Consider the following 57,333-nt stretch of genomic DNA (forward strand, 5'->3'; position numbering starts at 1 on the left):
AGAGTGATTAGGCTTGCAAGGCCTGATTAAGTGATGACCTGGGCTAAGATGACTTGCCTCAAGTATTTTTACAAACATTGATTGTTTTAATTTAAGTCTTAATTAATCCGTATGATTCAATACTTAATAAGCACCAGTGAAGGATAACACATGGTTAGTGAAACCCTTAGGCCTTCTCCAGCAATAGAGGGTAGTGTGGATTCCCTATTCTACTGTTGGAGGAGGGCCCCATCCACTAGGCCCGGTCTTGAGGAGGAGTTTCAGGCTTGTAGAGCCAGTGAGTATTGGAGGGTTAACTACGATGAGGTTAAGTACACTGACTTCTCGCAATCTGACTACTTCAAGCCTAAGGGCCTTAATACAGTCTCCATGAGGTCCAGGAGCGTATTCACTTACGGTCACTTCACGCTAATGGCTAAGCTACCTAAGGCTGAGGATGGGCCAATGCTTTGGTTCGGCTTCGAGACTGATGACTTATTCGCAGGGGGTGCTGTGCACTACTGCTGGTTCTCAGGTAAGGGTGCATTAACTGCTAATATTGGTGGTATAACTAAGCTCGTCTCAATGGATTTAACCAAGTTCCTACCCCAAGACGTCTCGGAGAAGTACCACTGGTTCAGTATTGTCTACAGGAGGGGGTTGGCCTTATGGTACATTGACGGTAGGCTTAGGGCTCTGGCCTCAATAAGTAATGGTGAAGTTAAGGATGGCGGCGTGGTTTACGATAAGCCACCCTACATTGCATCATGGACCACTGACGCGCCTTCCCCTCAATTAGCCGTGCTCCTTGATATTGATGCTGCACCCCAGGTTGAGTTTCATTGGCGGGGCCTAAACCCATGGGGTTTAAGGGTGTCTAATGGTGATGCTGAGGAGCCTGTGAGGATTAGACTCTATAGGGAGGGTTCAGAGGAGGCTTGGGCTGGCTTAACAGTTAACCCTGGGGTTGAGTTATACTCCCAGCCGTTGCCCGGCATTGGTGAGAAGACGCTCATCATGAATGCACCAGGTGGTGAATTAACGGTAGAGTACTTCACTGAGGGTAATTGGGTTGAGGCTAGGAGTCAGGCATTGGGCAGTGGAACCAATGTATTAAGTATTAGTGAGGATGCTGCATTAATTAGGTTTAGGTATAGAGCTAGGGAGCCTGGTTCAATAAGGGCAGCATCATTAACCCTGGTTTAATCCACCGCCGCCACTGACTTAGCCTTAGCCCTATGGTTAAAGTAGGCGTAGACCGTTATCACTATGAAGTCCGCTATAATCATTGAGTGCATTATGGTGCAGTATAGGCATAGCGCATGCAGTATTGCGAATTCAACGTAAAGTAGGTAGGGTATTATTGCTAAGCCAAGGAACCTCCAGTACATTAGAATCCTCAGCAACCTATCAGCCACCCTCTCCCTACTCCTATCGTAGGCTATGGCCATCACTATGTTTATTATGAACCAGAAGACGGCAAGTACATCAAGGGGTACGTCAGCCACCTCAGCGTAGGGACTTGAGAGAACCCTTATACAGTTAACCGTAACACCCGGGAAGGGTGAGGACTCCCCATTCAGTGTACATAATGGGGGTGCGTTATGGAGGTAGTAGTAGGTATACAGCACCACCCCTGAGGAGAATATGCCAACCACTGAGAAGGCTATGAATAATCCAAGCCACTTAGGCGTTAACCTACCCATAACCTAAATTTACCTAAGCCCTATTAAATAAATTTTTCTTAACAGTACACCTAAAACCTCACCCTTCAGGACAGGAAGCCATCAGCCTACTAGAGATGCATTAGGCCCTACAGTAATCTCTAAGGCCTCGTATCAGGCTATTAGCGTGTTAACAGTCATTAAGCATGACTAACCTACTTAATTAATGACCAAGTACCCCAATTTCACTTTACTTAATACTTATGGTTTTAGTTCATATACATATATCTATTCATAATTTGATTTTCCCTTACTTTTATTTTCCTTATTTTCGATTTTTTATTTTTCATTTATTGTTATACTGGTTTAGTATTAACCTACCTCCTCATTCGGCTGGGCTAGTGGTTAATGGTTTATTGACTCTAACTAATATTAGTTATCATTGTTGGTTGAATTCTTTTTCTTCGAAGGTGTAATGTGGGTTTTATGGTGCCAGTCCCGGTTTCGAAGAAGCACCCACCAAAAACCCACGAAACAAAACTTAAAAACCTACAACAGAATCTAAAAAAGAATTGAAAGTGATTGATGATTTACCTGGGAAGTAAAGCACGAGTGGCGTAGAATCTAAAATTGAAAGGGATAAGTATTAAAATATGCGTATTTAATAGCCCCGTGGAGGTTAGTGTAGGTAAAGTCTATAGGGTATCCATAGACGCACTCAGAGACTTTCCCTGGAGCCGCTACGTAAGGTTCGCCTTCCTATTTGGTTCAGCTGTATTGGGTAGCACTGCAGGTGATGTGGATATAGCCATCTCTAGGGTAAGCCTAGAGACACTGGGTGAACTCCTGGCGGAGCTCGTTAAGAGTATTCACATACCTGAGGACTACATAGATCTAGTAATCATAACCGAGAGGACGCCTTGCCCCCTCGTCTTGGAGGCCTTCAAGGGGATGCCACTCTACGTGGCCGATTGGGATGAGGTCTATAGGTATTTCAATGTATGTCAAGACCAACAGATTGACTCAAGGAAGCTAAGGCTCATCGAAACGGCGGTGGATGCGGTATGGCGAAGGTAAACGTCCTCCTAGGCTACATAGCTAAGTTAACGGCCTACCTAGATAGTATAGTGGAGAGGGGGTACGATTTAAATAATTGGGATGATCTAATGAGAATATTGCATGCACTACAGCTACAGGCCCAGGCATTAGTGGATGTAGTACAGAGGGTTGCCTCTCTGATGGGTGAACCAGCCCAAACGTATATTGAAGCTGGAGAAGCGCTTTTAAGGCTGGGAATCCTCAATGCTGAGGATTTTAGACTCTACCGATCTATAGTTGGTTTCAGGAACGTGGTAGTCCACGGCTACATTTCAATTAATATTGATCAAGTTGATGAGATACTGAAAAACAGGCTATATAAAAGGGTGCTAGATCTCACCGAAAGGATAGCTAAAAGAGTGTCGGATCCATAATTAGTGCCAACAGAGTTGGCTGTAATAATGATACAAGGATTCGTACAAACCTGCAGTGAATTAAAGCCTTGTCCTTTGGGTTAATGATGGGGGAAGTTTTTAATAAAAGATCATGGATAGGGTAAATGGGGTCATTGTGATCCCCATAAATTGATTTGATACTAACACCCCCTGTAATTCAGCTCATCATTATTGTATAATACTGATGACACCACGTCCATGTACTTAAGGTCTCGCTGGCGGGAGTACTGGGGCTTATTGATATGTCCTTGGTTATTAGGGAAAACGTAAATAGATAAGAAAATGCAGTAGTCACTGCAATCATTATGAATACGATAACCCCTCTCGAGGGAAACTTACCAAAGGCAGCACTTAGAAATACGCCAGATAAGTCAGGCCTTAAGTACGTTAAGGTAACAGGTGGAATAGGGGGATTATTAATGTATGCGAGCCATTATTCCTAGACATCGCCTTTGCCTCATTGGTCATAAGCCTTATGTAAGCCTCTAAGTGGAATCTAAAAAGAATTGAAAGTAGTTACTGATGTGTAATATCATTCTCACTGAACCTGAGCAGGATCTAAAAATTGAAAGTCTCAATCCTTAAGTAGCTTAAGGTTGCCTGTAACCTTGTTTACCAGCTCCTCAGGTCCTGGTCCAATGGCTAGGGCTGTTATGGTGCCGGGTGGTAGTTCCGTTAAGCCAGCGTCCTCGATGAGGGCTGCGGGTAAGCCTAGGGACTCTGCCTTAGCCTTAAGTCTCATTAATTCATCAGCATTATCCACCACTAGGACGATCTTCTTCTGACCCCCTGAAACCCAGGCGTTAACCCAATCCCTCCTACTCACTAAGGCCTCCAATACGGCAGTTACCGCTGCGTGGGCTACTTGAACAGCCAACTTCCCCCTACTCATCCTTAAATCCCCCCTAACCACTATGGATTGCTTAAACTCACCCATTAATTGAGATAATTCAGTTTAATTATTTAAATTAAATTACGGTTAACTCATTAATCGCTTAAGGGCTCCCACCTCTTACTCTTAAAGGATCTGTAGGCTGCGTCAATTATCCTATTAACCTCAACACCATCATTAAAGTTCTCCCTAGGCATCTCACCCCTCTCGAAGGAGTCTATGAAGTGCCTAAGCTCGTATAAGTAGCCGTATAGCTCAAACTCCCTCCAAATTGGGTAGAGCCAACCCTTAGCCACCTCAGCCTTCTCAACCACGTAACCAACCCTCTCCTCCGGGGCTGTTGTGAAGACCCTTATCCCAGTCTCCCTAGTTACATCAACGAAAATCGCGCCCTCACTACCGTAGATCTCGTACCTTAAGTCTAAGCCACCGTGGGCTGCCCAACTATTCTCAGCCTGCCCCAATTCCCCACCACTATACCTAACCAGGACTATACTGTTATCCTCAGCCTTAGTCTTATCCCTATGAACAAGTAAGTCACCCCAGCCTAAGACCTCACTGGCCTTACCGTTAATCAACTTCCTAGTGACCTCAATAGAGTGGCACCCCATGTCAAGTAGGCTACCTCCACCGGATAGGTCCTTGTCCCAGAACCATGGGCTATGAGGCCCAAAGTGGGCCTCCCTACTCCTAACCCAAAAGACCTTACCAATAGCCCCATTCCTAACCATATTCATAACCCTCTCAATCTGAGGTATGAAGACCTGGTTCTCAGCGTAGGCGTGGAGTACACCATACCTATTAACAGCGTTAAGCATCTCCTTAGCCTCAGCCAGTGTCCTACCCAGGGGCTTCTCAATTATTATGTTCTTCCTATTCTCAGCGCATATTTGAACAGCCTTAAGGTGGAGGAAATTAGGTAAGATAATGTCAACAACGTCCACCTCCTTATCACTGCACAGCTTCTCAATGAAGTCATCACCAGTATAGTATCTACCTATCCCCCACTTACCAGCGAACTCCACAGCCCTACTCCTAGACGCAACGGCAACAACCTTAGCATTAGGTATTTCAGCGTAGGATTGCATGTGGAACTCAGCCGCGAAACCTGAGCCAAGTATCCCTACTTTAACAACCATGTTAATTACCTGGATTAACTGCTTTTAAGCATTATGCACTATAGGTAGTGTGACTACTATAATAATGAACCATGTATTTAAATGAAATAACCCATGAAGCATCCCACTTACCTACTACTTACCCTACCATAGAGTTGTAACCTACCTACCTTCCCAAGCTCACTCATCGCGATGTACGGTTAGTGCGCTGGGTGACACCTTATTAATGGTTCTAGTGATGGTGGGTTACGGTATTTGCTGAACACCTCTATAGTGGATTATAATGCGCTGTGATTAATTTGGTAACAGTAAACTATATGGTAATGCTTAAAAATATTTTTTAAGTCACATAGCTTATGCGGACAATAAGTAGGTGGATTATACTTTTGGCTATAGTTATGGTTATGGCCGGTTTACTAGTTACGTATGCTCAACAGGTGGTTTCACTAGTCCCAGCCTTCAACACGACGTCAAACGTCATCGTGGTTGGTAATACGTCAAGCCAATATGTATCAGCGCCACTTGGCTACGCCTTATTCTTCACTAACCTTTGGGACATGGGCTCAGGCACGGCGGGTAAGACTATTCTAATGTATAATGCTGCTGAGGGAACAGCCTACTTCATTCAGAATTACACGTTCATTAAGCCAACTTACTCATACGATGTTACCCTTGGTTACCCAGCAATATTCTATGGTCATTCACAGTGGGGTGGCTTATATCCTAAAATGAGTCCACTGTTGATGCTTCCTGCTCAAGTCATATCACTCCCAGGCATTTGGGCATATGTTAACTATAGTGTAGTTAACTTCACGCCCAGTAGTCTTCAATTTGACCTATCCTTACAGGTTTGGCTTGGTGCAACACCCAATGAGACTAGTGGTCCTCAGCCTGGTGACTTAGAGATAATAATATACTACTACACTCATAATATGGCTCCCGGTGGTTCACAGGTAGGTACCATAACCGTGCCGACGTTTGTTAACGGTAGTATTGTTAATGAGAATTGGCAAGTCTGGGTTTACTACGGTGGGTCAAGTATGTGGACAATAGTGTGGTTTGTACCAAGCATTAATCAGCCGAGTGGGTACGTTGGCTTAAATATTACGGGCATGCTTTACGACTTATTCAATATACTTACCACTAATTGGCCGCTTCAGTGGAACTTCACTGGGCTGTTGAACTTCTATGTATATAACATCCAGTTGGGTAATGACTTTGGTACATCTACGCAGTTAAGCAACGTTTTTGAGAATATAACCATATATAGGTATTACCTAGAGTTAACCAAGCCAATAATACCAGTAGTCACTACAACAAGCACGACTACCACAACTACTACTGCCTACGTAACAACAACAGTTACCAGTACAACAACCACTACCATAACCTCAACCACAACTTCAGTCAGCACTACCACAGTGACTTCACCAGTAACGAGTACGACAACGTTAACAACAACATCCCTCTTAACCACCATCAGCACTGCAACATTAACAAGTACATTGACTAGTACCTTAACTGTAACCAAGGAGGTTATTGGGACAAGCGTAATAATAGGCATAGTGGTTATATTGATAATAATTGCAATTATTGCACTATTGCTGGTTAGGAGGAAGTAAGTTAATTAAGCATTAAATACAATTAAAAATAATTACCTAATATGTAAATTCACGTCTTATGCTGATTAAAGTTACTAGGTAAAAACTGATTTAAACAAGGCATGAACTTGTATCGCATTCTCCTTAGGTGTAATGATACTACTCAAACACTCTTCAGTGAAGTAAAGTTAAAAACAGCATGATAGTGAACCCAAGCATGCGGACTTCAGAACTACTACTAGTGGGTGTAGTATTACTAGTGTTAATTGAATTAACTCCATCTGTTCATGGTGAGTCTCAGTCAATGGTTTGGTCAACACAGGTACCGTACTTGGGTTCTAACGGTAAGCCCCATGATTTCGAGTACTTCATGAGCATTAAGGAGTTGGGCTTCAATACCATTTTCCTAACAGTCCCCTGGGGTGCTGTTGAGTATGGGCCTAATGAATACGACTTCCATGTGCTTGACCAGTACATGAATTACACTGAGGCCTTGGGTTTAAGGGTTATCCTAGTCTTCTTCTACTCAGTACCAGCAGCAGCCGGTGACCCTGATGCAACTCCACCTTGGCTCCTTAATAATGGTGAGCTTGAGGTTAATCCACTTGGCCAACCACAGAATCCACCAGCCCTAGCCTGGTGGAATATGACTGATAGGCAATACTACTTCAATTTTATTAAAACAGTGGTTTCAAGGTACGTTAACTACAGTAACCTCCTAGGTGTACTAGTTGACTACGGTTGGCTTGATGATGACTGGGGCCCTGGCGTTAATGGTTTGCCTGTTGGTTACGCTAAGAGTGATGTAGCCATGTTTAGGCAGTGGCTAAGGCAAACTTACCACGGCAACATTACGCTACTTAATGAGCAGTGGGGTACTGATTACAGGAGTTTTAATCAAATAAACCCCTCAACAATACCATTCACTGGTAATTGGCGGTACTTCCAGGAGTTCAGGGTTTGGAGTATTAATGAGACGTATAGCCAATTATTCAGCATGATTAGAAGCATTATTGGGCCTAATAAAATGCTCCTATTCTACTGGGGTGGGTCAATTGATGATATTTACAGTTTACAAATGCCTGAAATATATTTTCAATTGGCTAGGAGGTATAACGTAACCATAGTGCTTGATGATGCCGATCATACGCACTTTTCAGTGTTCTTCAGTAACATGGCTAGGGCATACCATGTGCACTTAATGATGGAGTGGACACCAGTACCAAGCACCCGCTCCTACTACAGTAAGTACTTGTCTCATCTAATCCTCGGTTACCCATGGCTAATGGGCGGCGACTACTACGTATTCATAAGGAGCTTAAATTGGTTTTGGCCTACTGTTCAATTAAACGCGATGGCGACTAAAATATATGAGTTAATTAACGGTACTTACCCAAGCACTAAGGTTGCCTTACTGTACATGACAATGTTCGGGGATACTTACGGCAATTGGCGTTACCTAGTTAATGAAACAGGCTTAATACCGGGAAGCCTACTTAACGTGAATAACCACTACGCCTACTACCCATTCAACATGATTACGGTTAATGAATTAGCCCTAGGCTTAGTTAACTTATCCAACTACAAGTACCTAATTCTAATGGTGCCTGAAAACCTTATCCCAAGTAGCGTACAGGGCATTATTAACCAATGGAGAAGCAGGGGTGGTGTATTAGTATCATTTAATTCAAGTTGGTTAAGGGATGATTTAGGTAGTGTACTTAGTCACTTGGAGGAACCAGTGTTGGTGGCTAATGCATCAGTGGAAGCTTTTCCAATAGTTAACAATAACTCCGTCTTCTTGGCCATTAACAATTACGGTAATCCGGTTAACACCCTACATGTTGATGTGAATTTAACCGCGTTAGGCTTACGTAACGGTACCTACGTCATCATTAACCTTGATGGAGGTGACCTACTTAATGTAACCAATGGGGGTTCAGTATCATTCAACGTGAACCTATATTACACTATGGGTGTGGTTATGGTGGGTATTATGCCTGTTAAACCAATCCACATGATTATTAACATAAGTAGCATTAACGCAAGCTACCATTACGAGACAGGGGTCTTCAATATTAAGGTTAATGGTTTAATTTCACCTAAGGGCAATTACGTGGTTACCGCACTAGTCCATACTAACCTAACCCAAGCTGGTTCCCCATTCACCAGTAACGGCTTAGTGTATGAGTCAGTTAGCGCAGGTGAGGCTACTAGTAATGATGGTTACTTCACCATCAACTTAACGCTACCTATGTACCAAGTAATGCTTAATAGCTACACCCTAATACTCAACATTTACGTCATAAACAATGGATACGTAGTGAACGGTGAGTCGTACGTACTTAACATGAACCTGAACTTCACATCAACCCCCTATGGTTGGTTACCCTCAGTGTCCGGAGTTAACGTGACAGGGTATAGCCCATTAATAATAGCTAAGCCAGCCACAGTAACAGCCACCATTCCAGTCAACTTAACCTCCACGGTAACCACAACAGTAACAACCACTACGACGGTAGTTAGTACTGAGACCAGCATCCTAACCTCAACAATCTTGAAGGGCATTATACCTAGACCAGTTACTGTAACGATCACGGTGGGCGTTATTGTGTTAATTTTAATCGTAGCAGTAGCCTTGGTGGCAAGGACTAGGTTAATGAGGGGTAATTAGTAAGGTTGATTTACCACACCCTAGTAAATACACTAACCTATTATTTAACTCAACATGAATGATAAACGGGTAAGGCACTAGTAAGTAATCCCCCTCTAAAACCTTAAGGTTACTGAATTTAATACGTCATTACATTCCTTTCAAGTTCCTGAAGCTCCCTAAGCGTATACTCAACCCTCTTACCATTAGGCAGCCTCCTTATTATTATGAAGGGCAGTAACCCCCTCTTAAGCTCCTCAAATGCTATAGCCACTGGGTCGGAGGTCCCTATCTCCTTGGGGTTAACTAATGGTGGTGCACCATCCATTAATTGCCTAGTCCTCACTGCAATTATCTTTGCGAACTCATACTTAGTTATTCGGGGTGGGTAAGGTAATTTACCGTTCCTAATTAAAGAGTATAATTCGTCAATTGTTGACATGCCTGTCTTCAATAATTAAGCCCTTTATAAACTTAACTACTCACAATAAGGTGCCTAGGCTTTAAGCCAAGTCTTGTTCTATAACCTGCCTTTACCTTCATGGGAGTCGTGGTTCATTAATGAGGCATTATGAGGATAACTATTAAAGGGGGGTTACGCGTCTTTACTGCAATGGAGGATATACGAAAATGCGTATTGCTTGACTCAATCAGGATGCTTGATGGTTCATGCAGTATAGATAAGTTGGCCTTATTAATGTACATAGTGGATAAGCAGAGTGGATACTCAATATTCACCTGGAGTATTGAGGACTACTTCCCAGTTAGCCAAGACTTCCTGGATACTGTTGAGGAGTTGAGGAGGAGCGGCTACTTGGCTGTTGATAACGGGAGGGTTAGCGTAACGAAGGCAGTCTTCGACTCATCGGCCTGCAGTAATCACTGGCTCTATGGGAGGTTAATAAGCTACGTCAGTGATGTGATAGGTAGGTATAAGGGTAAGGATGTTAATGAACTTTTAAGTGAAGTAATGGAAATACCCTAGAATAATGGGTTCACTCACCAACACTCTAAACCTAGAATTGTAATTAAGGCTAGGGATGTTTAGAACTAGTCCTCATGCTAAGAAACGCTTAAAACTACCGACTTAACATCGTTACTTAATGGGTAAGGTTAGGCCAGCTTACATTAAGAGGGTTGGTAGGATGCTTATGGAGCAGTACCCAGATAGGTTCAGCGATGACTTTGAGCATAATAAGCAGGTGGTGGGTCAGTTGGTTGAAGGTGCCTCGAAGAAGGTTAGGAATAGGATAGCAGGCTACATAACATCACAGGTTAAGCGCATTAAGGCAGCGGGTGAGGAGGAAGAGGGCGGGGAAAGTGTAAAAACCAGCACTGAGGGTGGTTCCTAATGGTTCTGCAGAAGGGCGACTACATACTGTTAGATTACACAATGTTGACGAAGGAGGATGGTAAGGTTATTGAGACGACAATTGAGGAGAAGGCTAAGGAGGCCAACATATATGACCCTAACCAGGCCTATGGCCCTAGGTTAATAATACTTGGTGAAACCAAGATCTTTGAACCCCTTGAGGAGGCTTTACTGAAGAGCGATGAGGGTTCCGAGGTGACTGTTGAGGTGCCTCCTGAGAAGGCCTTCGGCTTAAGGGATCAGAGTAAGGTTAAGGTTGTTTCAATTAGGGAATTCTATAGGGCTGGTAAGGTACCTAAGGTTGGCGACATTGTCGAGTACAATAATCAGAGGGCTAGGGTTATTTCAGTCTCAAGCGGTAGGGTTATCCTGGACTTTAACCATCCATTAGCGGGGAAGGTGATTGTGGTTAACGCTAAGGTGGTTAAGAAGCTCACAAGTGACGAGGATAAGGTTAAGGAGATAATTAGGCAGTACTTACCTAGGTTAGACATGGGTAGGGTTGAGGCTAAGCATGAGAATGGCCAGGTAACAATAAAACTGCCCTCAGAGGTCCTCTTCATTGACGGTATAGGCACTGTTAAGTTCAGGATAGCTGAGGAATTAGCTCAGAGGTTCACGGATGTTAAGAAGATAATATACGTGGAGGAGCTTGAGGTTTCAAGGGAGGAGCAGCAGGCTCAACAAGCACAGCAGACTACACAGGAGACTCAGCAACAGGCAACCGCACAGACTCAGCAGGTTCAAGGTGGTTCAAGTTGAGTAGGATGCATGGTGACCCAAAGGTCCTATTAACTGGGACAACAACAGTAGGGGTGGTTACTAAGGAGGGTGTTGTGTTGGCTACTGATAGGAGGGTTACTGCAGGCTACTACATAGCCCATAGGAAGGGTAGGAAGATATGGAAGATTGATAACCACGTGGCGGCAACAATGAGTGGGGCAGTTGCCGATGTACAAATGATACTTAATGAATTAACACACTTAGCAATGGACTATAGGATAACACACCAGGTCCCAGTACCAGTTAAAACGCTCGCCAATTACGCATCAGTAATCATGTTTTACAGTAGGCCAATGATATACATAGCGCACATGATAATTGGAGGAGTGGATAATGAAGAGGGCCCAGTCCTATATGCAGTTGACTGGTACGGTAGCTTCACTAGGGAGGAGCGCTTCATGTCAACTGGTAGTGGTTCCCCAACAGCCTTCGGTGTTCTTGAGGATGGTTATAGGGATGGCATGAGCCTTGATGAGGCGGTTAAGTTAGCCACCAGGGCGGTTAAGGCAGCAATGCTTCATGATCCAGGAAGCGGAGAAGGCGTTGACGTAATAACTATAACTAAGGAGGCTGGGTATAGGGAAGTCCAGGTTTAAATTAAGCTTAATCATAAGTGTACTCCTCATATTCAAACATAGTCAAGTACATTCACTTGGAGAGAAGCTCAATGGCCTTATTCACGGTATCCTCAATTATTCTCATGTAGGCTATCATATCATTAGCAGTTAATTTGGATTCATGAAAACCCCAAACATGTAATGCATAGGCAGTGGCCCAACCCACGGCTACCCAATCACCCAGCATTAAGGCTAATGTATTACTAACCCTCTGCAGTAAATAAGTGAACCACCTACCAGCCTTAATGGCCTCTGAGTACTCAGGTGTATTGTACTTCTCAGCGAGTGCCTTAATAACCTCTTCAACAGCCTTATACGCCTTCTCACTGGCCTGAACCGCATCATTTCTCTGCAGGTAGTCTTTACTTTCACTTAGGTACTTCTTAGCCAGCTCAATCCTTATCTTAATACCACTTGATGGATCACTTCTATCAATAGCATTCACTAATATGTCAACAACATCTAAACCCCTCTTTTCAGCTTCCCTAAGAATCTCCACAGGTACCTCCATGTGATTATTATTAATGCCTAAAATATATTAATTTCTCTAGAAGGCTTAACCTATTAGTTAACTAAATGTGGTGTAGATGCCCGATAAAGCTTATATGGTTCCTAGGTTTGCTTGGCTTATGGTTAAGTATACTTGTGGGGATGCTTTAATGGCTGGTGTTCCCCTTGGTGGTATTGGTGCTGGTGGTGTTGAGTTGGATAATAATGGTATGCTTATTAATGCTAGGTTTGCTAATAATTGGAATAGGCCCATTAGGGTTCTTGAGGGTTTTCACATTATTATTAAACCACGTGGCTTAGAGCCGATTATCATGCATTGTTCAGCATCATCGCTACCCACATTAAGTAAGTACACCGTTAACTTATCCCTTGAGGGTCGTTGGCCCTTTGCTTGGCTTAGGGCTAGTAGGAATGGTGTTGATGTTGAGGTTGAGGCCTTCACACCAATAATACCCGGAAACCTAAAGGACTCAACACTACCAGCACTCGCAATAACAGTAAAGGTGAGGGGTAGTGGGGATGGTTTAGTGGCCGTTTCAATGCCTAATGTGGTTGGTTCAACAACAATAGGTAGGGTTAATGAGGCTGTTCATGGTGGTGTTAGGTTTAGGAACCTTAAGGCTAACCAATACGACCCATTCAATGGTGAATTAACCTTAATTACTGATAATCCAAGGTATGTGATTACTCAATACAATTTAATTAACATTAGGGATACCATTAGGTTGAATAAATTCATTGAGAATGAGGAACCTTGGCAAGCAATTATTAGCAGTAAGGAGTATGGTGGTGATGTAGGTGAGGCCATGGGTGAAGCCTATAGGCCAGCTGGTCTAGTCGCATCCGAGTATGGCAAAGATAGTGAAGTTAGGTTTGTTGTTTCATGGTTCTTCAATAACCCATGGTTGCACTACCCATATAGGCACTACTACGCTAACCACTTCTCAAGCTCCCTGGAGGTTGCTGAGTATTTCCTCTCTAGTTTCGATAGGCTTAGGTCAAGTACACTTGACTGGCAGAGTAGGTTGATTGACCCATCACTGCCCGATTGGCTTAAGGACGCTATAATAAATAGTGCATATATACTGTCATCCAGCACTTGGCTTGATGAGAGGGGTAGGTTCACCCTATTTGAGGCCCCTGAAAACGGACCAATGCTAGGTACGATAGCTGGTGCATGCTATGAGACAGGCTCACTACCAGTAGTCCTAATGTTCCCGGAGCTCGAAAAATCATTCCTAAAACAGTTAACTAATGCAATTAGGGATGATGGCTATGTTCCACATGATTTAGGCCCATACTACAGTCTCGACATGCCCTCTGATGGAACCACGGCGCCGCCTAGGTGGAAGGACACTAACCCAACGTACATTCTATTGGTCTACAGGTACTTCGTGAGGACTGGTGATGTTGAATTCCTGAGGGAAACCTACCCTAAGCTACTTAAGGTTCTTGAGTGGGAACTTAGCCAAGACAAGGATGGAGACGGCGTACCTGAATGCGAGGGTACAGGTGATACTGGCTTTGATGTGACACCGATAACCAGCTTATCAAGCTACATTGCCTCGCTTCAAGTCGCATCATTAATGGCTATGGTTAAGATTGCTGAGGTGCTTGGGGACTCAGCCACGGTCAGCAGGATTAGTGGTATTCTTGAAAGGGCTAGGAGGGTGCTTAACGGGTTATTCAATGGTAAAGTGTTCATACCCTGGACTGGTGAGCCTAAAGCCGCTAACGCATCCTTCCTAGCCCAGATTTGGGGTGAATGGTGGAGTATGCTGCTTGACCTAGGCCACGTGGCTGATGAGGATAAGGTTAAGAGGGCTCTTGAATCAATGCTAAGCATTAATGCAAGTGTCTCAGAATGCCACACACCAAACATGGCTGGGGAGCACGGTGAGTGGGAGAAGTATAGTCAATTAACCGCATCGTGGCCAAGGCTAGTATTCGCAGTGAGCTCACTGGGCTACGCATTAGGCTACGGTAAGTGGCTTGAGGCGGCTAAGAAGGAGTGGGATACTTTAGTTAAACTAGGCCTAACGTGGAACCAACCATCAAGAATAGAGGCAAGCTGCAAACCAGAACAAGGATACCTGGATCACTACATTGGCAGTGCATCACCATGGTCATTCACATATAAGTATGCATTAAGTAAAGTAAGTATGTAAGTGAAGTTACTCGGATTCTATGAAGTATGATTCGTAATCAGTGTTGAAGTATTTATCTATGTACTCTTTACTAAGGTACCTGTATTGGGATTCATGCTTCCTCATGCATTCATGCTTTACCTGCCTATATTGGGAAATATTAAACGTAATCACCCTGCTCTTATCCTTAACTAGCCTATATAGTACTAGTTTAAGTAGTACATCTAGCCTCCTATTCCTCCTAAACCTCTCAAGGTTAGGTTCATAGTTAAGGTATGAATACTCCTTAACCTTAATGCCCAATTCCTTAAGCGCCCTAATAGTTATAACGCCAGCCGCCCAATGATCCATGTGAACCTCGAAGACTGAGGGGTGAACAACCTCATCAGGCTTAATCCTACTGATTATGTTAATTATCCTAGGTACCGCCTCATCAATGTGCGAACTTAATTCCCCATCAGGATAGTTCAGGAAGAATGCGTGATTAGTGGGTATGCCAAGTACCTTTAATGCTTCCTCAGCCTCCATAATTCTCCTCCTAGCAAGTTCCTCGCCCCTCTCCTCAGGCTTAGGTGACCCTAGCCTTCCATCAGTCATGTAAACCACGTAGACGTTATAACCCTCACTAACCCTCATAGCCAGTAAGCCACCACCATTATCACATTCATCATCTGGGTGAGGTGCAATGTACAGTAGCGTTGGCATTACTGAATGCACTGTACTGTATTATTTAAAGGAATACACTTGGTTACTAGGCTGCTTGATTTATGCGGGGACAAAAACTTATTAACAGGGCTCATTAACTTACCCTTAGGTAATCATGACTGAGAATTACAGGGCACCAATAGTGGTTGTGGTCGGCCACGTGGACGTGGGGAAGACCCTACTGTTGGATAAGATTAGGAACACAATGGTTGCATATAGGGAGCCAGGTATGATTACTCAACACATTGGCTTATCCTACCTGCCTTGGCCTATTATTGAGAAGTACGCGGCCCCTGTTATTGAGAGGTATAGGTTGAAGGGTAAGGTTTGGGTTAAGGGCTTCCTAATGGTTGACACCCCAGGTCACGCCGCCTTCTCAAACCTTAGGCGTAGGGGTGGTTCAGTGGCTGACTTAGCCATACTTGTAATTGACTTAACTAGGGGTTTCGAGGAGCAGACTTATGAGAGCCTAATACTGCTTAAGAGTAGGAACATACCCTTTGTTGTTGCGGCTAATAAGGTTGATAGGATATATGGGTGGAAGCCCATGCCTAATGCCTCAATACTGGATTCCTACAATGCCCAGGATGAGGATACTCAAGGTAGGCTTGAGGAGGCTTTAGTTAGGATCATTGAGGACTTCAATAGGCAGGGTTTCGAGGCTGAGAGGTTCGATAGGATAACAGACTTCAATAGGCAAGTACCCATAGTGCCAACTAGCGCAGTCACTGGGGAGGGTATACCGGACCTCCTAGTTTTAATGGCTGGTTTAACCCAAAGGCTGGTTAAGGATAGGTTAAGGCTCATGGGTGGTCCAGGTAAGGGTGTAGTTATGGAGGTTAAGGAGGAGAAGGGGCTTGGCACCACCATGGATGTTGTACTGTATGATGGTGTAATGAGGAAGGGGGACACTATAGTTGCAATGGGTCTTAATGGTCCTGTGGTGACTAAGGTCAGGATGATGGTGATGCCTAAGCCGCTTGATGAAATGAGGGATCCGGAGGATAGGTATATGCATGTTAATGAGGTTGAAGCCGCAGCTGGTGTTAAGGTGGTTGCTGATGGGTTAGATGAAGTGGTTCCTGGTTCATCAGTGTACGTAGTGCAGGGTGACCCTAAGCCGTACATTGATGAGGTTATTAAAGACGCCGCGTCAATTAGGATTGAGACGGATCAGGTGGGTGTAATAGCTAAGGCAGATACTTTAGGTACGCTTGAGGCTATGGTGCTTTACCTCAGGTCTCAGGGAATACCCGTTAGGAAGGCTGATATTGGTTCAGTAACAAGGAGAGACATAATAGATGCCTCAGTGGTTAGGAGGAAGAATCCGCTCTATGGTGTTGTACTGGCTTTTAACGTTAAGGTTCCTAAGGAGGTTGAGGAGGAGGCTAAGGTCCAGTTAGTTACCGTATTTCAAAACAACATACTGTATAGGCTTGTTGAGGAGTTCACCAGGTGGTTCAATGAGGAGAAGAGTAGGCTAATTGAAAGTGAGCTAAGTAAGTACGTTAGGCCAGGTAAGATAGCTGTAATACCTGGTTACGTGTTTAGGAGAAGTGACCCAGCAATAGTGGGTGTTGAAGTGCTGGGTGGTGTAATTAAACCAGGCTATAGGCTAGTTAAGGCTAATGGGAAGGAGGTGGGTGTTATAATGCAGATTCAGGACAAGGGTAAGCCAATTCAAGTGGCTAAGAAGGGTATGAGTGTGGCGATTTCAATTGAGGGTAACGTGATTGTTGGTAGGCATATTAAGGAGGGTGACGTACTCTACGTTAACGTACCCCTTGAGCACGCTGTCAAATTAATCATGCAGTACAAGGAACACTTAAGCAGTGATGAGGTTGAGGTCCTTGAGGAATTCATGAAGCTTAGGAGCACTTGGAAAGCATCAGCACAGTAAGTACCCCCAGTCACCTCTTTGCGTATAGCCAGCATGCCACGTATATGCCCTTCTTAACCTCAATCATGGGCGGCTCCTCCCTACGGCAAATATCCATTGCGAATGGGCACCTTGGGTGGAATCTACAACCACTAGGTGGATTAACTAGGTTAGGTGGCTCACCTGCAACAACCTTCCTTTCACTAAACCTATTCTTAGGATCTGGGTCTGGTATTGCTTCAATTAATGCCTGGGTGTAGGGGTGATGCGGCTCCTTTATCACGTCTCTGTATGGTCCTATTTCAGCCATTTTACCGGCGTACATTACCAGTATCTTATCACTGAAGTACTTGGCTGTGGAAATATCGTGAGTAATGTAGGCAAAGGCAATCCCATCCCTCACCTGAATACTCTTAAGTATTGTAAGAATCTCTACCCTAACGGAGGCGTCAAGCATTGATACGGGCTCATCAGCAACAATAAAATCAGGCCTAGTAACAATAGCCCTAGCAATAGAAACCCTCTGCCTCTGGCCGCCGGATAATTGGTGGGGATACTTGTAAAGGTAATCATCAACCGGGGTTAACTTAACCTCCTCAAGAGCCTTACGAACCATTTCATCCCTTTCCCCAGAGTCAACACCATTAATTATCAAGGGCTCCTCAACTATGAATTTAACATTATGGTAAGGGTTAAGGCTTGAGAAGGGGTCTTGGAGGACAATAGCGGTCCTTCTCCTAAACCAAAGCAGGTTGCGGTCATCCTCATGAGTGATGTCCTTACCATCAAAGATTAATTCACCCCCAGTTGGCTTAAGGAGCCTAATGAGGACTCTACCTAACGTTGTCTTACCACTCCCTGACTCGCCAACTATTGCCATTGTTTCACCATGATCAATACTAATGCTTACATCATCAACAGCCTTAACGTATCTGGGTTTTGAGAATAAGCCAGGACGTATGGTGTACCACATTCTCAGTCTATGGGCTACCACAAGCTGCCTACCATTAATCCACGGTGTATCCGAGAAGTCAGGCATTGTTTCACCGCGGCGTTAACTTAACCATAATGGGTATTTAAGTATTTAACCCCATTAAGAGTACTTAATTCCGATGAGGCTTTATCTTAATTCTTTCCTGGAATTAATTGTATAAAATATTATTTCCAATGGAATTTCCGTCACTAATCCTGCTTAAATAACTAATACCCTAAGGATGCGGTTGATTTAGTTATTGCTGAATTTAACCAGCTGGTTTCATGATTACATAATTTAAGTATATTGATGCGATTGCGTTCACTAAGTTTTAATCAAAGAAAATGATGCTTAATTCTTGGTTGACTGCTTGGGTTAAATGAAACAAAGGGTTAAAGTGCGATTCTGAGTTAAGGGAGTATTGGATTTAGCTTTTGCATAACGTTTATAAATACCTTAGGGTAATGAGACATGTCTTGAGGGTGTTGATAGAATGGCGCTTAGACCTGATATAGAGGAGAAGATTATTAAGATGCTGCCTGAGGAGGCTAAGGTAACGAGAATTGAGTTCGAGGGTCCTCACGTAACAGTGTATTCCCTTAACCCAGGCTACATCATGAATAATAGTGAGTTAATTAAAATGCTTGCGAAGGAGCTTAAGAAGCACATTATAATTAAGGGTGATGAGAAGGCTAGGGCGCCTAAGGATGAGGTTGAGAAGGTTATTAGGAAAATGATAACTGATGGTGGTAATGAGGTTGATAAAGTCTACTTTAATGATCAATTAGGGGACGTTTACGTGTACCTTAGGAAGCCTCAAGTCATTAAGGGGCTTGATAAGGCTATATTGTCTCAAACAGGTTGGAGACCAGTGATAGTTTCAACAGCCTTAGATATGTCTAAGGGTTTACCCAGGGATGATATAGACGCGGTTAATAATGTGGATGTGTTGATGAGTAAGGAGAGGGCCGAGTTCCTGAAGAGCATTGGCTTAAGGATACATAGGTTACCGGTGTATAAGAACGAGTACGTTAAGGTAACTTGCCTAGGCGCGTGTTTCGAGGTAGGTAGGAGTGCGTTACTTATTGAGACTAGTGAAAGTAGGGTTCTACTTGATTCAGGTGTTAAACCTAGTAGTGGTATGGATGAGGCACCGTTCTTCGACATTATAGATATTGATAACCTAGATGCAGTGGTTATTTCCCATGCTCACCTGGACCACATAGGCATGTTACCTTACCTCTACAAGTATGGCTACAAGGGCCCAGTCTACATGACTGAGCCAACCAAGTACCTAATGGAGATACTCCTTACGGATTACATAGACTTATCATCTGAACGTGGTTACTCATACTATGGGTTAAGTGAATTAGCCTCAAGCCTATATCACAGTATTACGGTGGATTATGGTGATGTTACTGATATTTCACCTGACATTAAGTTAACCCTTTATGATGCTGGGCATGAGATAGGTTCAGCGTTATCTCACCTGCACATTGGTAATGGATTATACAACATAGTGTACACGGGTGACTTTAAGTATGGTCCCTCTAGGCTACTTAACCCAGCTCACAGTGTCTTTAAGCGCGTGGAATTGCTCATAATGGAATCAACCTATGGGGGTAAGGATGATGTTCAGAAACCCAGGGAGGAGGCTGAGGCTGAATTGATTCAACTGGTTGGTAAGACTCTTGAAAACGGCGGTAAGGTGCTTATACCAGTCTTCAGTACCGGTAGGGCTCAGGAAATACTGTTCCTACTCAATGATGCTATACAGACAGGTAAGTTGGCTAAGGCCCCAATATACGTGGATGGTATGGTTCTTCAGACGCTTAACGTCCACTTAATGTTCCCAGATTACTTGAATAATACTGTTAAGGAATTAATATATGATGGCGTTAACCCATTCATTTCAGAGTACGTTAAGCCAGTGGAGAGGGCTAGGAATCCTGATAAGAGGCAGGAGCAGGTCATGGATATACTGCAGGGCCCACCATCAATAATACTGGCGCCACACGGTATGCTTAGCGGTGGCCCAGCCATGGATTACTTCGTCCACATGGCTGATGACACCAAGAACAGCCTAATATTCGTATCATACCAGGGAGAGGGGACTTTGGGTAGGAGGCTTATTCAGGGTGAACGTAAGGTTAACTTAAAGTACTATGACCAAGACATTACAGTTAACGTAAACATGAATGTGTTTCATGAACCCGGCTTCTCAGGCCACAGTGATAGGAAGCAGTTAATGAATTACGTGGGTAGGATTGAGCCTAAGCCACATAAGGTTATGCTTGTTCATGGTGAGCCAGGTAAGTTGATGAACCTAGCCTTAAGTATAGAGTTAAAGTACAAGATAGATACAGTCATGCTTAACCACCTTGAGACCATTAGGTTGGTTTAGGGAAACGTTAATTAACGTTAAGCCGCCTTAAGTATTAATGAATGTATTAGTTGAGGTTAACCCATTAAGGGTTAAGCCGGAGGAGGTTAGTGGGCTTCAGGTCGCCTTAAATGTTGTTGACTACATTAAGGGTAATTGGGGTAGGTCATTACCTGAATTAGCCATTGAACTGGAGGAATATGAACCAGTCACGATTAAGGTACCAACGCCAAGGAAAATTAAGGACTTCATTAGGATAATGGAGCTTGCTAATTACCTCAACTTAAGTGAAGTGATAATAAGACCCCCGAGGGGTAATGTGGATGAGTTCCTTGATGCGGCTGCTGAGTACAACATTGTGTTGTCATGGTTCATAAACTTTAAAACAAGCATACCCCCCGTTCCTCCACCCCATAGGATTAGCTTAACGGTTGATGCACCTTCATTTAAAGGTTTAAGGAGGTTACTTGAGTTTCTTCTACCTAACCTAAACATAGTTAGATTCATTTATGCCCATAATATTAAGAATGGTAAAGGTGGTTACCCATTAATGAATGGTCCCATTGACTACTTAAAGATAATGAGGATACTAACCGCATTAGGTTGGGGTGGGGCTACTGTATTGAGCTATAGGGATGAATTCACGGTGAATTATAGGAATGATGTTAATGCATTAAAGGCATTCATTGAAAGTGCTGGGTCAACCGTATTAGATAAGGGGACTATGAGAATGCTTAACTCAATAATGAAGAGGCTAATGGGTAATTCTTAGGTGCATATGGTTAAGTTGCTTTATTGAACCTATGAAAATTAACTAAGGGCTAGAAACACTGTTCTTCATGAATAGGTGTTAGTAATTAAACATTCATGGGACTATGCATTAATGCTGGTCTTTACTCATACCGCTGTTCTTACTGTACTTAAGTAGTTTACTTATCAGGTCCCAGTTAGTTAACCCAGCGCTACTTAACCTATAGTATATTCCGTGGCTTGTCTGGATTCTTTCAATTAAATTGTGTGCCTCAAGAATATCTAAGTGGTATGTCACTGTCCTGTAATTAACCTTAAGCGCCCTAGCTAATTGACTGGCATTTAATTGACCATTCTGCTTAAGTAAGGTAAGTATCCTAAGCCTAGTCTCCCCACCCCTGGATGCGTAAAGTAGCCAAACCAATAACCTCCTAACATCCTTATAGTCTCTACTTCTATACATTCACTGGACTTAATCTACGGCTTCTGGTTTAATAAATTACTGAGCCATAAGTTTTACTTCACCTAGTAACTAATAGAGAATTCACTAACTTACTAGACACAGCTGTTGCCGATTCACCTACAATTATGAGGTCATTAATACTTGTTAAGTGAATTGCATCAGGTACTTTACCCAGTGACCTTACCGCTTCATTAAGTGCACTATTAATGAGCCTATACTCATCTCCACTTGAATCATACTCATATGTAGTTAATGCATTCTTGATTCTACTTATTAAGTTACTTAAACCACTTATAAGTAGTAGTGCCCTTAACCTTGAGTTACCACTAACCATACCTAGAGCATACTTCACTAGGCGATTACCCCCACTACGCGTAACTACATTGATTGGTAACCCTTCCTCAATATCCCTCCAGGTTACGGAAATCACATTGCTGGGATTGACGGCGTAGGGTGGTGGTAAGGTAGTTGCAATACCACCATTACCCTGTGGATCAATTAACTCCCTTACTTTACCTTTAATCATGCTTACAGCATTACCTAAGTCCACTATCGCATCATACCTATAGGCCCTTAACTCAATCCACGACATTGGGTTAACTGGCCCATGCCCATGACCTAGGGGTAGGGAGTATTGAATAGCCATTGTTATCAACTCCTTAGCCTGCCTAATGGAATCCCATGCACTCATGCCTTTAGCTAAACCAGCCGCTATGGCTGCTGAGAAGCTGCACCCAGTGCCATGCGTGTTTCCTGTATTAATCCTAGGCGCCCTCAATTCCCTGAATTCACCACTATCCCTAAAGTAAACCACATCAATGCTCTCAGCCCCCGTAAGGTGTCCACCCTTAACTATCACAATCTCAGGGTGAAACTCCTCAGCAATCCTCTTAGCCGCAATCCTAGCATCATCAAGGTTCCTAATGCTCACTCCAGAGAGGCTCTCAGCTTCAGGGACGTTTGGGGTTACTACCTTAGCTAGGGGAATTACTGCCCTTCTTAAGGTCTCCATAGCGTCCCGCCGCATTAAGGGGTCACCGCTCTTAGCGTACATTACAGGGTCCACAACTAATGGGAATCCCCACCTCTTAATGACCTTGGCAACGCTCTCCATTATAGGTGAACTACTCAACATTCCAGTCTTAGCTGCATCAATACCTATATCCTCAGCAACGGCATTCACCTGGGCCTCAATTATACTTGGATCAACCTCTTGAACCGCCTTAACACCAAGCGTGTTCTGAGCAGTGACAGCTGTTAATGCAACCATACCGTAAACCCCCATGGCGTGGAAGGTCTTTAAGTCAGCAGTAATCCCAGCTCCACCACCTGAGTCGAGACCAGCTATTGTTAATGCTTTAGGTAGCTTAACTGCCATACCTCAAAGTAGGTTAATCACCTTAATAAACACTACTATAGGTAATCCATAACGTGATTATTAATGCACCTTAGATTAATGCAGTGGCCTGGTTAATTAGGGCTGAGTCAGTAGTTCCAGCAGTAATCACTCATCATGCAAATGCCTCCTCATCACTAACCCTAATCCCAGGCAGCGGTTAATATTGTTAACTCAGTACTAATGTAGCAGTGCATTAAGACTTCCCTTAAACTGGATAAAGGGTTGCGATCTAATGGTCTCAATAGTGGGATCCTGTAATCAACCAGGGTCATTTCCATTATCCTACTTATTTATGAACTGTCTATATACTCCTTCACTCATGATAATTATGCTTTCTAGGTTTGACTAGGGCTAACTTAACTATGTTCATTAATAAATTGGATATATATAGCGGTGGCTAATGGTGGGAAATGTTTAAAAATAGGTCAGTTTATTGATTAATCGGGCAATTGGAAAAATGTTGCAACAGCAGGAAAGTCCAATCCCCCGATCGGGGGTTGGGGAAGAGGGTGTGGTTGGTCGCCATGTGTTTGGTGAAGTATGGGGGGTTAACGCTAAGTTGCTTCAGGATGATGAATACTTGAAAAACCTCGTAATTAAAGCAGCGGAGGTTGCTAACATGCACCTAGTTGATGTTAAAGTTTGGCGCTTTGGTGGTGGTGATAAGGGGGGAGTATCAGTGATAGCGTTAGTGTTAGAGTCCCATATAGCAATACACACTTGGCCAGCATACAACTACGCCACCATTGATGTATACACCTGTGGCGAGCACTCAAGGCCATGGGATGCCTTTGATTACATAATAAGGCAACTTAACCCCAGAACCTTCACGAAGACTATAGTTGATAGGAGTAGTAAGTGAGGTTACCATAATTCAAATTATTAAATAAACTAAACACCCTATTTTTCCCCTTTTCCGCCTCTCTAAAATGTTGATATTAGGGTTAAAGTATGAGGTAAGTGGCTATCACTGATAAGACTATTGGGGCTAGGAATAGTAATGATGCAAGTATTGGCGTTAAACTGACGGCGCTGGAGGCCGCCTTAACCATACCGTAGAATCCATCTATTCCCACTACGCGTATCCTGCTTGAAACCTCAGTGTAACTAACCTTAACCACTGGGGCTTCAGGATTATTGACGGCATTTAGTATTAGCCTTATTAATTCACTTTGGTTAACCCAATCACCAACAACATGGTAACCAACTTTACCGAAGAAGCCGGTGTACTGGTGATTATCAGTGGTTACTACTTCAGCTAAGTAACCCATTTCCCCTAGCCTCCTCCTAATTTCATTAGCTAGGTCCGGTTTAATGTTATTGCCATCAATAACCACTAGAACAGATGATGCGCCATTAAATGCCAGTGTCAGTACGAACACTCCATTATCCCCAATCTCCATGAATGAGCCAGGTACCTTACTCCTAGGTATATGAACAACCCTTAACCTTAATTCACCCTCAACATCAGGAGTGTTAAGTACTCTTCTTAGTCCATTAATTAAGTCCCGTACATCATCATCACTCCAGGAATTATCACTACTGAAGCTGTTCTGTGAATCAATGATTATTAATCTATTAACTTCATTACCCAATTCCTCAGCAACCTTATTGTAAACGTAGGTTGGTATGTCATCCATTGACTTCCTTAATCGGGATACTAGGACTAGGTTCTTACCATTGGCTATTGGTAAAACTAGTAGCCTGATATCCCCTGACTCCACACGCATGATCGGCTTAGCCTTAATTACCTCACTGTGGTTACTGGACCTAAGCTTAACCATTGCCTCCTTAATGCTGTTGACAATGATCATAGTATCATCATACGATGCTGGGTCAGCCTCATGACCGCCAACACCATGCAAATACACTAGTCTCGTCCTCATTGACCTAGCTACCTTAACTAGGATAGGTACTAAGTCAGCTCCACCCACATGGCTTACTGGCCCTGCATGCATGTAAGGTATAACTATGTATGAGTCATTGCCATTATCCCCAGTTACGTGAACCACATGGATCTTGACTTCAGAATCCTTGGAAGACCTTAGGAGGTGAAACTCCATGAATGACCCATCACCCGTTATCATAGTGTAGATGAATGCCCCAAACATCTTCAAGTAGTATAATGTTCCTTTAACCTTATGTATGATTATCATGGAGAGCATTATTAGTATAGACACTACGAAGAGTATTGAGTCAAGTAAAAGAACCCTAGGTATGCTTATTGAGTCGTGGGTTAACGTACCTATAATTAGGTAAACAGGTAACTGTATGATTATCACTATAGTGAGTAGTAGCGCAAGGTCCGTTAGGTAGCTTACTGTTGGTCTTGATCCAACAGGATCCTTAAGTAGGGATACCATTAATGATAATGGCGCCAGTGAGGCTAAGGCACCAGCCATAACAACTAGTTTACCCTCAATAATACTCATCGCTGAGTCTATTATTATTGACTCAATCATTACTACCAATACTGTCGTATAATGCATCTTAAATGAACCTACCCCAGTCATTCTCATTGTTATTAATGCCAATATCAGTGAAGTTAGGATATAAAATAGTGAAACTAGGAAGGAATAGAGGGGGTTCAACCCTATTCTACTGAGGATTAATAGAGGGGTAATAATCATTAGCACCAGGCCTATTAACCTAATTAGGCCACCAGCATGAATACCGAAGAGTATCCCATAGCCGCGTTCAAATCTCCTACTCATTTAACGGTTCACGTAACTGTGAATTATTTAAAGGTATTCACATGGAGAATGAGGCTTCATCGAATCCTCAACCATTAAATGGTTAATGCCTACCACTAGTGAGTGAAAAACACACCTTTCAGTTGTAGAAGGGCCAAGTCTTAATGAGGCGGTAATCCCGGTATCATACCTTTCATTCAGGGGAGAAAAATATAAAAACACTGAAGTTGAATGTAGAAGTCTATGAATAAGGAATGCATTAGGCACTGCGTGGCTGAGTGCTATGATAATGACGTTAGGGTTAATGAGAGTTGCCTCTCAGATTGCATAGAGGAATGCTTCGTTACCTTACACTCCAAGCCTGCTCCACTGGAGATGAAAGTTTATAAACCTACTCAGTGATGATACTGGCTTGTGAGTAGTGTTAGGAGGGATTCTCAAACATCATTACTGCCATTACCGATACTCCGAGCGGAGGATTCAGGAGGATACATAGCAAGTGAGGATAGGTGGACTCTTGTTGAATCCTATGTGAGGAGTTACGGGTTGGTTAGGCATCAGATAGATTCATTCAATGACTTCGTGGATAGGAAGCTTAAGGAGATAGTTCAGGAATTCAACATAGACTTAGGCGATGTTAAGGTTAAGTTCATTGATGTTGAGGTAGGTAAGCCAAGGTTCAAGGAACCAACTGGAGTGGAGAACGTAATATACCCAATGGAGGCTAGGTTAAGGAACATAACGTACGCAGCACCCATGAGGCTTAAGGTCATGCTTTACATAAATGGTGAAGAGTACACTGAGACCGTTCCCTTGGGTGATTTACCAATAATGGTTAAGTCAAAGTACTGTAATTTATATGGTTTAAAGCCGCAGGCTATAGTTAAGAAGCTTGAGGATCCAAATGACCCAGGCGGCTACTTCATAATAAACGGTAGCGAGAGGGTTGTGGTTTCCCAGGAGGATCTTGCCCTTAATAAGCCAATATACGACTACGACGAGAGGGGGGCTACTAGGGTACCTAGGGCTAAGATAATATCCATGGGTCCAGGCTATAGAACGACAGTTGTTGTTGAGTATCATAAGGATGGGGTGATTTACGTCCAAATACCCAAGATACCCACTAGGATGCCCTTCCCAGTGGTTATGAGGGCCCTCGGCCTTGAGAAGGACCAGGACATTGCCCTGGCCGTGAGCGATAATGATGAGATTCAGAGGGAGTTACTTGCATCATTTGAGATGGCTATTCAAATTGCGCCAACTGTTGATGAGGCTAGGGATTACATAGGTAGGAGGATTGTGCTTGGTCACCCTAGGGAAATAAGGATTCAGAGGGCCCTTGAGTACCTTGATAAGTACTTCCTCCCCCACTTAGGCACAGTACCTGATGATAAGGTTAGGTTAAGTAAAGCTATTGAACTTGGCCAGGCAGTAGCTGGGGTTATTGAACTCTACAAAGGTTGGAGGCAGCCTGATGACAAGGACCACATGTCTAATAAGAGGGTTAGGTTGGTTGGTGACTTATTAGCCCAATTATTCAGATCCATATTCGCTCAGTTTGTTCAAGACCTCAGGAATCAACTGGAGAAGCAGTATTCAAGAGGTAAGATACCTGAATTAAGAACAATAGTTAGGGCTGATATAATTAGTGATAGGCTTAAGCATGCGTTATCAACAGGTAATTGGGTTGGTGGGAAGACTGGGGTTACTCAAATGCTTGATAGGACTAACTACGTTTCAACAATAAGCCACCTAAGGAGGGTCGTATCATCACTAAGTAGGACTCAACCGCACTTCGAGGCGAGGGATCTTCACCCAACTCAATGGGGTAGGTTATGCGCCATAGAGACCCCTGAGGGGCAAAACTGTGGGTTGGTTAAGAACATGGCTCTTATGGCGACGGTAACCGTGGGTGTTGATGAAGCCAGCGTGGAGGCTATGTTAAGGGAAATGGGTGTTATTAATGTGTTGGACGCCAGGAAGAATGAGATTAAGGGGGCTAACGTACTACTCAATGGTAGGCTAATAGGTATTCATAGGGATCCGCAGGCGCTTGTGAATGCGATTAGGGAGGCTAGGAGGAGGGGTGACATTAATGGTGAAGTTAACGTTGGTTACATTGAGAAGCTTAATGAGGTTAGGGTTAACTGTGATGGGGGTAGGTTAAGGAGACCATTATTGATTATAAGTAATGGTAAGTTAAGGTTAACTAAGGAGCATATTGAGAAGTTGAAGAGCGGGGAGTGGACTTGGGATGACTTAGTTAAGAACGGCATAGTAGAGTACATTGATGCTGATGAGGAGGAGAACGCCATGGTAACCATAGGTGATGCCAAGGATATTGACTTAAGCAAGTACACTCACATGGAAATTATACCAAGCATAATGCTGGGTGCCGTAGCCCATATAATACCTTACTCTGAGCATAATCAATCACCAAGGAACATTTATGAAGCAGCCATGGCTAAGCAATCCCTTGGATTCCCCTACTCCAACTACAGGTATAGGATTGATAGTAGGGGGCATTTACTACTCTACCCGGAGAGGCCCTTAGTCACCACTAGGGGTCTTGAGTTAATAGGCTACAGTATGAGGCCATCCGGCCAGAATGCGGTGCTTGCGTTAGTGTCATTCATGGGTTACAGTATAGAGGATGCAGTTATGATTAATAAGGCAGCCATAGAGAGGGGCATGTTTAGGAGCGTGTTCTATAGGTCCTACGAGACCGAGGCCATGAGGTACCCAATGGGTGAGAACGATAGGATAACCATACCGCCACCCACTGTTAGGGATTACAGGGGTGCTGAGGCCTACGCCCATCTTGATGAGGATGGTATAGTGCCTCCGGAGGTCTTTGTTTCAAGCAAGGAGGTTTTAATAGGTAAGATAAGTCCACCAAGGTTCTATAGTGCATTGGCGGAGAGTCAACTAGCCGGTGAGTGGAAGGATAATTCAATAACGGTCAGGAGGGGTGAGAAGGGCATAGTTGACCAGGTCTTAATAACGGAGAGTAGTGAGGGTTTCAAGTTAATTAAGGTTAAGGTTAGGGAGCTTAGGATACCTGAACTTGGTGACAAGTTTGCCTCAAGGCATGGGCAAAAAGGTGTAGTAGGCATGATAGTGCCAATGGAGGACATGCCATTCACTGAGAATGGTATAACGCCAGATGTGGTTATTAATCCGCATGCCTTACCAAGCAGAATGACCATTGGGCAATTACTTGAGGCTATAGCAGGTAAGACTGCTGCACTATACGGTACGTTGGTTGATGCAACGCCGTTTGAGGGTGTTCCTGAGAATACCATTAGAAGCATGCTGATGAAGGCTGGGTACAGGTGGAGTGGTAGGGAGACCATGTACAGTGGATTAATGGGTACCAGGCTGGATGCGGACATATTCATTGGTGTAGTATATTACCAGAAGCTACACCATATGGTTGCCGATAAGATACACGCCAGGGCTACTGGGCCAATGCAGATATTGACTAGGCAGCCGACGGAAGGTAGGTCAAGGGAAGGCGGCTTGAGGCTTGGTGAAATGGAGAGGGATGTTTTAATAGCCCATGGAGCTGCGGCGCTACTTCACGAGAGGATGGTTGAGTCAAGCGATAGGTACGTAATGTACGTGTGTGAGGACTGTGGTATGATGGCCTGGTGGGATGACTTTAAGAAAAGGCCAATATGCCCAATACATGGTGATAAGGGGAGGATAGCTAAGGTTATTGTCCCCTACGCCTTCAAGCTACTGCTGCAGGAGTTAATAAGCTTAGGCATATACCCCAGGCTTAAGCTCTCTGAGCCAATAGGATAATGGGCTACTTCCCAAACTTCACCTATAGGCCATCTGATGATACTTATCAAACACTTAACGTCACCTTAACTGTACTTAAATTGAGAAGTGGATATGATTACTTCATTGAGATAGGGAGTGGTTCAGGTTACATAATAACTAATGTAGCTAAGGAGTTCACCTCATTTAGGAGATTCATAGCTACTGACGTTAACTGCACTGCAGTTAAGGAGACCACTAGGTACGCTGAGGATGAGGGTGTGGATGTTGATGCAGTATGCTGTAATCTTGCCGATTGCCTAAGGAACATTAGTAATTCAATAATAGTCTTCAATACGCCATATTTAACCTGCAGCAATGGCGAGTTAAGCATCAGTGACCCAGCCTATGTGTCAATCTGCAGAAACTACAGGGGTGATGTTTTAACAGGTGTGGTTAATATTATTAAGACAGGTTGCTGTGAGTTCATACTCACTGTGGGTAATGATGGGTTAGAGTACTTATTGTCATCAATAAGGGGCATTAGGCCATTATACTTCATTGACGTATTATTCAATAGCCACATGTTTTTTGAGGATGTTATCACCGTGCATTTAACACGCATTTGAATTATTTAGGCGACTTCAACAACTATGTTTAATAGTGCCTCCCCAATATCTGAAATATACTCAAGCATTCTGGCTATACTGTATAGTATTGAGTCAAAGGATGCTATTATTGTTGGTGATGTCTCATACTCCCTTAAGCTTCCCTGGAGACCACGAACCTCATGAGCCTTCCCTCTCGCTAAGTCTATTAAGTTATTGATTTCACTAACGTTATTGGTTGCTTGGGATGAGATTGACCTACTCAGTACCCCTATTAACTCCATTACCTTATCCACGTATTCAATTACCTTATCCCTATGTTCCTTCGGAATACCCATAATGTATTGTTGACCCACTTGTATCAGCTCATTAGCTATTTGAACTATGTGATCTGAAAGCCTCTCAAGGGACTTATTTATTAAGGCATAGTCAAGTATTGTCCTTGGATCCTTAATGCCGGACATTGAGGCGTAGTAACTACTTGTGGTTAACTTCTTAAGTATCCTATTTAGCAGCCAGTAGAATCTATCAACCTCATTATCCCTCTCCACTATGTCAACTAGAATGTTCTTATCCACAGTACTTAATGCAACCTTAATGTCATCAAGCATACTCTCAATAACCCTGATTATTTTCAAAACTATGTCACTTATACTTATGTCACCAGGTATGTTTATGAGGTTCTGGAGAGTTAAGGTGTTCCTACCCTCATCAACTATCTCAACCCCAGTCAGCTTTCTCCTTGCAACATCCTTAATATCCTTCTTTAACCCTATAGTGTTTTGAGTGAAGAAAAGCTTAAACACATCGTAGCCGGCTAGGTAATAGCCTAGGGTAACCCTGGTTAACCTATCACCCTTAGCTAACTCGTCAGTGACCTCAATCTTCGCCTCAGCGTAGGATGGCTTAATAGCCTTCTTAGGAACCAGTAGGAGTGACATGTCCCTCTGGGGCAGTAGTACAACTTCATCACCTGGTTGAAGGTTTAATTGCCTAGCCCACTCCTTAGGTAATGATACTATTAACGTTGACCCACCCGTTAATTGTATCCTCCTGGATTCGGACTCAAGTGACACTATAGGTCACATTACTTACTCTACCCACCTATAAATATTTTATGCTTAATACTCAGGATCAATTGCTAACCGATAATTAACATTCACTTATAGTAGAAACTTATATCTAAATATTGCACATTATACCACAGCACCCTATTTTAAACGAGGAGGTTATTACCACCACTGGTTAAATAATTATATGGAGGTTCAGATTGTTAAGGAGGAGCAACAGGTAGCTAATAATCCACCTAATATAGGTAGGGAGATTACTGAGCTTGAGAAGGCGTTGAGGAGGATAATAAGTAGCTTAATGGTTACTGGTAATAAGGATATTGATAGGGAACCACCAATAGATATATATGAGGATGGGGATAAGGTTATGGTGCTGTTCGACATGCCTGGTGTACGTAAGGAGCAGATTAAGTTGAGGATTGGTATGAATTACATTGAGGTTAACGCTGAACCCACAGCATACGTAGCGACTGGTAAACCAGTGCTTCTTGAGAGGTTTAGTAATTATAAATTGCGTAGGAGAGTTGAATTACCATTTAACGTGCGGCTTGATGATGTTAAGGCGTATTATAAGGATGGCGTACTGCAAGTTCATTTAACTAAACTACCGGGCTATAATACAGCTGAGGTTGCTATTGAATAATTAATGCAATTATTAGATAAATGCTCAATAATTAAACTAGAACTTTAATATCACTAACAGTGACTTATAATGGCGCTTATTTTGCTTAAACCTTTAAAAAGGGTTATAGATTCTGCTAATGAATGCGCATTATAGGATTTTCATGGGAGTATCCTAGGATAGGTTCACCGCTGACTGACCTTCAATACCTAGTAGCATCCCTCTCATCAGCACTTAAGGCGCTGGGGCATGAAGTGGTGATTGTTACGCAGGGGAGTAGCCAAATCCCAGACTTCGACGGTGTTAAGGTTATTAGCGTTAACTTACCGATTAAGGATTACCCAAACGTGGTATCATATGGGCTTAGTTCATCGGTACAGGTTATTGCAAACATGAGGTATAGGGTAAACGGTGAGTTTAACAAAATAATCTGCTTCGAGTGGGGTGGTTGCGTAATGGGGTTGCTTGCTAAGGCGACTCAACCATGCTGTATTAACACTGAAATCAACTGCATAACACTCTCCACAGAGTATGAGCGTGGTGACCCTGACGGTAACATTATAAGTTCATCAATAGCAAGCATTGAGGGGTGGGTTTTCAGGCAATGCGATAGGGTTTATGGGCTTAAGCAGAGGACTGTGGACGACCTTAAGAATAAGTTTAACATAAGCGCTAATTACGTGCCAACAATTGATGAATTAGCCAGGGTGATAGTGGAATGAAGGTTCTGCACCTTTCCTGGGAGTACCCACCGCACATAGTTGGTGGTTTAGGTAGGCACGTTTACTACATAACCCATGAATTAATTAAACTAGGCGTTAACATTGATGTGGCCACCGTAGGTTACGAGGACACTCACGTTATTGATGAGGGCGTTAACGTGCATTTAATAGATGCCTTCAAGGTTAGGGTACCTGACTTCTCGTCATGGGTACACTCCTTCAACATATTCATGACGATGGATCTAAGCCACGTAAGTGAGGTAGATGCAATACACGTGCATGATTGGTTAACTGCACCAGCCGGCATAGTACTTAAGCATAGGTTTAAGGTACCCTTAATAGCCACAATACACGCTACAGAGTACGGTAGGAGGGGTGGGTTGCATAGTCCTGAGTCTAGGCACATCCATGAGTGGGAATGGTTACTAGCCTATGAGGCTTGGAAGGTTATAGTCTGCAGTAACTATATGGCTAATGAAGTGAAAAGCGTGTTAGGTGTGCCTGATGATAAGATAGTCACAATACCTAACGGCATAGATAAAACTCTACTTAACTTTAAGCCTAAGTATGACCGCTCCAGGTATGCGTATCCCTGGGAATTATTAATAGTCTTCTATGGTAGGTTAGTTTACGAGAAGGGGCCTGATTCCGTAATTAGAGCCTTCGCTAAGTTACTGGGTAGGGTAAGTAATGTTAAGCTCGTAATAATTGGTGATGGGCCAATGAGGGAGTATTTAGTTAGCCTAGCTAATCAACTTGGATTAGGTAGTAAAGTATACTTTACAGGTAAGGTAAGTGATGACGAGTTATACAGCATCATATCCCATTCAAACCTAGTTATATTACCAAGTAGGTATGAGCCATTCGGCATAAGCGCACTTGAGGCCATGGCGCTTGGTAAGCCATTAATAGCAACAAATAGGGGTGGGCCAACGGACTTCATTAGGCATATGGAGAATGGTGTATTGGTTAATCCAGATAACCCAGATGAAATAGCCTATTACGCTGAAATGCTGCTAAGGGATGAGGGCTTAGCACGTAAACTTGCAGGTGAAGCTAAGGGAACCATAATGAAGGGGTATACTTGGGATATAATAGCGAGGAAGACTCATGAACTCTACAGAAGGGTCATTGAAGAGAGGGCTAAGGTTAACTGGTAGCCCCAATAACTAAAGAAGCTTATCGTAAATCTTTAACGCAATAAGAACATGACCCTTCCTGGTTGGGTGTACAGCATCGGGAGCCAATGCCTCCGGTTCAATGTAACTTAACTTTGCTTGAAACTCCTCATGAAGATTAATGAATATTGCCGAGTACTCAATGCTAAGCCTCTCAACCCTCTTAACGTATTCAGGCACTAATTGAAGAACCTTCCTCCTGAAGGTGTCTAATTCATTAGCCCTACTTATGTAGAATGGCGCCATAAGTAGTATTACTGGGTTAATCCTCTTAATGGTTAAGTCAAGCACCTCACTGTACATCTTGAAGTAGTCATCGGGGGATAGGCCTAAGTCACCTCCCAGGAACCTGTGTGCGTCATTAATGCCTATTAGTACTGAAACGAGCTTCGGCTTAAGTAGAATCACATCATCCTCCCACCTCTCCCTAAGGTCACGTATAGTGTTACCACTAATACCCTTATTAACGATGTTAAGCATTAGTTCAGGATGCTGAGAATCAACAATATCCTTGAAGAAGGCTACGTAACCATTACCTAGAGGAGGAGCAGCATCCCTCCTCCCGCTATCAGTTATACTATCACCTATGAAAACTAACCTATCACCCGCATTAAAAGTGGGCTTAGCCATGAGCTATAGGAAGCTATGGGATATTAAAAAGTATTACCTAAATCGTGAAACACTTAAATCAAAGTAATTATTCTTCACAACCATGAGCAGTGAAGAATGCCTAGCAGGCGCTAGGGAAGCTGCATTAATACTCACTGGCAGTAGGCATGCAATAGCCTTCACTGGTGCTGGCATTAGTACTGAGAGTGGTATACCTGACTTTAGGGGTCCCCAGGGTCTTTGGAGGAGGTTTGACCCATCATTAGCATCCATTGACTACCTCAACACTGATCCTAAGGGCTTTTGGGACTTCTACATCAATAGATTCAACACGCTCAATAACGCAAAGCCCAATAGAGCCCACCTTGCGTTAGCGGAATTAGAGAAACTAGGTGTTATTAAGTATGTGATAACCCAGAACATTGACAACCTTCATAAATCAGCAGGGTCAATCAACGTTATTGAGCTTCACGGCAACTACACTACAGTATACTGCATGAAGTGTGGAGCCCAGTATCCCTTCACATTAGCCTTAAGGAAATACGAGGAGGGTGAGAATCCCCCAAGGTGTCCAAGATGTGGAGGGATCCTTAGACCTAACGTGGTTCTCTTCGGTGAGCCGGTTAACGAAATTAATAGAGCTCTTGAGGTAGCGGCATTAAGTGATGTGGTTCTAGTAGTTGGATCATCATTAACAGTGTACCCAGCAGCCTACGTACCTCTCGTGGTTAAGGAGCATGGTGGTAAACTAATTATTATTAACCTAGAACCCACTGACTATGATGACTATGCTGACGTGGTGCTGCACTGCAGTGCATCAGAGGCATTAAGTGCCATACTTAATCATGTTAAGAACATTATGGCGGATAAATAGGTACCTTATAACCTTAAAGGATTGGTGTCAATAATGGTGACTATTTAAATATTCTACTGCTAGAGGTAAGAAGGATACTAATACGTGTTATTAATGTACTTGCTTTCCAGATAGTTAAGCAGGTGTTCTGGGTTATATCCCTCATTTAGGCTCCTTCTTAGGAGTTCCTTAGGTTCATAAACCGCACCCCACTTGTGGATCCTATCCCTTAACCAATCCTTAATTGGATCCAAGTGCCCGTGTTCAACTAAGTTCCTTAAATCAAGTTCCTTCTCAATCCTATTCAGTATTATTGCGGCAATCACGTTGCCGAGGGTGTAGGTTGGGAAGTAGCCTATTGAACCCTGACTCCAGTGTATGTCCTGTAGAACCCCCTCACTATCATTCCTCGGCCTCACGCCTAGGTAATTCTCCATTAACGTATTCCAGGCCTCAGGTAGGTCATTCACTTCCATGGATCCTTCAATAATCTTCTTCTCCAACTCATACCTAACGGCAATGTGTAGGTTATATGTCACCTCATCAGCGTCAACCCTTATTAAACTTGGCCTAACAACATTAAAGTAACTGTACACGTCATTCTCATTAAACTTCCCAAGTATGCTTAACTTTGACTTAAGGATTGGGTAAATTAACCTAACGAAGTACCTGCTCCTACCTATCACGTTCTCCAGAAACCTAGACTGTGATTCATGGAATCCGGTTGATGCACCCCTAGCTAGTGGCGTGTACGCTAGGGATTCATCAATTTGAAGCTCATAGAGTGCATGCCCAGATTCATGTATGACTGAGAATAAGGTTGCCTTAAAGTCAACCCCCTCATACCTTGTTGTTATCCTAACATCCCCTGGAGCCATACCTATTGTGAATGGGTGGGCTGAAGTATCTATCCTGAATCTATCCCTAGGCATTCCGAGGACATTGAATGCGACTTCCTCATTAATAATCCTCATTTCATCAACATTATACTTAGCTTCCTCCAGTTCATGTTTAGTAGGGTATATTTCCCTATCAATCCTACTTAATAATTGCCTAATGCCCCCGACAAGCCTACTGAAGAGTGGGTCCAAGTCATTAATGGTTAGATTCTCCTCATAAAGGTCAAGTAACGCATTATACGGGTGACCACTGTAGCCTAACTTATCCGCGACCTGTCTTGTGAGGTCGATTATTTTACCTAAGTGGGGTTTAAACATGTTGAAGTCAGCCTTAGCCTTAGCTTCCCTCCAAACCACTGAAGCCTTAGTTGTTGTTTTACTTAACTCCTCTATTAGGCTTGGTGGAACCTTAGTGTAGAACTTTAACTCATGCTTAAGCACCCTTACAATACCCTTCTCATAATCGTTTAATCCACCCTCATCCGCGCTGCTTACTAAGCCCTCTAATTCAAGCATCAGCTTCTGCCTCATTAGCATTAATTGCGATGTTGCGAAACCCCTGTATTCAACCCCACTCCTGGGCATGTAGGTTTCAAGATCCCAGCCCATTAACCCTAAGGCATGGTCAAGGGCCCAAATAGGCTCGTACCTCTTTAGGATTTCCTTAACCCTTTTATCATTCACATTAAGCATTAGAGGATCACTGGAACTGGTTAATTAAGTATTGCAGTTAAGGGATATAGTGCAGTATTAGTTAATCAGTCCCTCCTGGAGTGTCTTCAATAAGTGAGGCATATTGTTTAAAAAGCACTAAATAGAAGTATATAGTAATGAGGGTTTGGGTGCTGGTTAAGCTATCTTTAGACACGTCCCAACTCAGGTTTAGTGGGGATAGAGTTCTCATTGAGGAAACACCCCTTAGGATAAATGACATAGATAGGAATGCAGTGGAGGAGGCGGTGAGACTTAAGGAGAGGGGTATTGCGAGAAACGTTAACATACTCACCGTACTCAAGTACCCACCCCTCAAGGACAGGGTTAAGGAAGCTGAGGGGTTAATTAGGCAGTTACTGGCTATGGGTGCTGATGAAGCCTACATTATTGCTGACGATGGTTTACTTCTAACAGACCCAATGGCCACATCCCTAGTGGCCTCAGAGGTAATTAAGACTAATGGCTACGACATCATTATTGCCGGTGAAGCCTCAATCGACGGTTATAGCGGCCAAGTTCCAATAATGGTTGCGGCTAGGTTAGGAATACCGGTGATAACTTACGTTAAGGAGCTTAAGGTTGAGAATAGTGTCGTAACGGCTAGGAGGGATTTAGATAATGAAACCCAGTTGGTGAGTTCAAGAATACCATTAGTGGTTTCAGTAACTAGGGAGATTAACATGCCCAGGATACCGACGGTTATTCAAATAAGGTTAGCTATTAAGAAACCCATTAAGTTACTAACTCTTAATGACATTAACGTGAAGGTTAACAGGGTGGTTAATGTTAAGGACATTAGGGCAATTCAAGTAAACCGGAAGGGGGTGATTATTGATTCAGGCAGTGTTGAGGAGAAGGCTGATAAACTCATTGACTACTTAATAAAGGATAACGCATTGAGGTGAGGACTATGATACTCGTAATCCTTGATAAGGGAACACTGGGTGTTCTTGGCCTTGCCCAGGAAATAATGGAGGCCACTGGCTTAACCATAAGTGCGGTTCTTCTAGGTGATAGTGAGGGAATTGACCTAGGTAACTATGGCGTATCAAGGGTTTACACAATTGATGTTGCTAGGTTAATTGACCCAGCTCCACTAGCTAGATTCATTACCAGTAATTTTAAGGAAGCCAAGTACTTCATAATGCCGGATAGTAAAGCATACAGGTCATTAAGTGGTTACTTAAGCGGATTAATGAATATCCCAGTTATCATTAATCCCACTTACGTTAAACCAAACTCACTTAGAATTAATGCGTTAGGAAATAGGGCTATTGCGGATTTAGAGGTTCAACCACCAGTAATAATAGTGGCTCAGGCGGCTAGATTTAAGCCTAGGCAGTATAGTCAAGGTAGTAAAGCTACCACAGTTAACGTAAGTGTTGAACAAGGTTCATTAACGCTCATTAGTGTTGAAGGTAAGTCAACAAGTAATGTTAAGATTGAGGAAGCTAATGTGATAGTTGCAGTGGGTAGGGGGTTTAGGAGTAGGGATGACTTGAAACTAGCCATTGACCTTGCGGAGGCTTTAGGTGCTCAATTAGGTTGCTCAAGGCCATTGGCAGCCGACCTTAAGTGGCTGAGTGAGGATCACTGGATTGGGTTAAGTGGGCATAGGGTTAGGCCAAGGTTATACGTAGCTATTGGGATAAGTGGACAACCCCAGCACTTAGCCGGTATGATGGAGTCCAATATAGTGGTTGTGATTAATAATGATAGGAACGCCCCCTTCTTCAAGTACTGCGACTATGGGGTTGTTGAGGACTTGTACAGGTTCCTCCCAGTCTTAACTAGGAAAATTAAGGAGAGGAGGTGACAAGCCTCAATTGCATCGTTTGGGAAATCTTTATTAAAATGCGCCGTAGACCGTCCACATGGTTAAGGCAGGGGGAGGGAAGAAAGGTAGTGCTGCTAAGTCGCCGACTAAGACTAGGGTAAGCCTTAGTAGTGCTGAGTTAAGGGAATTAAGGTCAACCCAATGGTTTGGCCTATTAGCCGCATTAGCGGCAGTCTTCACCACTGGACTCTACATTAGGCTTTACCCAGCTTTCCTATGGGGCAACTACATTAATGAATTTGACCCATACATTAGGTACTACTTGACGGAGTTCATGCTTAAAATGGGTGCCATTAAGGGTATTGAATGGTGGCTTAGCGGGGGTTTAATAAATGGGCACCTTTACATAAACACCCACTTCTGGTACCCGTGGGGAGTTAATTGGGCAACCACCCTATCCCCAGGCGTATCCTTCACTGGGCTTATACTGTATGATATCTTGGTTAAGCACCTTCACTTGCACTTAACCCTATTATCTATTGCCGTTTATACTCCAGGGATAGTGAATGCCTTATCAGTCTTATCCATGTATTATTTGGGTTCAAGGTTCGGAGGCAGGTACGTGGGCCTGTTAACCGCATTAATGACAGCCTTCTCACTCATATTCCTACAGAGGGGTGAGGCAAGCTGGTATGCTGACGCAACATTATTTCAATTCATAGCGCCACTTGGCATGGCGCTATTCATTGAGGCCCTTAGGCAAAGAAACTGGATACCATACGCCATCTTGGCGGCCGTGGTTAATGGTTCACTAGTGTGGTTCTGGGGTTCATTCACATTCGTGCTAAACGCCTATGGTGCATACGCCATACTACTTTCAATATACGTACTCTACAGGTTATATAAGGGTAGGGTTATTCCACTCCGCGTTACTGATGGTATTTCAGTTGACCCAGTGAACGCCCTGGGTACCTATACATTAACCTACCTGGGTTTTGCAGCCTTCCTAGCCATGACTCCTAGGTATAGGTTGCATGCAGTGCTTGGCCTCGGTGCCCTTGGTACATTAGCAGTATTACTAGCGGTAGTGGCGATTATAGTTGTTATGCTGGAGAGGCTTGGTGCACGTAAATTAGTCACGGCATCTAAGTACGTGATAGCTGCGGCAGTAATATTCCTGGTGGTAGTCATTGCCTTAGCCTTATCAGGCATATCTGTCCTTGTACACATACCTGGTGGTAAGTACTTAGCAGCCTTATTCCCAACCGCCCGTAGTGCCCTAGTTCAGAGTGTGGCTGAGCATTCCCCCTCCACTGCCCATCAGTTACTTTCAACAACAGGCTATACTCTCCCCTTTGAGGTTACTGGATTAACGTACGCGTTATCCACGGTGGATGTGGCTGGCTTACTCTTATCCATTACTGCAGTCTTATCAGTCTACTTCGCCTCCAGTGAGGCTTGGTTAACAATGCTCATGTTCGCGTGGCTCCCCGTGGCGGCCTATGGCCTCTACTTAATTATTAAGTTCGTGGCTAGGCGTGGCGTTGATGTAATAGGGCTACTGACTGTAGCTGTTGTGACTGCGTTATTTGCCGTATCAGTAATAGTTATTGCACAGTCAAGTGTACCTATCGCAGCTGCACCACAGCAGATAGTTTCAACAACGGAGCCGGCAATACCCTCCAGTGACTGGCTTGATGCACTCTACTGGATCCAATATAATACTCCTCATGATTCAGTCCTAGCCTCCTGGTGGGATTACGGCTACTGGTTAGCAATAATGGGTAATAGGACTAGCCTGGCTGATAACTCAACCGTTAATGGTACTCAGATTAAGCTAATAGCAACTGCCTTTACCTCAACTAACGTAACTGAGTCCCTTGAGCTACTACGTAGTGTTGGGGCTGATTATGTTGTTGTCTTCCTACCCTATTACCCATTCCCCATAACCGTCCCCTCACCAATGTCTGCATTAAGCATCGGTGGTTCATCATCCCAAAGCATGGTAGCCCTCTGCGCCCTCTACCCGGAGTACCCAACTGGTGGTGATTTCGTTAAGAGTTACTGGATGAGTACAATATCAGGTAACTCCCCGGAGTACACCAATACCCACATACTTAGTGCCGCAGAGATAATTAGCAGTACACCCACTGGTGGAACAGCCACGTATAACCTGTACGTACCCTTAGCCAACACTACGCTTTACCGCCTCCTCTTTGATCTTGAGGCGCCGGCCTATTCAATTAATGTTGATCAATGCTTAACCCAGATAAGGACAACCACAACTGCAACACCGTTAACGTTACCCCTATGGTTATTCAACACTTGGCCAACGTACTCGCAGTCATCATCATCCTCATCCTCAGCGGTGCACTTAGTAATGACCTTCCAGCCAATACTGGGTCAAAGCCTAATACCGCCTCCGTTCGTCGGCACTAACACAACCCTATTGAATGAGCTTTACTTCACGTGGTTCTATGGTAACTGGTTAACCCCACCACCAGGCTTCCAGTTGGTTTACGTTTCAAGGCCGAATGGGTGGGTATTAGTGTATAGGATTAACTACTCAGTACTTAACAGTACCTTAAGCTAATATTAGATTGCAGAGAGTTTACTTTAGGGTTTATTTCTCCTCTTAACATTAACTGTAATGATCCTGATGCCCTTCACGTATTTCCTTAATGCCTTTATGAGACCCACATCATCAGTCATCACACTAACCTCCACACCCCTGGCTACCATTGAGGAGGCTAAGGCCACTATTGAGGCGTCTGCATTACTTAATTCAGGGTTACGTAGTTTAATTGAATTAATGGCATTTGGATCTGGGTCAAGTATCTCTATGTTTATTAAATCCAGTAAAGCCTGGGATCTAGCATCCTTAACCTCACCTGCAACTAGACTTGTTGTGATTAACCTATAGCCTGCATTAGTAATTTCACTTATGACGTAGGCGTTTCTCACGTGGAATAATCCACTTGCATCAATGATTAAGGCCTTAGTAACCTTGTCCTCAGCCTCTCGTACATCATTATTCTTCTTAACCTTACTAGCCTCACCTTCTCCGGCCATGGCTCAATCAATAGGTTCATGGTTTTACCCTTTATAAACCCATCACAAATAACGTAGGATTCATCCATTGAGGTTACCCTCACCTTAACATCGTAAGGGTGGACTATTGGCACGAGGGTTCTTGAGAAGGGTGCTATGGGTACTATTAACTTAGACTTAACCCTATAGTCCACAACAGGTCCACCTAACGCTAAACTATATGCTGTTGAGCCTGTTGGTGTGGCTGTTATTAAACCATCCATCCTTCCGCTCATTACTTCTTCACCATGCTCCTCAGTAACGCTTATTGTAGCCATGCGTCCAGGGTCCATGCACCTCATCACTATTTCATTTAATGCGTAGCACTTTGAATTATTAAATGAGGCTGATAATAAATCCCTTTCATCAATATAATAATCACCCTTAAATACCCTAAGAACACTAGATGGTTCCTCAGTTACCAGTACTTCACTGAGGAAGTTTACTCTACCAGCCCCAACGTGAAGTATGGGTTTGCTCATTAACTCTGGGTGGGTGTGAATGAACCTCAGCAATGATCCATCGCCACCAAATACGATTATCATGTCTGCATCACCTCCCTCTAGGCTACTTAATGCTGCCACTGAATTATCCACAGAGAGCCATTCAACACCCTGAGTAAGTGAGATAAGCTTGTTTAAGAACTGCATAACAGCATCTACACCGTACGATACCCCAATGTAAACGCCGACTCTCATTTAAATCCACGACTGTAACCACCTTTAACTTATAAGGATTAAAGTACTTAAGCATTAATTAAGGCCCTTAGGTAGCTTAGGTACTTGGGCAACACTTCATCACCAGGCTCAAGTTCAGGATGCCACTTCTTCTCCCATTCAACTGATAAGTAGCCGTTGAAGCCTATTCCCCTTAAATAATCAATAACCCTCCTTATTGGCACTAGTCCAGCCGAGTCATCAGGCGTAGTGTATCTAATTTTACCGTTCACTAGTTTAAAGTTCTTAACGTGAACATGCTTAACCCTATCTTTAACCAGCTCGAGAACATTATCAAGGTTCTCTCCAGCAGCAACCACATTTGCGAAGTCAAGTAGGATCCCTATCCTCCCATCAAGGCCATTAAGGAGTTTCCTCAGGTTTACAGCCTTAACCCAGTCATCATGGGTCTCCATCATTATCACTACACCATTATCCTCAGCGAAGTCAGCAACCCTATTAAGTGAGGTAATTATCCTCTCAGCAGCCTTATCAACATCATCAATAACCCTACCCCCATAAACCCTAACACCAGGAGCCTCTAATTCTCGGGCAATTAATATGAGTGTTCTTAAGGTTTCCTCATTCCTAGCCCTCTCCTGATCATTGGGCATTGCGAAGGAGGCGTAGCCAGCTAGGTTACTTAACCTAACCCCCGAGGATTTAATTAACTCAAGTTCCTGCCTAGGTACTGGGTACATAGGCTTCAGGTGTTGTCCATCATCAGCAACCCTTAACTCAAGTCCATCAAACCCAAACCTCCTAGTCCTCTCAAGAACCTCACTTAACGTTAACTCAGGGTAGGCTAAACTAGTGAAGGCTAGTTTCATATTATGTACACCTGATTAAGCGGCAGCTTAATGGCTTGCCCAGTGTTTGATGATAAGTATATTGCCTTAATTATCTCAAGGCTCCTCATACCCTCATAGCCATTTATCGGGAAGTCCCTGTCCTCACGTAGCGCGTTAAGGAAATCCCTCAGGAGGGTTTTATGGAGGTTCTCAGTCTGGGTTAACGTATCCCTCTTAGCCTCAGGGTTAATTCTCTGAACCCCACCCTGGTTTGTTGCTAATAATGTGATTAACCTATCGTTAATCTCCAATTGTCCCTCAGTCCCATACACTCTTATTATCCTGAACTGGAAGTTACTCGGCTGCGTTGACACTGACGCTGCCAATGAACCTAAGGCGCCGTTCCTGTACCTTAATGCTGCAACAGCCGTATCCTCCACTGTTATTGATGGGTGTGAGGCGTTTACGTAGAAGCCGACAACATCACTCACGTCACCGCCAAACCAGTACATTAAGTCCACAGTGTGTATGCCTTGATTAGTTAAGGCCCCTCCACCCTCTGTTTCCCACATGCCCCTCCAACTCCTGGCTAATTCATCCCTATTGTAGTAGTTCTTCTCATCCCTCCACCACATCATTTTAGCCTCAACCAGGAACACTTTACCTAATCCTCCACTACTGATTATTGACTTAGCCTTGGCAATATCAGGGGCGTACCTTTCCTGGAAGATTACACCGAGTTTAACGTGGTTTCTCTCAGCCTTCATAACCATTTCCCTAGCCCCAGCCAGCGTGACGGCCATAGGCTTCTCAACTATTACATGCTTATGATACTCCATTGCGTACATGGCTTGAGGGGCATGTAAGTATGATGGGGTGGCTATGGTGATTACATCAACATCAGGGTCCTTCACCAAGTCATCCAATGTGTAGTATGCTTTAGCCCCAAGTTGCTTACCAAGTTCATCGGCCCTAGCCTTAATTTGATCAACAACCGCAGTTAACTTAATCCACCCAGTCTCCTGCTCCAACTCCTTAATGGCTCTTGCGTGAACAACCCCAATAGCCCCCAGTCCAACAACACCAACACCCACTTTACCGGGCATACTAATGATTAGCTTATTCGCTTTAAAGCATTATTCAGTAGATAAAAGTTCACCTAATTCTAATACCTAGCGTTTGTAGCATAGTATTGGTGAAAAGTCGTTAGATTATATTTATTAAAGCGGGACTGTTATGATTTAAACTGAGGTAGCATGTTTAAAATCGGTGTAATATCTGATGAGGTTTCCCAAGACCTTGAACACGCTCTTAAGGTTATTTCGGAACTAGGGGCAACCCACGTTGAGATTAGGGATCTTTGGGGACGGAATGTTTCTCAATTATCCGACTCGGAGATTACTGAGGTACGTAACCTAGCTAGGAAGTACGGCTTAGAGGTATCTAACTTGGATTCATTCATATTTAAAATATACATTAATGATTCTGAATCCCATAAGAAGCACATTAACGTTTTAAGGAGGGTTATTGAACTATCTAAGAGACTTGACTTAAAGTACACTAGGATATTCACGTTCTGGTGGCAGGGGGAATTAGGCAACTACTTGAATCAATTAATTGAACTTTTCCAACCAGCAGTGGAGCTGGCGGAGAGGGAGGGTGTTTACCTTGTTGTTGAAAATGAGTACAGTTGCATAGTAGGAACAGGTAAGGAGGCCTATGAATTCATTAATAGGCTTGGAAGTAGGTACGTAAGGGTGCTTTGGGATCCAGGTAACGCTTTCTTCGCAAGGGAAACCCCATACCCACATGGGTATAGTGCCGTGAAGGACTTAGTAATGCACATTCATGTTAAGGATGCTGCAGTGGAGAATGGGCACTACGCCTGGAAGCCAATAGGGGGTGGTATGATTGATTACCGTGGCCAATTCAAGGCACTTCTCGATAACGGGTATGATGGTGTTATCTCCCTAGAAACACACTACGTGCCACCCAGTGGCAGTAAGGAGGAGGGGACCAGGGAGTCGTTTAACGGTATTGTTAAAATACTGAGAGAACTTGGAGTCGCCGAGAAGGTACTTAACTTTAGGAGGTAATGAATGAAGAGGGTAAGTGTTTTTAAATCAAATTCCCTCCTAGCTTACTGTGCTCAGTATGTTTCTTAGGTTCTTTATACTTACCTTAACCGTCTCAATGGGTGGCTTGTATGGGTATTCTTCATTCTCAATTATAAGCCACTCAGTGCCCCCATACTTCCTTAATGCACTTAGGATTTCTGGCCAGTTTAATTCACCTTCACCAACAGCCACATTATACCCCTTAGCCTTCGAGTAATCCTTAACGTGGACGCTCACTATCCTACCACTATACCTCTTAATCAACTCAACGATATCACTATTACTTAACCCAGCCCTATATGCGTGGCCTATATCAATTTGGGCAATAACACTGTTATCAGTGTTACTGAAGACTAGGTGGAATGGTAGTTCACCCTCAATTGGTTGGAATTCAAGCCAGTGATTATGGTAACCAGTCCTCATACCGTAGGACTTCAAAATCCTTGATAAGTCATTAAGCATGCTGGCGAACTTCAACCAACCAGCCCTACCCCTCCTCCACTCCTCAGGTATACCGGGTATTATTAGGTTCCTATTCCAGAGTAACCTATTGTACTCAATAGTCCTATTAAGCTCATCACCAATGAAACTATTAACGCCTAGGTGAGCCCCAGCAACCTCTAAGCCAACCTTATCTAGGAATTCCCTCCACTCCAAGGCAGACTTACTGTAGAAGCCGGCGAACTCAACACCATCGAAGCCAGCCTCAGCAACAGCCTTAACTGTGCCGAATGGGTCCTTAGGCATATCATCCCTAAGTGAGTATAATTGAAGCGCAATCCTTAAACCAGCCACATTCACCACCCCATGGAGTCAAGTATTGACTGAGGAATACTAATCCTCTCCTCCCTACCACTCTCAGCAGACTTGTAAATAGCCTCAATTATAGCCACATCCAGTAACCCCTGCTCACCAGTACAGGCTGGGTAAGGAGCCTTCGAGGCACCCTTAGTTATAGCATCAATGAATGCCCTATCCTCCTGCGCATAAGCTGACTGCTGTTGCCCTATTAATGGTGTTGATGTTATGAACTCCTCATCAATACTATGAATGTAGCTTAACGACCCACCCTCATAATGTATGCCTCCCTCAGTACCTATTATTGCTACTTCATGCCTATCCTCCTTAATGTAGGTTGCCCAAGTAGCCTCAATGTACATTGTTAAGTCACCCTCAAACTTAACGAGACCCATGGCGAAGTCCTCAACATCCATTGGTGCAGTGTAGGCGAATTGAGAAGTCATTGGTACTGGGTAATTCATCCTCATGTACGCCTTATCAGGGAAGGCTGAGTAAACCTTACCAACCACTGAAACTGGCTTAGGGAAGTTGGTCATGAACATTGTTGCATCAATAGTGTGCACCCCAATATCCCACATGGGTCCACCACCGGAGTACTTCCTCTGGAGGAATGTTACAGTGGATGGTATACCCCTCCTCCTAAGGTGAAGAGCCCTAATGTGGTATATTTTACCAAGCCTACCGTTAGTAATGAACTTCCTACCCACTTGAACACTCCTCTCAAACCTCATGTGGTGCCCAACCATGAGTACCCTCTGTCTCCTCCTAGCAGTCTCAACCATCCTAACAGCCTCATCAAGGCTTATTGCCATTGGCTTCTCAGTCAACACGTGAGCCCCATTCTCAAGGGCATCAATGGCTACTGGAGCATGTAGTGCATTTGGTGTTGCTATAACGACAGCATCCAAAGCCTCCTTAGCAAGCATCTCCTTATAGTCCGTGTAGAAGTTAAGCTTAAACTTCTCAAGGAATTCAGCAACACGAGCCTTATCCACATCAGCACACGCAGCCAATTTAACATTAGGTATTTGAGCCAGGTTAGGCGCGTGAGCGCCCTGAACAATACCACCACAACCCACGAAACCAACCCTCACAACCTGAGGCGCAACAGACCCGGATGACATATTTATCTGAGGCTTGAACTGGGATGCTGCTTATTAAGTATTACCTCTTATTCTTTAAGGGTAAGGTATCATTATTAAATCATTAAGCGTAAACTTATAATGCAGGTAACTTTTATAAATTAGCTTAGTTAACCTCTTCAAGATTAGTATGGAATATGTTAACTTAGGTAATACTGGTTTGAAAATATCAAGAATATGCCTTGGTGCCATGCAGTTCGGTAATACGGCACCATGGATGGTTGAACTTGAGGATGCTAGGAAGATTTGGAAGAAGGCTTGGGACCTTGGCATCAACTGTATTGACACGGCTAACGTCTACTCTAGGGGTAGGAGTGAGGAGATTGTTGGTGAGTTGGTTAAGGGTATGAGGGAGGATGTTGTTATAGCGACTAAGGTTTTTGGGCAGATGGGTAATGGTCCTAATGATAGGGGTTTGTCTAGGAAGCATGTTATGAGGCAGATTAGTGATTCTCTTAGGAGGCTTGGTACTGATTATGTTGACTTGTATCAGATTCATAGGTGGGATTATGAGACGCCAATTGAGGAGACACTATCCACACTAACAGACCTAGTACACCAAGGAAAAGTAAGATACATTGGAGCATCAAGCATGTGGACATGGCAATTCGCGAAAGCCATATACACAGCCGAAATGAAGGGTTACGAGAAGTTCGTAAGCATGCAAAACGTCTACAACCTACTTTACAGGGAGGAGGAAAGGGAAATGATACCATTCTGCAAGGCTCATGGAATAGGCATAATACCATGGAGCCCAACCGCAGCAGGCATATTATCAGGTAAGTACTATAAGGATGGTAAGATAGTGGTACCGGAGACTGAAACTAGGGTTAGGCCAGGTAGTGGCGACTACAGGATTTACGTGGAACCACCTGAGAATGCTGAAATTCTTAAGAGGGTAATTGAGGTCGCTAAGAATAAGGGCGCTACACCAACTCAAATAGCCTACGCCTGGCTACTGCATAAGGGTGTTACAGCACCAATAATAGGCACCACTAAGCCTGAGCACGTGGAGGAGGCTGTCGGCGCCATTGGGATAAAGCTTACTGATGATGAGATAAAGTACCTTGAGGAACCATATAAACCAAAGCCAGTCTTCGGCCATAGGTAAGTCACTTAGATAAATCCCTATAAAATCTGTTTTTCAAACTCAACCCTTCCTGCTAATAATGCATACTTTTCATTAATCTTATGAATTATTAGGGGATTAGTCAGTAGCTGAATATTTCATCTTCCTTAAACCAATGGCTTATCTCCCTCTTAGCCTCCTCAGGGCTGTCACTAGCATGCACAATATTCCTTATAGCCCTCTTCTCCCTATTAGCTAAGTCAGGGCTGTCCACTGAGTAATCTCCTCTAATTGTTCCCGGCTCCGCTTTATAGGGTAATGTATTACCTACCAGTTTCCTGACAACCTCAACTGCGTGATTGCCTTCAACAACCATGAGAACTATAGGTGACTCAGTCATGTAGTCCACTAGCCATTTCTTAACTAATTTACCGATCTCAACAGGATCATCTGTGCCTAACTCAACCTTCGCATCAATCCCCATCTCCTTATAACTATTAAGCGTTTTATTGCCAACGCTCCTGAACCAATCAACGTTGCTTGGGTAAAAACCCTCAATCTTCTCCCTACTTGCCCAAGCCATCTTCATAGCCACTATTTTGAGGCCTACTTTCTCAAGCCTCAAAATAACCTCACCCACTAACCCCCTCCTTACACCATCAGGCTTAACTATGACGAGGGTCCTCTCAATGGCCATAGGCGTCATTACCCATACCCCTTTAAAGTGTTTCCGCATGTTAGGAGGGATTAGCTTTAAGGTACTGTTACCTATCCGCCTCAGGTGGGAAGTACCCCCATGAACCGTATATTGACGGTAGGTCCATTAGCCTATACCCCCTTAAACTCTCCATGAATGGCCTAAGGTTATACCAAGATGGGGTAATCATCCTAAGCCTGTAGGGTACATTAGACTTGCCGTCGCTAACTAGAGAGTACAATAATGTTCCTCTGGCTGCTTCAGTAAGCGTAGTTGCCTCCCCCTCAGGTAGTGTTAAGCCTATCAGTAGCCTGAATAGGTAATTCCTAATGTCCTTAGCCACCTTCTCCCTCTCCTTAGGTGGTACCCTGGCCATCAGCTTATTACCTATTACTGGCCCCTCGGGAATGTTCTTAACAGCCTGCCTTATTATATTGAGGCTCTGCCTAATCTCCTCAACCCTCACTAGGAACCTTGAATATGCATCACCCTCATCAGCCACAGGGATCTCCCACTCTAACTGATCATAAACAGCATATGGCCTCGCCTTCCTACTATCATACTCAACACCACAGGCCCTTAGGAATGGGCCAACTGCCCCCAGTTTAATGCACTGGTCCTTGGTTAAGACACCCACGTCCTTCATCCTGCTTATTGTGACAGGATTCTTAGTGAATATTGTGCCTAATTCATCGATCTTCTTCTCAATGAAGAAGGTCATGTTGTAAACGTACCTTAAGGTATCTGGGTGAACATCCCACCTCACGCCACTGGGTATTACAAAGGATATTGTTATCCTAGCCCCAGTCATCCTGGCTAAGGCATCTGTTATGAATTCCCTTAGGCCAAAGCCCCACATGTAGCCTGTTGAATGGCCAAGGAAAACGGCTAATATTCCCGTATCGTAAAGGTGATCACCTATCCTGCTTAACTCATCCATAATAACCCTCAGGTACTGGGCTCTTGGGGGTACGTCTAATTGGCCTAATTCCTCAATGGCCCTAACGTAACCATGATCCATTATTGATGACTCAGCTATTGTAGGGCGCTCCACAAGCGGTATATTATGCACGAAAAGCCTGGTTTCAGCAAGCTTCTCCACAGCCCTATGTACGTAACCCGGGTCCGGTATTGCCTCAACAATGTAGTCACCCTTTAACCTTAGGATAATCCTCATGTGCCCACTACCTGGGTGGGCTGGGCCAATTAAGACGAGGTACTCATCTGACTTATAAGCCTCCTCAACCATGTTCTTGGGAATAGGTAGGAAGAGTGACTTAACCTCGGTAGGCACTTCTACTGGTACGTCAATTGATACTTCACGCTCAGCCACATTAATCACCTCTCCACCACAACCCCCTTAAGCGAGGGGATTCTATACTCCTTCCTAAGTGGATACTTCACAGGTGTATCTGGGTCTAGGATGAAGTTACTCCCCATCCATGGGTTACCGTCAAACCAGACGCCGAATAAGTCATGTAGTTCCCTTTCCTGGTAATCAGCACCAGGGTAAACGTCAATTATTGAGGGTACCTTAGCCTCATCCCTAGGTACATCGAAGTATAGTGTTAGTAGGACTGATTGCAGCTCCTTACTTGAGTACGAGCCAAGCACATACTCCATCCTAAAGACCCCGGCGTTAATTAGGTCTATTACGTTAATTGACTTTATGTGATCGAAGCCCAGTTTAAAGGCTGAGAGTACCGCATCCTTAAGGTGGCTCTGGTTATTCAACATGATGCATAGGTCGTTAATACCCCTTATAGCGGCGTTTTTAACACCATCCTTCAATGATTCCTTAAAACCGTCAATTAACTTCTGCCCAAGCTCCCACTTAATGTTGGCTGCTGGTTTGCAGACATTAATGTCCTTAATTAGCTCGAACTCAATCCTGTGAGGTGGATTAGGGGGTCTTTGTGGTTTATCGGGCTTCAGTACCTTAGTTAGGTCAATTGGGTTTGGCCTTATATTGGGCTTAGCTTCCTTACCCTCAATCTTATTCTGAACCATCCTAATGGCCCTAATCACTGCCTCAGGGGTTGGTGGGCAACCCATAACCCAAGCATCAACAGGTATAATCTCATTAACCTTAACAACATGGTACGAATTCCAGAAGACGCCCCCCTCCATTGCGCATGAGCCCATGGCTATAACGAACTTAGGGTAAGGCATCTGCTCATAAGCAGTCTTAACAACCTTAGCCATCTTCCTAGTTACAGTACCCTCTATTACTATTGAGTTCGTTTGCCTAGGCCCAAATATGGGTAGGAACCCCCACCTCTCAGCGTCATAACCGGGGGCTGAGGTGTGCGCGAACTCCACTCCACAGCATGCTGTCACCAGGTGGGCTGGCCATATTGAGAATTTCGTCCCCCAACTCGCTAATGAATCCGGTAGTAGTTTAATATCCATTCCAATGGACTTTAACGTTATCTTCAGCGTATTAACAGTTGTATCACCCATAATTATCCACAACCTATTGGACTTGTTACGTTTTTAAAAATTACTATTCACCGCTTCTGTTTAAAATAACTCTACGGGGGGCCTCATAGGCCATGTACTTTACGTCATTGTAGGCTACGTATATTAACGGGGAGTAAGTCACAATGAAGGTTATGAAGAGAAGCACGTAACCCATGTTGAAGGGGCTCGTGAACGCTATTGATAATGCAAGCAGAAGCGCTGCAATCGGTTCTACCGTCAGAAACATGAGTAGGAAGCCAACGTACTGCATTGGTAGGGTACTCCTTACAGGTCCTACTGGTACATTACCAGCCTCAAACCTCATAACCTTAACCGGATTAGTTAACCTAACTTTAATTATCCTCCTAATGAGTAGTATTAACCCATCCACCACCAATCCTATGAATACTAGGAAAAGTACAGCCGCTAACGCACCCCAGTAGGCCATATTCATGGCCCCTAGGCTTAGTATTTATGCTTTACCCTCCATCTTAAAGGGTGAGGCTCAACTGTAATAGTATAAAAATAGTATAAAATAGGTTTGCCTAATTACCCCTATGCGTCAGTATCCAGTAGCCTTAATTCATGGGTCTAAGGATCCTGAGTACATTAGTGATGTTGACGAGTTCTTTAAGAGACTTGGCATTAGTTACGTTTTCCTTCTAGGCCATGGTGACGGTACTATACCTGGTTCCTTCCCATTCTTCCTAAACTGGGGTAAGGATTACGAGAATGCATTAAGGGTAGCTGACCATGCGCTTAACCCATTATTAAGTATTGGGGAGTTCATTAATGGTCTTAAGGATTATTTACCAAAAACACTGGTGATGCATGGGTCCAATGAGGCTAAGGCCCTTAAAGGCATTAATGCGCTTAAGGAGGCTGGTTTCGAGGTTAGGCTACTTACCGGTGAACCCAACGTGTACTCAATGAATTGCCCAAGTGAAGCCTACTTACTATTCCTCTTCAGGGGAGTTATCGTTAGGAAGGCTACAGACATTATTAAGTCTAGGTGCCCTAGGACTAGGTTAAGTGGCCCCTTATCCTCAGAGCCTTGGTTCCCAAGCCTTATCCTCAGGATCCTTAAGTCTACTGGGCTCCTAGACTAAAGGGCCTTGGTAAGAGTTCACTCAGCCTAAACCTCTTAACACCATTCCGTGAATCAACGTAAACCTCCTCAACGTTGAATTCGGCCATAACCTGTAGACAGGCACCACAGGGGTATGTTTCATCATGGTTCGAGGTCACGACCACTGCCTTAATCCTCCTATAGCCCTCCGTGACTGCCCTAAATATTGCAATCCTCTCAGCGCACACCGTTAAGCCGTATGATGAATTCTCAACATTAACCCCAGGGTACATTTCACCATTACTCGTAATCGCCACTGCGGCAACCTTAACACCTGAGTAGGGGGAGTAGGAGTTCCTTAGGTATGACCTAGCTAACTGAACAGCCCTATTAATAACCTCCTCCATGGCTTAATTAATGGGGTTGGAGTTTAAAAGAAGTTAGGTTTAGTTTAAGTAAGTTCAATTCCCTTAGTCTCCTTAGATAATAAGGCAGAGGCAAATATCATTAACTCACCTATTATTATGAATATGCCCCAATACAGGTAGAAGGATGGGTTACTTATGGTTGAGATAAGGAGTAGAAGCGCTGTGCTCCAATTACCCACTATGAAGCCACCGTTGAATGAAAAGCCCACTCCAGTGCTCCTAACATCAGTGGAGAACTTTTCAGATAAGTAAGCTGGAATTACACCATATACGCCAGTGGTTAGGAAGGCTATTAGACTTGCTAAAGCCATTGTTCCATAAAAGCCGTAGGCGTGAGTAAGGATAAGGTACGTCACCGGTATTGAAGCAATCACTGCAGCTACTGAGAAGATGATCATGGTTAACCTCCTACCTATCATATCACTAATGAAGCCTGACGTCAGGTAACCCAACAATGATATTAATATTGATACTATGACAACGTAGAGGAAGTAGGGGAATTTTAGGAAATTGTGGTATGAGAGTACTGTTGGGTAGAAGCCCAGCGTTAAGCCGTAAACCCAAGCTATCCCAGTCATAGCCAACACTCCTGTTAATGCTCCGAGCCTATACGCTGGGTTTCTTAATATGGTTGTGAATGGAGCCTTATTAATGCCCCTCTCCTTACTAACCCTCTCCCACATTGCTGATTCAGGCATTGAAAGCCTAACAATTAAGCCTACTATGGCTGGTATTAAGCCTATCCAAAACATCCACCTCCACCCAATCTGCGTGAATGATGAGGATGGTATAATATAGTGAAGGCTGAGGTAAATTAATGCAGCCAGCGTGTACCCTATTGGGTAACCACTTTGGAGGAATGCACCCCATGCACCCCTCCTCTCCCTATCAACCGACTCAACTAGAATGGCGGCGCTATTCCCATACTCACCCCCAGCAAATGTACCTGTTATAATCCTGAAGATGAATAATAGAACTGGTGCCAATACGCCTACTTGATCATAGGTGGGTAGGAAGCCCGTGGCGAAGACTATTAGGCCTAGTCCAGTTAATGTTATGACCATGGTGTTCCTCCTACCAATCCTATCCCCAAGCCTACCGAAGATTACACCGCCAATTGGCCTAAAGACGAAGGTAGTAGTGTATATGCTCCATGTACCCACTATGGCTAACCCATACTTGGCTGGGAAGAAGACATCAGCCATAACAGGCACTAGGAGGAACATCATGCTTAAGTCGAAGGCATCCATAATCCAGCCAACCAGTGAACCAACGTAAACCCTCCTAGCAATACTAGTCTCCCTAACCCAGGTACTCATGAAGCTGGAGCAAAGTGAGTTCACTTTATAAATCCTTTCAAGTGAACGAGGGACTTAGTTATGGGAAATAAATAATGATGAAGTGAACCACCTAACACCCTTACTAAGGCGTGTTTTTAAAGCCCAATGCCTTCCCCACACTATGGATCCTAAGTTGGCTGCCGCTAAGGCTGCGCTTAAGTACGTTGAAAGCGGGTATGTGGTTGGTGTTGGTTCAGGTTCCACAGCATTGGTCTTCCTCAATGAGTTAGCTGAGGCTATTAAAGGTGGTTTAATATCAAACGTGAGGCTTGTGGCCACTTCCACTGAAACTGAGTATGAGATCGTTAGGTTAGGGCTTGGGGAACTGCTTAGGTACCCCTGGCAGGTTAATGGAATCACCGTCGCAGTGGATGGTGCCGATGAGGTTGATGAGGGTAAGAACCTTGTGAAGGGTGGGGGTGGGGCTTTAACTAGGGAGAAAATTATTGACTATTGGGCTGATGAGTTCATAGTGATTGTTGATGAATCGAAACTGGTGGATAAGGTGCCTAGTAGGCACCCAATACCAATTGAGGTAGTGCCCTACGCCTGGCCCATGGTTAAGGCTAAGCTTGAGAAGGAGTACGGTGGCTCAGCGGAGTTAAGGTACTCCTCAAGTAAGAGGGGGCCTGTGGTCACTGATAACTGCAATTACGTAATTGACTATAGGCCTAGTTTAAGGATTGAGCCAAGTGAAGGTGAGAGGATTATTAAGGGTATTCCAGGCGTTGTTGAGGTTGGCTTATTCAATGGGCTTAAGGTTTCCAGGGTTATTGTAGGTAAGAGTGATGGTTCGGTTTACGAGTTTAAGTAGGCTTCAACCGCATAGTTAAATACTTAAGTAGCCAACGTTAACCAATGAGGAGGGTTGTAGTAGCCGTAACGGGGGCCTCAGGTGTAATATATGGCTTAAGACTCCTTGAACACCTTAGGAGGGTTAATGATGTGGAGGTTCACCTAGTTGTTTCCAAGTCAGCTTCTAAGGTTCTCCAGCATGAGTTGGGTTTAGGCGTAGGTGACTTAGTTAAACTAGCCCATAGGGCCTATGATGATGGGGAACTTGATGCACCAATAGCCAGTGGTTCATTTAACTTTCAGGCAATGGCAATAGCACCCTGCTCAATGAAGACGCTTGCCGCTATAGCCCATGGTTACGCATCCAACTTAATCACCAGGGCGGCTGATGTCGCCCTTAAGGAGAGGAGGAGGTTAATACTGTTGATTAGGGAAGCCCCCTATAGCCTAATTCACATTAGAAACATGGAGCTAGTTACCCAAGCTGGGGCTATAGTAATGCCCGCTAGCCCACCATTCTACGGTAAGCCAAGGACAATAGATGACTTGGTTAACGCAGTGGTGGGTAGGGTAATTGCCCTTATGGGCATTGAGAATAACCTTTACCCCATATGGGGTGGTTAATCACTTAGTGTTAGTTGGGGTATTATGGACTAGGTTCCTTATCCTAGTCACTATACTATTATTCCTAGCCTCCCCCAACGCCGCATCAAACCTACTACCCAACTCCCTAATTGTTTCACCAATCTCCCAGGGAAATATTATCCAGGCCGTTGCCTCCCCAGCGTAGTAGTTGGGCCTAAACCTTGTCCACGGCTTAATCATTAGTGTTGCTGTCCTAATCTCAATAGCCCCCTGCTCCTTCAGGTAATTGTAGGCGACTGATAGTGTCGTACCTGTATCTGAAACATCATCAACAAGCAGTATTCTCAAACCCTTAACGCTAACCGGCAGTGGTTGAGCTATCCTTGCCTCCTCCCCTCGATCATTAATCCCCCTGTAGAGCTTAACCTCTATGGAAGTCATGTTACCTATCCCAAGTATGTCCTCAATTATTTTAGCTATAACAACCCCTCCTCTAGCCACCCCTACTACTATGTTTGGCTTATAGTTATCTTTCACTATTGATTCAGACACCTTAATGGTTAAATCCATCACATCATCCCACGACAAATACTTAAATTCTACCATTAAATTCATTTTACTTAACCCCTTATAAACCTTACTCTCCCAATACCCTAATACATATTAAGTTAAGCCTAAGTGAATACCCACGTTTAAAGCGATTTTATAAAGGCTGCACCGAAACTTACGTGTGAGGATCCTGATCCATGCGCGTAATTCAAGGTTATATGAGCCTAAGGACAGGGTTAGGTTAATGAACCTCTTAAGGAATTTAGGCCTAGGCATAATTAATGTTAGGGTGGCTTCAAGTCACGTTGAAATTGATGTAAATTCTGACGACTTGGATAAGCTAGCCTTAATAGTAAGTGAGGCTGTTGGACCAGTCTTAAGTATAGTTAACTTAAGTAATGAGAATAAGCCCAATGACCCATTTAGGGCCTTCGTGTTTTTATTCAATGAAGAGAGGTTTTGGGAAGCCCATGAGGTTCTCGAACCAACCTGGAGGGTAAGTAGGGATGTTAATGTTCAAGGATTAATAGTTGCTGCCGCATCCTTCGTAAAGATTCAGGAGAATTACGTTGAGTCTTTCCTTAAGTTAGCTAAGAGAGCCTTAGGCATGATAACAGTTAACCGAATTGACTGCATCGATACCTTAAAATTCAAGGAGGAGTTAAGGGCATCATTAAGCACCCTTAAGCCCTTTAAGGCTAGGTGCATTGCTTAAAGACTTAAATACGCAGGCAAGTCCACTCAACGTGGCCATTTACAGGAAGACTCATTGGACCAGTGAGGTTAA

The 57,333-nt window shown here is 43.8% G+C and carries 56 protein-coding genes (1 of these 56 only partly in view); 30 read left to right on the forward strand and 26 right to left on the reverse strand.

The annotated features are described in order from the left end of the window. Window positions 1-150 precede the first annotated feature (150 nt). Window positions 151-1,185, forward strand: a complete 1,035-nt coding sequence (locus Q0C29_RS07260) for a hypothetical protein (protein ID WP_291999995.1) — start codon at window positions 151-153, stop codon at window positions 1,183-1,185. On the opposite strand, the gene Q0C29_RS07265 is transcribed toward Q0C29_RS07260, so the two are convergent. After that, window positions 1,182-1,685, reverse strand: a complete 504-nt coding sequence (locus Q0C29_RS07265; protein WP_291999996.1) for a vitamin K epoxide reductase family protein — start codon at window positions 1,683-1,685, stop codon at window positions 1,182-1,184. The two genes, Q0C29_RS07260 and Q0C29_RS07265, sit on opposite strands and share 4 nt — an antisense overlap. Window positions 1,686-2,315: 630 nt before the next feature. Between Q0C29_RS07265 and Q0C29_RS07270 the strand changes: the two genes are divergently transcribed. Then, window positions 2,316-2,720, forward strand: a complete 405-nt coding sequence (locus tag Q0C29_RS07270) for a nucleotidyltransferase domain-containing protein (RefSeq protein WP_291999997.1) — start codon at window positions 2,316-2,318, stop codon at window positions 2,718-2,720. Then, window positions 2,708-3,115 (forward strand): DUF86 domain-containing protein, encoded by a 408-nt coding sequence (locus tag Q0C29_RS07275; RefSeq protein ID WP_291999998.1) that lies wholly within the window; start codon window positions 2,708-2,710, stop codon window positions 3,113-3,115. The genes Q0C29_RS07270 and Q0C29_RS07275 overlap by 13 nt, the downstream gene beginning before the upstream one ends. A gap of 595 nt (window positions 3,116-3,710) precedes the next feature. Here the strand turns inward: Q0C29_RS07275 and pth2 are convergent. Both pth2 and Q0C29_RS07285 read right to left on the reverse strand, forming a co-directional pair. Beyond that, the gene (gene pth2, locus Q0C29_RS07280; RefSeq protein ID WP_291999999.1) at window positions 3,711-4,073 is read right to left on the reverse strand and encodes a peptidyl-tRNA hydrolase Pth2; all 363 of its coding nucleotides are present in this window, start codon (window positions 4,071-4,073) and stop codon (window positions 3,711-3,713) included. 50 nt (window positions 4,074-4,123) lie between these two features. Continuing rightward, window positions 4,124-5,167 (reverse strand): Gfo/Idh/MocA family oxidoreductase, encoded by a 1,044-nt coding sequence (locus tag Q0C29_RS07285; RefSeq protein ID WP_292000000.1) that lies wholly within the window; start codon window positions 5,165-5,167, stop codon window positions 4,124-4,126. Between the two features lie 335 nt (window positions 5,168-5,502). On the opposite strand from Q0C29_RS07285, the gene Q0C29_RS07290 reads away from it, so the two are divergent. Together Q0C29_RS07290 and Q0C29_RS07295 are read left to right on the forward strand one after the other, a co-directional pair. Next, window positions 5,503-6,768, forward strand: coding sequence for a hypothetical protein (locus Q0C29_RS07290; protein WP_292000001.1), 1,266 nt, complete (start codon window positions 5,503-5,505; stop codon window positions 6,766-6,768). Between the two features lie 196 nt (window positions 6,769-6,964). Continuing rightward, on the forward strand, window positions 6,965-9,421 hold the full coding sequence (locus Q0C29_RS07295; RefSeq protein ID WP_292000002.1) for a beta-galactosidase: 2,457 nt from the start codon (window positions 6,965-6,967) through the stop codon (window positions 9,419-9,421). A 118-nt stretch (window positions 9,422-9,539) separates the two neighbouring features. Here Q0C29_RS07295 and Q0C29_RS07300 read toward each other — a convergent pair whose 3' ends face one another. Further along, window positions 9,540-9,842 (reverse strand): DNA-directed RNA polymerase subunit K, encoded by a 303-nt coding sequence (locus Q0C29_RS07300; protein ID WP_292000003.1) that lies wholly within the window; start codon window positions 9,840-9,842, stop codon window positions 9,540-9,542. A gap of 171 nt (window positions 9,843-10,013) precedes the next feature. Here Q0C29_RS07300 and Q0C29_RS07305 point away from each other — a divergent pair, with 171 nt between their 5' ends. From Q0C29_RS07305 to Q0C29_RS07320, 4 genes are all read left to right on the forward strand, one after another. Next, window positions 10,014-10,385, forward strand: coding sequence for a hypothetical protein (locus tag Q0C29_RS07305; RefSeq protein WP_292000004.1), 372 nt, complete (start codon window positions 10,014-10,016; stop codon window positions 10,383-10,385). A 118-nt stretch (window positions 10,386-10,503) separates the two neighbouring features. Continuing rightward, window positions 10,504-10,752 carry a 30S ribosomal protein S17e gene (locus Q0C29_RS07310; RefSeq protein ID WP_292000005.1) on the forward strand — a complete coding sequence of 83 codons (249 nt, stop codon included), beginning with the start codon at window positions 10,504-10,506 and terminating at the stop codon, window positions 10,750-10,752. Next, window positions 10,752-11,534, forward strand: coding sequence for a peptidylprolyl isomerase (locus Q0C29_RS07315; protein WP_292000006.1), 783 nt, complete (start codon window positions 10,752-10,754; stop codon window positions 11,532-11,534). The genes Q0C29_RS07310 and Q0C29_RS07315 overlap by 1 nt, the downstream gene beginning before the upstream one ends. Before the next feature lie 5 nt (window positions 11,535-11,539). After that, a complete protein-coding gene (locus tag Q0C29_RS07320; protein WP_292000051.1) occupies window positions 11,540-12,151 on the forward strand; it encodes a proteasome subunit beta in 612 nt (203 codons plus the stop codon). Between the two features lie 52 nt (window positions 12,152-12,203). Here the strand turns inward: Q0C29_RS07320 and Q0C29_RS07325 are convergent, their stop codons facing one another. Next, entirely contained in the window at window positions 12,204-12,683 is a 480-nt protein-coding gene (locus Q0C29_RS07325; protein ID WP_292000007.1) for a PaREP1 family protein, read from the reverse strand. 118 nt (window positions 12,684-12,801) lie between these two features. On the opposite strand from Q0C29_RS07325, the gene Q0C29_RS07330 reads away from it, so the two are divergent. Beyond that, on the forward strand, window positions 12,802-14,850 hold the full coding sequence (locus Q0C29_RS07330) for a GH116 family glycosyl hydrolase (RefSeq protein WP_292000008.1): 2,049 nt from the start codon (window positions 12,802-12,804) through the stop codon (window positions 14,848-14,850). A gap of 6 nt (window positions 14,851-14,856) precedes the next feature. Here Q0C29_RS07330 and Q0C29_RS07335 read toward each other — a convergent pair whose 3' ends face one another. Next, window positions 14,857-15,534 carry a PIG-L family deacetylase gene (locus Q0C29_RS07335; protein WP_292000009.1) on the reverse strand — a complete coding sequence of 226 codons (678 nt, stop codon included), beginning with the start codon at window positions 15,532-15,534 and terminating at the stop codon, window positions 14,857-14,859. Between the two features lie 115 nt (window positions 15,535-15,649). Here Q0C29_RS07335 and infB point away from each other — a divergent pair, with 115 nt between their 5' ends. Continuing rightward, a complete protein-coding gene (gene infB / locus Q0C29_RS07340; RefSeq protein WP_292000010.1) occupies window positions 15,650-17,434 on the forward strand; it encodes a translation initiation factor IF-2 in 1,785 nt (594 codons plus the stop codon). A 10-nt stretch (window positions 17,435-17,444) separates the two neighbouring features. Here the strand turns inward: infB and Q0C29_RS07345 are convergent, their stop codons facing one another. After that, window positions 17,445-18,452 carry an ABC transporter ATP-binding protein gene (locus tag Q0C29_RS07345; protein ID WP_292000011.1) on the reverse strand — a complete coding sequence of 336 codons (1,008 nt, stop codon included), beginning with the start codon at window positions 18,450-18,452 and terminating at the stop codon, window positions 17,445-17,447. A 427-nt stretch (window positions 18,453-18,879) separates the two neighbouring features. Between Q0C29_RS07345 and Q0C29_RS07350 the strand changes: the two genes are divergently transcribed. Beyond that, on the forward strand, window positions 18,880-20,790 hold the full coding sequence (locus Q0C29_RS07350; protein WP_292000012.1) for a beta-CASP ribonuclease aCPSF1: 1,911 nt from the start codon (window positions 18,880-18,882) through the stop codon (window positions 20,788-20,790). A gap of 37 nt (window positions 20,791-20,827) precedes the next feature. After that, window positions 20,828-21,541, forward strand: a complete 714-nt coding sequence (locus tag Q0C29_RS07355) for a hypothetical protein (protein WP_292000013.1) — start codon at window positions 20,828-20,830, stop codon at window positions 21,539-21,541. Window positions 21,542-21,649: 108 nt separating this feature from the next. Here Q0C29_RS07355 and Q0C29_RS07360 read toward each other — a convergent pair whose 3' ends face one another. Both Q0C29_RS07360 and thiD read right to left on the reverse strand, forming a co-directional pair. Next, complete coding sequence (locus Q0C29_RS07360; RefSeq protein WP_292000014.1) at window positions 21,650-21,982, reverse strand: winged helix-turn-helix domain-containing protein; 333 nt, start codon at window positions 21,980-21,982, stop codon at window positions 21,650-21,652. Between the two features lie 58 nt (window positions 21,983-22,040). Then, complete coding sequence (gene thiD / locus Q0C29_RS07365) at window positions 22,041-23,360, reverse strand: bifunctional hydroxymethylpyrimidine kinase/phosphomethylpyrimidine kinase (RefSeq protein ID WP_292000015.1); 1,320 nt, start codon at window positions 23,358-23,360, stop codon at window positions 22,041-22,043. 478 nt (window positions 23,361-23,838) lie between these two features. On the opposite strand from thiD, the gene speD reads away from it, so the two are divergent. Then, entirely contained in the window at window positions 23,839-24,243 is a 405-nt protein-coding gene (gene speD, locus Q0C29_RS07370) for an adenosylmethionine decarboxylase (protein ID WP_292000016.1), read from the forward strand. Window positions 24,244-24,325: 82 nt separating this feature from the next. Here speD and Q0C29_RS07375 read toward each other — a convergent pair whose 3' ends face one another. Continuing rightward, window positions 24,326-26,095 carry a DUF2070 family protein gene (locus tag Q0C29_RS07375; RefSeq protein WP_292000017.1) on the reverse strand — a complete coding sequence of 590 codons (1,770 nt, stop codon included), beginning with the start codon at window positions 26,093-26,095 and terminating at the stop codon, window positions 24,326-24,328. Between the two features lie 429 nt (window positions 26,096-26,524). On the opposite strand from Q0C29_RS07375, the gene Q0C29_RS07380 reads away from it, so the two are divergent. Both Q0C29_RS07380 and Q0C29_RS07385 read left to right on the forward strand, forming a co-directional pair. Then, window positions 26,525-29,884, forward strand: coding sequence for a DNA-directed RNA polymerase subunit B (locus Q0C29_RS07380; protein WP_367173652.1), 3,360 nt, complete (start codon window positions 26,525-26,527; stop codon window positions 29,882-29,884). After that, window positions 29,884-30,471, forward strand: coding sequence for a hypothetical protein (locus Q0C29_RS07385; protein WP_292000019.1), 588 nt, complete (start codon window positions 29,884-29,886; stop codon window positions 30,469-30,471). Before Q0C29_RS07380 ends, Q0C29_RS07385 begins: the two co-directional genes overlap by 1 nt. Before the next feature lie 5 nt (window positions 30,472-30,476). Here Q0C29_RS07385 and Q0C29_RS07390 read toward each other — a convergent pair whose 3' ends face one another. Beyond that, window positions 30,477-31,526: a phosphate uptake regulator PhoU gene (locus Q0C29_RS07390; RefSeq protein ID WP_292000020.1), complete on the reverse strand. Its 1,050-nt coding sequence runs from the start codon at window positions 31,524-31,526 to the stop codon at window positions 30,477-30,479. Window positions 31,527-31,707: 181 nt separating this feature from the next. Here Q0C29_RS07390 and Q0C29_RS07395 point away from each other — a divergent pair, with 181 nt between their 5' ends. The 3 genes from Q0C29_RS07395 to Q0C29_RS07405 all read left to right on the forward strand — a co-directional run bounded on the left by Q0C29_RS07395 (window position 31,708) and on the right by Q0C29_RS07405 (window position 34,024). Then, window positions 31,708-32,163, forward strand: coding sequence for an Hsp20/alpha crystallin family protein (locus tag Q0C29_RS07395; RefSeq protein ID WP_292000021.1), 456 nt, complete (start codon window positions 31,708-31,710; stop codon window positions 32,161-32,163). 122 nt (window positions 32,164-32,285) lie between these two features. Next, complete coding sequence (locus tag Q0C29_RS07400; protein WP_292000022.1) at window positions 32,286-32,864, forward strand: glycosyltransferase; 579 nt, start codon at window positions 32,286-32,288, stop codon at window positions 32,862-32,864. Then, window positions 32,861-34,024 (forward strand): glycosyltransferase family 4 protein, encoded by a 1,164-nt coding sequence (locus Q0C29_RS07405; RefSeq protein ID WP_292000023.1) that lies wholly within the window; start codon window positions 32,861-32,863, stop codon window positions 34,022-34,024. The genes Q0C29_RS07400 and Q0C29_RS07405 overlap by 4 nt, the downstream gene beginning before the upstream one ends. Before the next feature lie 9 nt (window positions 34,025-34,033). On the opposite strand, the gene Q0C29_RS07410 is transcribed toward Q0C29_RS07405, so the two are convergent. Further along, window positions 34,034-34,672 carry an SGNH/GDSL hydrolase family protein gene (locus tag Q0C29_RS07410; protein WP_292000024.1) on the reverse strand — a complete coding sequence of 213 codons (639 nt, stop codon included), beginning with the start codon at window positions 34,670-34,672 and terminating at the stop codon, window positions 34,034-34,036. An 82-nt stretch (window positions 34,673-34,754) separates the two neighbouring features. Here Q0C29_RS07410 and cobB point away from each other — a divergent pair, with 82 nt between their 5' ends. Continuing rightward, a complete protein-coding gene (cobB, locus tag Q0C29_RS07415) occupies window positions 34,755-35,525 on the forward strand; it encodes an NAD-dependent protein deacetylase (RefSeq protein WP_292000025.1) in 771 nt (256 codons plus the stop codon). Between the two features lie 77 nt (window positions 35,526-35,602). On the opposite strand, the gene Q0C29_RS07420 is transcribed toward cobB, so the two are convergent. Continuing rightward, entirely contained in the window at window positions 35,603-37,096 is a 1,494-nt protein-coding gene (locus Q0C29_RS07420; RefSeq protein ID WP_292000026.1) for a carboxypeptidase M32, read from the reverse strand. 137 nt (window positions 37,097-37,233) lie between these two features. On the opposite strand from Q0C29_RS07420, the gene Q0C29_RS07425 reads away from it, so the two are divergent. Genes Q0C29_RS07425 through Q0C29_RS07435 form a run of 3 tightly spaced genes read left to right on the forward strand, consistent with a single transcriptional unit; the run spans window position 37,234 to window position 41,487 of the window. Then, window positions 37,234-38,022, forward strand: a complete 789-nt coding sequence (locus Q0C29_RS07425) for an electron transfer flavoprotein subunit beta/FixA family protein (RefSeq protein ID WP_292000027.1) — start codon at window positions 37,234-37,236, stop codon at window positions 38,020-38,022. 5 nt (window positions 38,023-38,027) lie between these two features. After that, the gene (locus Q0C29_RS07430) at window positions 38,028-38,933 is read left to right on the forward strand and encodes an electron transfer flavoprotein subunit alpha/FixB family protein (protein WP_292000028.1); all 906 of its coding nucleotides are present in this window, start codon (window positions 38,028-38,030) and stop codon (window positions 38,931-38,933) included. Between the two features lie 58 nt (window positions 38,934-38,991). Next, the gene (locus Q0C29_RS07435) at window positions 38,992-41,487 is read left to right on the forward strand and encodes an STT3 domain-containing protein (protein ID WP_292000029.1); all 2,496 of its coding nucleotides are present in this window, start codon (window positions 38,992-38,994) and stop codon (window positions 41,485-41,487) included. 23 nt (window positions 41,488-41,510) lie between these two features. On the opposite strand, the gene Q0C29_RS07440 is transcribed toward Q0C29_RS07435, so the two are convergent. The 4 genes from Q0C29_RS07440 to Q0C29_RS07455 are packed head-to-tail and all read right to left on the reverse strand — an operon-like array spanning window position 41,511 to window position 44,597. Next, window positions 41,511-41,966: a hypothetical protein gene (locus Q0C29_RS07440; RefSeq protein ID WP_292000030.1), complete on the reverse strand. Its 456-nt coding sequence runs from the start codon at window positions 41,964-41,966 to the stop codon at window positions 41,511-41,513. Further along, the gene (locus Q0C29_RS07445) at window positions 41,885-42,682 is read right to left on the reverse strand and encodes an NAD(+)/NADH kinase (protein ID WP_292000031.1); all 798 of its coding nucleotides are present in this window, start codon (window positions 42,680-42,682) and stop codon (window positions 41,885-41,887) included. The genes Q0C29_RS07440 and Q0C29_RS07445 overlap by 82 nt, the downstream gene beginning before the upstream one ends. A gap of 47 nt (window positions 42,683-42,729) precedes the next feature. Further along, window positions 42,730-43,530 (reverse strand): sugar phosphate isomerase/epimerase, encoded by an 801-nt coding sequence (locus Q0C29_RS07450; RefSeq protein ID WP_292000032.1) that lies wholly within the window; start codon window positions 43,528-43,530, stop codon window positions 42,730-42,732. Further along, entirely contained in the window at window positions 43,527-44,597 is a 1,071-nt protein-coding gene (locus Q0C29_RS07455; RefSeq protein ID WP_292000033.1) for a Gfo/Idh/MocA family oxidoreductase, read from the reverse strand. The genes Q0C29_RS07450 and Q0C29_RS07455 overlap by 4 nt, the downstream gene beginning before the upstream one ends. A gap of 150 nt (window positions 44,598-44,747) precedes the next feature. Between Q0C29_RS07455 and Q0C29_RS07460 the strand changes: the two genes are divergently transcribed. Next, window positions 44,748-45,587, forward strand: coding sequence for a sugar phosphate isomerase/epimerase (locus Q0C29_RS07460; protein WP_292000034.1), 840 nt, complete (start codon window positions 44,748-44,750; stop codon window positions 45,585-45,587). Between the two features lie 39 nt (window positions 45,588-45,626). On the opposite strand, the gene Q0C29_RS07465 is transcribed toward Q0C29_RS07460, so the two are convergent. Then, entirely contained in the window at window positions 45,627-46,403 is a 777-nt protein-coding gene (locus Q0C29_RS07465; RefSeq protein ID WP_292000035.1) for a sugar phosphate isomerase/epimerase, read from the reverse strand. A gap of 2 nt (window positions 46,404-46,405) precedes the next feature. Beyond that, window positions 46,406-47,533, reverse strand: a complete 1,128-nt coding sequence (locus Q0C29_RS07470; RefSeq protein WP_292000036.1) for a Gfo/Idh/MocA family oxidoreductase — start codon at window positions 47,531-47,533, stop codon at window positions 46,406-46,408. A gap of 148 nt (window positions 47,534-47,681) precedes the next feature. Between Q0C29_RS07470 and Q0C29_RS07475 the strand changes: the two genes are divergently transcribed. Continuing rightward, complete coding sequence (locus Q0C29_RS07475; protein ID WP_292000037.1) at window positions 47,682-48,662, forward strand: aldo/keto reductase; 981 nt, start codon at window positions 47,682-47,684, stop codon at window positions 48,660-48,662. 100 nt (window positions 48,663-48,762) lie between these two features. Here the strand turns inward: Q0C29_RS07475 and Q0C29_RS07480 are convergent, their stop codons facing one another. The 4 genes from Q0C29_RS07480 to ndhC form a co-directional block, all read right to left on the reverse strand. Further along, on the reverse strand, window positions 48,763-49,317 hold the full coding sequence (locus Q0C29_RS07480; protein WP_292000038.1) for a nucleoside-diphosphate kinase: 555 nt from the start codon (window positions 49,315-49,317) through the stop codon (window positions 48,763-48,765). Between the two features lie 67 nt (window positions 49,318-49,384). Continuing rightward, entirely contained in the window at window positions 49,385-50,659 is a 1,275-nt protein-coding gene (locus Q0C29_RS07485) for an NADH-quinone oxidoreductase subunit D (protein ID WP_367173649.1), read from the reverse strand. Beyond that, a complete protein-coding gene (nuoB, locus tag Q0C29_RS07490) occupies window positions 50,656-51,780 on the reverse strand; it encodes an NADH-quinone oxidoreductase subunit NuoB (protein ID WP_292000040.1) in 1,125 nt (374 codons plus the stop codon). Before nuoB ends, Q0C29_RS07485 begins: the two co-directional genes overlap by 4 nt. Before the next feature lie 43 nt (window positions 51,781-51,823). Continuing rightward, window positions 51,824-52,228 carry an NADH-quinone oxidoreductase subunit A gene (gene ndhC / locus Q0C29_RS07495; RefSeq protein ID WP_292000041.1) on the reverse strand — a complete coding sequence of 135 codons (405 nt, stop codon included), beginning with the start codon at window positions 52,226-52,228 and terminating at the stop codon, window positions 51,824-51,826. 109 nt (window positions 52,229-52,337) lie between these two features. Here ndhC and Q0C29_RS07500 point away from each other — a divergent pair, with 109 nt between their 5' ends. Then, window positions 52,338-52,889: a hypothetical protein gene (locus Q0C29_RS07500; protein WP_292000042.1), complete on the forward strand. Its 552-nt coding sequence runs from the start codon at window positions 52,338-52,340 to the stop codon at window positions 52,887-52,889. Here Q0C29_RS07500 and cdd read toward each other — a convergent pair. Both cdd and Q0C29_RS07510 read right to left on the reverse strand, forming a co-directional pair. Beyond that, entirely contained in the window at window positions 52,870-53,256 is a 387-nt protein-coding gene (gene cdd / locus Q0C29_RS07505) for a cytidine deaminase (protein ID WP_292000043.1), read from the reverse strand. The two genes, Q0C29_RS07500 and cdd, sit on opposite strands and share 20 nt — an antisense overlap. Before the next feature lie 44 nt (window positions 53,257-53,300). Continuing rightward, the gene (locus Q0C29_RS07510) at window positions 53,301-54,596 is read right to left on the reverse strand and encodes an MFS transporter (RefSeq protein WP_292000044.1); all 1,296 of its coding nucleotides are present in this window, start codon (window positions 54,594-54,596) and stop codon (window positions 53,301-53,303) included. A 142-nt stretch (window positions 54,597-54,738) separates the two neighbouring features. Here Q0C29_RS07510 and rpiA point away from each other — a divergent pair, with 142 nt between their 5' ends. Together rpiA and Q0C29_RS07520 are read left to right on the forward strand one after the other, a co-directional pair. Continuing rightward, entirely contained in the window at window positions 54,739-55,431 is a 693-nt protein-coding gene (gene rpiA, locus Q0C29_RS07515; protein WP_292000045.1) for a ribose 5-phosphate isomerase A, read from the forward strand. A 44-nt stretch (window positions 55,432-55,475) separates the two neighbouring features. Next, a complete protein-coding gene (locus Q0C29_RS07520) occupies window positions 55,476-56,036 on the forward strand; it encodes a UbiX family flavin prenyltransferase (protein WP_292000046.1) in 561 nt (186 codons plus the stop codon). Here the strand turns inward: Q0C29_RS07520 and Q0C29_RS07525 are convergent, their stop codons facing one another. Next, a complete protein-coding gene (locus Q0C29_RS07525) occupies window positions 56,037-56,603 on the reverse strand; it encodes a phosphoribosyltransferase (protein WP_292000047.1) in 567 nt (188 codons plus the stop codon). 124 nt (window positions 56,604-56,727) lie between these two features. Here Q0C29_RS07525 and Q0C29_RS07530 point away from each other — a divergent pair, with 124 nt between their 5' ends. Next, window positions 56,728-57,261 (forward strand): DUF309 domain-containing protein, encoded by a 534-nt coding sequence (locus Q0C29_RS07530; protein ID WP_292000048.1) that lies wholly within the window; start codon window positions 56,728-56,730, stop codon window positions 57,259-57,261. A 31-nt stretch (window positions 57,262-57,292) separates the two neighbouring features. Beyond that, on the forward strand, window positions 57,293-57,333 hold the 5' portion of the coding sequence (gene aspS / locus Q0C29_RS07535; protein ID WP_292000049.1) for an aspartate--tRNA(Asn) ligase. The gene runs 1,252 nt beyond the window's last position; only the first 41 of its 1,293 coding nucleotides appear in the window; it begins with the start codon at window positions 57,293-57,295; the stop codon falls past the right edge of the window.

The sequence above is a fragment of the Caldivirga sp. genome (genome assembly GCF_023256255.1).
GTDB lineage: Archaea > Thermoproteota > Thermoprotei > Thermoproteales > Thermocladiaceae > Caldivirga.

Excerpts from the sequence above, each read along its gene's own strand:
- Q0C29_RS07440 (WP_292000030.1), bottom strand. The coding sequence starts at position 41,966 with ATGGCCGGAGAAGGTGAGGCTAGTAAGGTTAAGAAGAATAATGATGTA.
- Q0C29_RS07435 (WP_292000029.1), top strand. The coding sequence starts at position 38,992 with ATGGTTAAGGCAGGGGGAGGGAAGAAAGGTAGTGCTGCTAAGTCGCCG.
- Q0C29_RS07405 (WP_292000023.1), top strand. The coding sequence starts at position 32,861 with ATGAAGGTTCTGCACCTTTCCTGGGAGTACCCACCGCACATAGTTGGT.
- Q0C29_RS07520 (WP_292000046.1), top strand. The coding sequence starts at position 55,476 with ATGAGGAGGGTTGTAGTAGCCGTAACGGGGGCCTCAGGTGTAATATAT.
- Q0C29_RS07350 (WP_292000012.1), top strand. The coding sequence starts at position 18,880 with ATGGCGCTTAGACCTGATATAGAGGAGAAGATTATTAAGATGCTGCCT.
- Q0C29_RS07425 (WP_292000027.1), top strand. The coding sequence starts at position 37,234 with ATGAGGGTTTGGGTGCTGGTTAAGCTATCTTTAGACACGTCCCAACTC.
- Q0C29_RS07500 (WP_292000042.1), top strand. The coding sequence starts at position 52,338 with ATGCGTCAGTATCCAGTAGCCTTAATTCATGGGTCTAAGGATCCTGAG.
- Q0C29_RS07385 (WP_292000019.1), top strand. The coding sequence starts at position 29,884 with ATGGGCTACTTCCCAAACTTCACCTATAGGCCATCTGATGATACTTAT.
- Q0C29_RS07510 (WP_292000044.1), bottom strand. The coding sequence starts at position 54,596 with ATGAGTACCTGGGTTAGGGAGACTAGTATTGCTAGGAGGGTTTACGTT.
- rpiA (WP_292000045.1), top strand. The coding sequence starts at position 54,739 with ATGGATCCTAAGTTGGCTGCCGCTAAGGCTGCGCTTAAGTACGTTGAA.
- Q0C29_RS07290 (WP_292000001.1), top strand. The coding sequence starts at position 5,503 with ATGCGGACAATAAGTAGGTGGATTATACTTTTGGCTATAGTTATGGTT.
- Q0C29_RS07265 (WP_291999996.1), bottom strand. The coding sequence starts at position 1,685 with ATGGGTAGGTTAACGCCTAAGTGGCTTGGATTATTCATAGCCTTCTCA.
- Q0C29_RS07325 (WP_292000007.1), bottom strand. The coding sequence starts at position 12,683 with ATGGAGGTACCTGTGGAGATTCTTAGGGAAGCTGAAAAGAGGGGTTTA.
- Q0C29_RS07295 (WP_292000002.1), top strand. The coding sequence starts at position 6,965 with ATGCGGACTTCAGAACTACTACTAGTGGGTGTAGTATTACTAGTGTTA.
- Q0C29_RS07470 (WP_292000036.1), bottom strand. The coding sequence starts at position 47,533 with ATGTCATCCGGGTCTGTTGCGCCTCAGGTTGTGAGGGTTGGTTTCGTG.
- nuoB (WP_292000040.1), bottom strand. The coding sequence starts at position 51,780 with ATGGGTGATACAACTGTTAATACGCTGAAGATAACGTTAAAGTCCATT.
- Q0C29_RS07375 (WP_292000017.1), bottom strand. The coding sequence starts at position 26,095 with ATGAGTAGGAGATTTGAACGCGGCTATGGGATACTCTTCGGTATTCAT.
- Q0C29_RS07305 (WP_292000004.1), top strand. The coding sequence starts at position 10,014 with ATGGAGGATATACGAAAATGCGTATTGCTTGACTCAATCAGGATGCTT.
- Q0C29_RS07360 (WP_292000014.1), bottom strand. The coding sequence starts at position 21,982 with ATGTATAGAAGTAGAGACTATAAGGATGTTAGGAGGTTATTGGTTTGG.
- Q0C29_RS07335 (WP_292000009.1), bottom strand. The coding sequence starts at position 15,534 with ATGCCAACGCTACTGTACATTGCACCTCACCCAGATGATGAATGTGAT.
- Q0C29_RS07455 (WP_292000033.1), bottom strand. The coding sequence starts at position 44,597 with ATGCCCGGTAAAGTGGGTGTTGGTGTTGTTGGACTGGGGGCTATTGGG.
- Q0C29_RS07320 (WP_292000051.1), top strand. The coding sequence starts at position 11,540 with ATGCATGGTGACCCAAAGGTCCTATTAACTGGGACAACAACAGTAGGG.
- Q0C29_RS07410 (WP_292000024.1), bottom strand. The coding sequence starts at position 34,672 with ATGGCTAAGCCCACTTTTAATGCGGGTGATAGGTTAGTTTTCATAGGT.
- Q0C29_RS07525 (WP_292000047.1), bottom strand. The coding sequence starts at position 56,603 with ATGGTAGAATTTAAGTATTTGTCGTGGGATGATGTGATGGATTTAACC.
- thiD (WP_292000015.1), bottom strand. The coding sequence starts at position 23,360 with ATGGCAGTTAAGCTACCTAAAGCATTAACAATAGCTGGTCTCGACTCA.
- infB (WP_292000010.1), top strand. The coding sequence starts at position 15,650 with ATGACTGAGAATTACAGGGCACCAATAGTGGTTGTGGTCGGCCACGTG.
- Q0C29_RS07475 (WP_292000037.1), top strand. The coding sequence starts at position 47,682 with ATGGAATATGTTAACTTAGGTAATACTGGTTTGAAAATATCAAGAATA.
- speD (WP_292000016.1), top strand. The coding sequence starts at position 23,839 with ATGTTGCAACAGCAGGAAAGTCCAATCCCCCGATCGGGGGTTGGGGAA.
- Q0C29_RS07345 (WP_292000011.1), bottom strand. The coding sequence starts at position 18,452 with ATGCCTGACTTCTCGGATACACCGTGGATTAATGGTAGGCAGCTTGTG.
- Q0C29_RS07285 (WP_292000000.1), bottom strand. The coding sequence starts at position 5,167 with ATGGTTGTTAAAGTAGGGATACTTGGCTCAGGTTTCGCGGCTGAGTTC.
- Q0C29_RS07400 (WP_292000022.1), top strand. The coding sequence starts at position 32,286 with ATGCGCATTATAGGATTTTCATGGGAGTATCCTAGGATAGGTTCACCG.
- Q0C29_RS07420 (WP_292000026.1), bottom strand. The coding sequence starts at position 37,096 with ATGCTTAATGTGAATGATAAAAGGGTTAAGGAAATCCTAAAGAGGTAC.
- Q0C29_RS07480 (WP_292000038.1), bottom strand. The coding sequence starts at position 49,317 with ATGGCCATTGAGAGGACCCTCGTCATAGTTAAGCCTGATGGTGTAAGG.
- Q0C29_RS07300 (WP_292000003.1), bottom strand. The coding sequence starts at position 9,842 with ATGTCAACAATTGACGAATTATACTCTTTAATTAGGAACGGTAAATTA.
- Q0C29_RS07460 (WP_292000034.1), top strand. The coding sequence starts at position 44,748 with ATGTTTAAAATCGGTGTAATATCTGATGAGGTTTCCCAAGACCTTGAA.
- Q0C29_RS07445 (WP_292000031.1), bottom strand. The coding sequence starts at position 42,682 with ATGAGAGTCGGCGTTTACATTGGGGTATCGTACGGTGTAGATGCTGTT.
- Q0C29_RS07430 (WP_292000028.1), top strand. The coding sequence starts at position 38,028 with ATGATACTCGTAATCCTTGATAAGGGAACACTGGGTGTTCTTGGCCTT.
- Q0C29_RS07355 (WP_292000013.1), top strand. The coding sequence starts at position 20,828 with ATGAATGTATTAGTTGAGGTTAACCCATTAAGGGTTAAGCCGGAGGAG.
- Q0C29_RS07450 (WP_292000032.1), bottom strand. The coding sequence starts at position 43,530 with ATGAAACTAGCCTTCACTAGTTTAGCCTACCCTGAGTTAACGTTAAGT.
- pth2 (WP_291999999.1), bottom strand. The coding sequence starts at position 4,073 with ATGGGTGAGTTTAAGCAATCCATAGTGGTTAGGGGGGATTTAAGGATG.
- Q0C29_RS07395 (WP_292000021.1), top strand. The coding sequence starts at position 31,708 with ATGGAGGTTCAGATTGTTAAGGAGGAGCAACAGGTAGCTAATAATCCA.
- cobB (WP_292000025.1), top strand. The coding sequence starts at position 34,755 with ATGAGCAGTGAAGAATGCCTAGCAGGCGCTAGGGAAGCTGCATTAATA.
- ndhC (WP_292000041.1), bottom strand. The coding sequence starts at position 52,228 with ATGGCCTACTGGGGTGCGTTAGCGGCTGTACTTTTCCTAGTATTCATA.
- Q0C29_RS07275 (WP_291999998.1), top strand. The coding sequence starts at position 2,708 with ATGGCGAAGGTAAACGTCCTCCTAGGCTACATAGCTAAGTTAACGGCC.
- cdd (WP_292000043.1), bottom strand. The coding sequence starts at position 53,256 with ATGGAGGAGGTTATTAATAGGGCTGTTCAGTTAGCTAGGTCATACCTA.
- Q0C29_RS07310 (WP_292000005.1), top strand. The coding sequence starts at position 10,504 with ATGGGTAAGGTTAGGCCAGCTTACATTAAGAGGGTTGGTAGGATGCTT.
- Q0C29_RS07260 (WP_291999995.1), top strand. The coding sequence starts at position 151 with ATGGTTAGTGAAACCCTTAGGCCTTCTCCAGCAATAGAGGGTAGTGTG.
- Q0C29_RS07330 (WP_292000008.1), top strand. The coding sequence starts at position 12,802 with ATGGTTAAGTATACTTGTGGGGATGCTTTAATGGCTGGTGTTCCCCTT.
- Q0C29_RS07315 (WP_292000006.1), top strand. The coding sequence starts at position 10,752 with ATGGTTCTGCAGAAGGGCGACTACATACTGTTAGATTACACAATGTTG.